The 57,671-nt window shown below is 44.2% G+C and carries 53 protein-coding genes and 20 tRNA genes (1 of these 73 only partly in view); 50 read left to right on the plus strand and 23 right to left on the minus strand.

All coding sequences use genetic code 11. From position 1 onward, the window contains the following. Positions 1-3: 3 nt before the first annotated feature. Genes L1D22_RS01570 through L1D22_RS01580 form a run of 3 tightly spaced genes read right to left on the minus strand, consistent with a single transcriptional unit; the run spans position 4 to position 1,754 of the window. Positions 4-840: a CsgG/HfaB family protein gene (locus tag L1D22_RS01570; protein ID WP_239828486.1), complete on the minus strand. Its 837-nt coding sequence runs from the start codon at positions 838-840 to the stop codon at positions 4-6. Between the two features lie 16 nt (positions 841-856). Continuing rightward, positions 857-1,267 (minus strand): curli assembly protein CsgF, encoded by a 411-nt coding sequence (locus tag L1D22_RS01575; RefSeq protein ID WP_239828487.1) that lies wholly within the window; start codon positions 1,265-1,267, stop codon positions 857-859. Positions 1,268-1,277: 10 nt separating this feature from the next. Next, positions 1,278-1,754 carry a curli production assembly/transport protein CsgE gene (locus tag L1D22_RS01580; protein WP_239828488.1) on the minus strand — a complete coding sequence of 159 codons (477 nt, stop codon included), beginning with the start codon at positions 1,752-1,754 and terminating at the stop codon, positions 1,278-1,280. A 324-nt stretch (positions 1,755-2,078) separates the two neighbouring features. On the opposite strand from L1D22_RS01580, the gene L1D22_RS01585 reads away from it, so the two are divergent. The 3 genes from L1D22_RS01585 (at position 2,079) to L1D22_RS01595 (ending at position 4,803) form a co-directional block, all read left to right on the plus strand. Continuing rightward, on the plus strand, positions 2,079-2,690 hold the full coding sequence (locus tag L1D22_RS01585) for a curlin subunit CsgB (protein WP_239828489.1): 612 nt from the start codon (positions 2,079-2,081) through the stop codon (positions 2,688-2,690). An 85-nt stretch (positions 2,691-2,775) separates the two neighbouring features. Further along, positions 2,776-3,633, plus strand: a complete 858-nt coding sequence (locus tag L1D22_RS01590; RefSeq protein ID WP_239828490.1) for a curlin — start codon at positions 2,776-2,778, stop codon at positions 3,631-3,633. Positions 3,634-4,134: 501 nt separating this feature from the next. After that, positions 4,135-4,803 (plus strand): LuxR C-terminal-related transcriptional regulator, encoded by a 669-nt coding sequence (locus tag L1D22_RS01595; protein WP_239828491.1) that lies wholly within the window; start codon positions 4,135-4,137, stop codon positions 4,801-4,803. 579 nt (positions 4,804-5,382) lie between these two features. Here L1D22_RS01595 and L1D22_RS01600 read toward each other — a convergent pair. Continuing rightward, a tRNA-Pro gene (locus L1D22_RS01600) sits at positions 5,383-5,459 on the minus strand. 255 nt (positions 5,460-5,714) lie between these two features. Here L1D22_RS01600 and L1D22_RS01605 point away from each other — a divergent pair. From L1D22_RS01605 to rluF, 3 genes are all read left to right on the plus strand, one after another. Beyond that, positions 5,715-5,855, plus strand: a complete 141-nt coding sequence (locus tag L1D22_RS01605) for a DUF3149 domain-containing protein (protein WP_004739790.1) — start codon at positions 5,715-5,717, stop codon at positions 5,853-5,855. A 171-nt stretch (positions 5,856-6,026) separates the two neighbouring features. Beyond that, entirely contained in the window at positions 6,027-6,608 is a 582-nt protein-coding gene (gene smrA, locus L1D22_RS01610; protein WP_239828492.1) for a DNA endonuclease SmrA, read from the plus strand. A 192-nt stretch (positions 6,609-6,800) separates the two neighbouring features. Then, positions 6,801-7,934 (plus strand): 23S rRNA pseudouridine(2604) synthase RluF, encoded by a 1,134-nt coding sequence (gene rluF / locus L1D22_RS01615; protein WP_239828493.1) that lies wholly within the window; start codon positions 6,801-6,803, stop codon positions 7,932-7,934. Positions 7,935-8,066: 132 nt separating this feature from the next. On the opposite strand, the gene ybaK is transcribed toward rluF, so the two are convergent. The 8 genes from ybaK to hemA form a co-directional block, all read right to left on the minus strand. Continuing rightward, the gene (gene ybaK, locus L1D22_RS01620; RefSeq protein ID WP_239828494.1) at positions 8,067-8,540 is read right to left on the minus strand and encodes a Cys-tRNA(Pro) deacylase; all 474 of its coding nucleotides are present in this window, start codon (positions 8,538-8,540) and stop codon (positions 8,067-8,069) included. 118 nt (positions 8,541-8,658) lie between these two features. Further along, the gene (gene ushA / locus L1D22_RS01625; RefSeq protein WP_239828495.1) at positions 8,659-10,320 is read right to left on the minus strand and encodes a bifunctional UDP-sugar hydrolase/5'-nucleotidase UshA; all 1,662 of its coding nucleotides are present in this window, start codon (positions 10,318-10,320) and stop codon (positions 8,659-8,661) included. Between the two features lie 477 nt (positions 10,321-10,797). Then, on the minus strand, positions 10,798-11,652 hold the full coding sequence (gene kdsA, locus L1D22_RS01630; protein ID WP_174571129.1) for a 3-deoxy-8-phosphooctulonate synthase: 855 nt from the start codon (positions 11,650-11,652) through the stop codon (positions 10,798-10,800). A 22-nt stretch (positions 11,653-11,674) separates the two neighbouring features. Continuing rightward, positions 11,675-12,484, minus strand: coding sequence for a SirB1 family protein (locus tag L1D22_RS01635; protein ID WP_239828496.1), 810 nt, complete (start codon positions 12,482-12,484; stop codon positions 11,675-11,677). 28 nt (positions 12,485-12,512) lie between these two features. Then, positions 12,513-12,896: a SirB2 family protein gene (locus tag L1D22_RS01640; protein WP_009848726.1), complete on the minus strand. Its 384-nt coding sequence runs from the start codon at positions 12,894-12,896 to the stop codon at positions 12,513-12,515. A 225-nt stretch (positions 12,897-13,121) separates the two neighbouring features. Continuing rightward, on the minus strand, positions 13,122-13,994 hold the full coding sequence (gene prmC / locus L1D22_RS01645) for a peptide chain release factor N(5)-glutamine methyltransferase (RefSeq protein ID WP_239828497.1): 873 nt from the start codon (positions 13,992-13,994) through the stop codon (positions 13,122-13,124). Between the two features lie 4 nt (positions 13,995-13,998). After that, positions 13,999-15,087 (minus strand): peptide chain release factor 1, encoded by a 1,089-nt coding sequence (gene prfA, locus L1D22_RS01650; RefSeq protein WP_017632898.1) that lies wholly within the window; start codon positions 15,085-15,087, stop codon positions 13,999-14,001. A 28-nt stretch (positions 15,088-15,115) separates the two neighbouring features. After that, positions 15,116-16,375, minus strand: a complete 1,260-nt coding sequence (gene hemA, locus L1D22_RS01655) for a glutamyl-tRNA reductase (RefSeq protein ID WP_239828498.1) — start codon at positions 16,373-16,375, stop codon at positions 15,116-15,118. A gap of 160 nt (positions 16,376-16,535) precedes the next feature. On the opposite strand from hemA, the gene lolB reads away from it, so the two are divergent. From lolB to L1D22_RS01780, 25 genes are all read left to right on the plus strand, one after another. After that, positions 16,536-17,183 (plus strand): lipoprotein insertase outer membrane protein LolB, encoded by a 648-nt coding sequence (gene lolB, locus L1D22_RS01660; RefSeq protein ID WP_239828499.1) that lies wholly within the window; start codon positions 16,536-16,538, stop codon positions 17,181-17,183. Beyond that, entirely contained in the window at positions 17,180-18,055 is an 876-nt protein-coding gene (gene ispE, locus L1D22_RS01665) for a 4-(cytidine 5'-diphospho)-2-C-methyl-D-erythritol kinase (RefSeq protein ID WP_239828500.1), read from the plus strand. Before lolB ends, ispE begins: the two co-directional genes overlap by 4 nt. 27 nt (positions 18,056-18,082) lie before the next feature. Continuing rightward, positions 18,083-19,027 (plus strand): ribose-phosphate pyrophosphokinase, encoded by a 945-nt coding sequence (locus L1D22_RS01670; protein ID WP_239828501.1) that lies wholly within the window; start codon positions 18,083-18,085, stop codon positions 19,025-19,027. Between the two features lie 208 nt (positions 19,028-19,235). Continuing rightward, entirely contained in the window at positions 19,236-19,826 is a 591-nt protein-coding gene (gene pth, locus L1D22_RS01675; RefSeq protein WP_004739815.1) for an aminoacyl-tRNA hydrolase, read from the plus strand. Between the two features lie 10 nt (positions 19,827-19,836). Beyond that, entirely contained in the window at positions 19,837-20,928 is a 1,092-nt protein-coding gene (gene ychF, locus L1D22_RS01680) for a redox-regulated ATPase YchF (RefSeq protein ID WP_017632894.1), read from the plus strand. Between the two features lie 280 nt (positions 20,929-21,208). Then, positions 21,209-21,285, plus strand: a tRNA-Met gene (locus L1D22_RS01685). A 65-nt stretch (positions 21,286-21,350) separates the two neighbouring features. Next, positions 21,351-21,435: transfer RNA gene (locus tag L1D22_RS01690), tRNA-Leu, on the plus strand. Between the two features lie 28 nt (positions 21,436-21,463). Beyond that, a tRNA-Gln gene (locus L1D22_RS01695) sits at positions 21,464-21,538 on the plus strand. A gap of 77 nt (positions 21,539-21,615) precedes the next feature. Then, positions 21,616-21,692: transfer RNA gene (locus tag L1D22_RS01700), tRNA-Met, on the plus strand. A gap of 71 nt (positions 21,693-21,763) precedes the next feature. Next, positions 21,764-21,848, plus strand: a tRNA-Leu gene (locus tag L1D22_RS01705). A 42-nt stretch (positions 21,849-21,890) separates the two neighbouring features. Next, positions 21,891-21,965 (plus strand) — tRNA-Gln (locus tag L1D22_RS01710). Between the two features lie 69 nt (positions 21,966-22,034). Beyond that, positions 22,035-22,119, plus strand: a tRNA-Leu gene (locus tag L1D22_RS01715). 51 nt (positions 22,120-22,170) lie between these two features. Then, positions 22,171-22,247: transfer RNA gene (locus tag L1D22_RS01720), tRNA-Met, on the plus strand. Between the two features lie 55 nt (positions 22,248-22,302). After that, positions 22,303-22,387: transfer RNA gene (locus L1D22_RS01725), tRNA-Leu, on the plus strand. Between the two features lie 42 nt (positions 22,388-22,429). Then, positions 22,430-22,504 (plus strand) — tRNA-Gln (locus L1D22_RS01730). 54 nt (positions 22,505-22,558) lie between these two features. Next, positions 22,559-22,643, plus strand: a tRNA-Leu gene (locus tag L1D22_RS01735). Between the two features lie 42 nt (positions 22,644-22,685). Next, positions 22,686-22,760: transfer RNA gene (locus tag L1D22_RS01740), tRNA-Gln, on the plus strand. 69 nt (positions 22,761-22,829) lie between these two features. Next, positions 22,830-22,914 (plus strand) — tRNA-Leu (locus tag L1D22_RS01745). Positions 22,915-22,956: 42 nt separating this feature from the next. Further along, positions 22,957-23,031, plus strand: a tRNA-Gln gene (locus L1D22_RS01750). Positions 23,032-23,112: 81 nt separating this feature from the next. Further along, positions 23,113-23,197, plus strand: a tRNA-Leu gene (locus L1D22_RS01755). A gap of 42 nt (positions 23,198-23,239) precedes the next feature. Next, positions 23,240-23,314 (plus strand) — tRNA-Gln (locus tag L1D22_RS01760). Positions 23,315-23,362: 48 nt separating this feature from the next. Then, positions 23,363-23,447: transfer RNA gene (locus tag L1D22_RS01765), tRNA-Leu, on the plus strand. Positions 23,448-23,489: 42 nt separating this feature from the next. Further along, positions 23,490-23,564: transfer RNA gene (locus tag L1D22_RS01770), tRNA-Gln, on the plus strand. A 69-nt stretch (positions 23,565-23,633) separates the two neighbouring features. After that, positions 23,634-23,718: transfer RNA gene (locus tag L1D22_RS01775), tRNA-Leu, on the plus strand. 157 nt (positions 23,719-23,875) lie between these two features. After that, on the plus strand, positions 23,876-24,922 hold the full coding sequence (locus L1D22_RS01780) for a lactonase family protein (RefSeq protein WP_239828502.1): 1,047 nt from the start codon (positions 23,876-23,878) through the stop codon (positions 24,920-24,922). 68 nt (positions 24,923-24,990) lie between these two features. Here the strand turns inward: L1D22_RS01780 and L1D22_RS01785 are convergent, their stop codons facing one another. After that, entirely contained in the window at positions 24,991-26,166 is a 1,176-nt protein-coding gene (locus L1D22_RS01785; protein ID WP_239828503.1) for a 2-octaprenyl-3-methyl-6-methoxy-1,4-benzoquinol hydroxylase, read from the minus strand. A gap of 307 nt (positions 26,167-26,473) precedes the next feature. On the opposite strand from L1D22_RS01785, the gene miaB reads away from it, so the two are divergent. The 5 genes from miaB (at position 26,474) to lnt (ending at position 32,201) form a co-directional block, all read left to right on the plus strand. Continuing rightward, on the plus strand, positions 26,474-27,898 hold the full coding sequence (gene miaB, locus L1D22_RS01790) for a tRNA (N6-isopentenyl adenosine(37)-C2)-methylthiotransferase MiaB (protein ID WP_239828504.1): 1,425 nt from the start codon (positions 26,474-26,476) through the stop codon (positions 27,896-27,898). Between the two features lie 163 nt (positions 27,899-28,061). Further along, positions 28,062-29,183, plus strand: a complete 1,122-nt coding sequence (locus L1D22_RS01795) for a PhoH family protein (RefSeq protein ID WP_239828505.1) — start codon at positions 28,062-28,064, stop codon at positions 29,181-29,183. Next, a complete protein-coding gene (ybeY, locus tag L1D22_RS01800) occupies positions 29,184-29,645 on the plus strand; it encodes an rRNA maturation RNase YbeY (protein ID WP_017631906.1) in 462 nt (153 codons plus the stop codon). A gap of 118 nt (positions 29,646-29,763) precedes the next feature. After that, the gene (gene corC, locus L1D22_RS01805; RefSeq protein ID WP_239828506.1) at positions 29,764-30,654 is read left to right on the plus strand and encodes a CNNM family magnesium/cobalt transport protein CorC; all 891 of its coding nucleotides are present in this window, start codon (positions 29,764-29,766) and stop codon (positions 30,652-30,654) included. 32 nt (positions 30,655-30,686) lie between these two features. After that, the gene (lnt, locus tag L1D22_RS01810; protein WP_239828507.1) at positions 30,687-32,201 is read left to right on the plus strand and encodes an apolipoprotein N-acyltransferase; all 1,515 of its coding nucleotides are present in this window, start codon (positions 30,687-30,689) and stop codon (positions 32,199-32,201) included. A 110-nt stretch (positions 32,202-32,311) separates the two neighbouring features. Here the strand turns inward: lnt and L1D22_RS01815 are convergent, their stop codons facing one another. Then, positions 32,312-32,782: a zinc ribbon-containing protein gene (locus L1D22_RS01815; RefSeq protein WP_239828508.1), complete on the minus strand. Its 471-nt coding sequence runs from the start codon at positions 32,780-32,782 to the stop codon at positions 32,312-32,314. 263 nt (positions 32,783-33,045) lie between these two features. On the opposite strand from L1D22_RS01815, the gene leuS reads away from it, so the two are divergent. The 12 genes from leuS (at position 33,046) to lipA (ending at position 45,874) form a co-directional block, all read left to right on the plus strand. Continuing rightward, positions 33,046-35,622 (plus strand): leucine--tRNA ligase, encoded by a 2,577-nt coding sequence (gene leuS / locus L1D22_RS01820; RefSeq protein WP_239828509.1) that lies wholly within the window; start codon positions 33,046-33,048, stop codon positions 35,620-35,622. A gap of 231 nt (positions 35,623-35,853) precedes the next feature. Then, complete coding sequence (gene lptE / locus L1D22_RS01825) at positions 35,854-36,507, plus strand: LPS assembly lipoprotein LptE (RefSeq protein ID WP_239828510.1); 654 nt, start codon at positions 35,854-35,856, stop codon at positions 36,505-36,507. 12 nt (positions 36,508-36,519) lie between these two features. Next, complete coding sequence (gene holA, locus L1D22_RS01830; RefSeq protein ID WP_239828511.1) at positions 36,520-37,545, plus strand: DNA polymerase III subunit delta; 1,026 nt, start codon at positions 36,520-36,522, stop codon at positions 37,543-37,545. 66 nt (positions 37,546-37,611) lie between these two features. Further along, positions 37,612-37,929: a ribosome silencing factor gene (gene rsfS / locus L1D22_RS01835; protein WP_004735247.1), complete on the plus strand. Its 318-nt coding sequence runs from the start codon at positions 37,612-37,614 to the stop codon at positions 37,927-37,929. A 3-nt stretch (positions 37,930-37,932) separates the two neighbouring features. Continuing rightward, positions 37,933-38,403 carry a 23S rRNA (pseudouridine(1915)-N(3))-methyltransferase RlmH gene (gene rlmH, locus L1D22_RS01840; protein WP_017068506.1) on the plus strand — a complete coding sequence of 157 codons (471 nt, stop codon included), beginning with the start codon at positions 37,933-37,935 and terminating at the stop codon, positions 38,401-38,403. 6 nt (positions 38,404-38,409) lie between these two features. Next, a complete protein-coding gene (mrdA, locus tag L1D22_RS01845) occupies positions 38,410-40,302 on the plus strand; it encodes a penicillin-binding protein 2 (RefSeq protein WP_239828512.1) in 1,893 nt (630 codons plus the stop codon). Then, positions 40,302-41,423, plus strand: a complete 1,122-nt coding sequence (gene rodA / locus L1D22_RS01850) for a rod shape-determining protein RodA (protein WP_239828513.1) — start codon at positions 40,302-40,304, stop codon at positions 41,421-41,423. The genes mrdA and rodA overlap by 1 nt, the downstream gene beginning before the upstream one ends. 48 nt (positions 41,424-41,471) lie before the next feature. After that, on the plus strand, positions 41,472-42,257 hold the full coding sequence (locus L1D22_RS01855) for a septal ring lytic transglycosylase RlpA family protein (RefSeq protein WP_239828608.1): 786 nt from the start codon (positions 41,472-41,474) through the stop codon (positions 42,255-42,257). A 101-nt stretch (positions 42,258-42,358) separates the two neighbouring features. Continuing rightward, positions 42,359-43,540, plus strand: a complete 1,182-nt coding sequence (locus L1D22_RS01860) for a serine hydrolase (RefSeq protein ID WP_017062336.1) — start codon at positions 42,359-42,361, stop codon at positions 43,538-43,540. A 231-nt stretch (positions 43,541-43,771) separates the two neighbouring features. Continuing rightward, positions 43,772-44,050, plus strand: coding sequence for a DUF493 family protein YbeD (gene ybeD / locus L1D22_RS01865; RefSeq protein ID WP_239828609.1), 279 nt, complete (start codon positions 43,772-43,774; stop codon positions 44,048-44,050). Between the two features lie 194 nt (positions 44,051-44,244). Beyond that, entirely contained in the window at positions 44,245-44,904 is a 660-nt protein-coding gene (gene lipB, locus L1D22_RS01870; RefSeq protein ID WP_239828514.1) for a lipoyl(octanoyl) transferase LipB, read from the plus strand. Positions 44,905-44,908: 4 nt separating this feature from the next. Further along, positions 44,909-45,874, plus strand: a complete 966-nt coding sequence (gene lipA / locus L1D22_RS01875; protein WP_239828515.1) for a lipoyl synthase — start codon at positions 44,909-44,911, stop codon at positions 45,872-45,874. A gap of 162 nt (positions 45,875-46,036) precedes the next feature. On the opposite strand, the gene L1D22_RS01880 is transcribed toward lipA, so the two are convergent. From L1D22_RS01880 to L1D22_RS01890, 3 genes are all read right to left on the minus strand, one after another. Then, positions 46,037-47,398 carry a sodium-dependent transporter gene (locus tag L1D22_RS01880; RefSeq protein ID WP_239828516.1) on the minus strand — a complete coding sequence of 454 codons (1,362 nt, stop codon included), beginning with the start codon at positions 47,396-47,398 and terminating at the stop codon, positions 46,037-46,039. 276 nt (positions 47,399-47,674) lie between these two features. Continuing rightward, positions 47,675-48,451: a YggN family protein gene (locus tag L1D22_RS01885; RefSeq protein WP_239828517.1), complete on the minus strand. Its 777-nt coding sequence runs from the start codon at positions 48,449-48,451 to the stop codon at positions 47,675-47,677. An 87-nt stretch (positions 48,452-48,538) separates the two neighbouring features. Beyond that, a complete protein-coding gene (locus tag L1D22_RS01890; RefSeq protein WP_239828518.1) occupies positions 48,539-49,012 on the minus strand; it encodes a GreA/GreB family elongation factor in 474 nt (157 codons plus the stop codon). A 145-nt stretch (positions 49,013-49,157) separates the two neighbouring features. Here L1D22_RS01890 and L1D22_RS01895 point away from each other — a divergent pair, with 145 nt between their 5' ends. After that, a complete protein-coding gene (locus L1D22_RS01895; protein WP_239828519.1) occupies positions 49,158-51,092 on the plus strand; it encodes a RecQ family ATP-dependent DNA helicase in 1,935 nt (644 codons plus the stop codon). A gap of 64 nt (positions 51,093-51,156) precedes the next feature. On the opposite strand, the gene dinB is transcribed toward L1D22_RS01895, so the two are convergent. Next, entirely contained in the window at positions 51,157-52,233 is a 1,077-nt protein-coding gene (gene dinB, locus L1D22_RS01900) for a DNA polymerase IV (RefSeq protein ID WP_239828520.1), read from the minus strand. A 162-nt stretch (positions 52,234-52,395) separates the two neighbouring features. Between dinB and L1D22_RS01905 the strand changes: the two genes are divergently transcribed. Next, positions 52,396-53,637 carry a diguanylate cyclase gene (locus tag L1D22_RS01905; protein WP_239828521.1) on the plus strand — a complete coding sequence of 414 codons (1,242 nt, stop codon included), beginning with the start codon at positions 52,396-52,398 and terminating at the stop codon, positions 53,635-53,637. Between the two features lie 111 nt (positions 53,638-53,748). Here L1D22_RS01905 and nqrM read toward each other — a convergent pair whose 3' ends face one another. The 5 genes from nqrM to L1D22_RS01930 form a co-directional block, all read right to left on the minus strand. Then, the gene (gene nqrM, locus L1D22_RS01910; RefSeq protein WP_004737624.1) at positions 53,749-54,003 is read right to left on the minus strand and encodes a (Na+)-NQR maturation NqrM; all 255 of its coding nucleotides are present in this window, start codon (positions 54,001-54,003) and stop codon (positions 53,749-53,751) included. Between the two features lie 16 nt (positions 54,004-54,019). After that, entirely contained in the window at positions 54,020-55,024 is a 1,005-nt protein-coding gene (locus L1D22_RS01915; protein WP_239828522.1) for an FAD:protein FMN transferase, read from the minus strand. Positions 55,025-55,198: 174 nt separating this feature from the next. Beyond that, on the minus strand, positions 55,199-56,425 hold the full coding sequence (gene nqrF / locus L1D22_RS01920; RefSeq protein ID WP_239828523.1) for an NADH:ubiquinone reductase (Na(+)-transporting) subunit F: 1,227 nt from the start codon (positions 56,423-56,425) through the stop codon (positions 55,199-55,201). Between the two features lie 29 nt (positions 56,426-56,454). Further along, positions 56,455-57,051: an NADH:ubiquinone reductase (Na(+)-transporting) subunit E gene (nqrE, locus tag L1D22_RS01925; protein ID WP_009848375.1), complete on the minus strand. Its 597-nt coding sequence runs from the start codon at positions 57,049-57,051 to the stop codon at positions 56,455-56,457. A 7-nt stretch (positions 57,052-57,058) separates the two neighbouring features. Continuing rightward, positions 57,059-57,671: the 3' portion of an NADH:ubiquinone reductase (Na(+)-transporting) subunit D gene (locus tag L1D22_RS01930; protein WP_008223083.1), read on the minus strand. The gene runs 20 nt beyond the window's last position; the window shows 613 of its 633 coding nt (coding positions 21-633); the start codon falls outside the window, past its right edge; it ends in the stop codon at positions 57,059-57,061.

Consider the following 57,671-nt stretch of genomic DNA (forward strand, 5'->3'; position numbering starts at 1 on the left):
TGACTAAAGGATGTCTGTACTCGCGTCTGAGTAGCGCGCGATAATTGGGTTACTCAAGGCATTTGGATCGCCTGGAGACCACATTCCACGCTTCATTCCTTGAACAATCAAATGGATAACGGCAGCGTCAATCGCCGACATGACGGCAATATTAACCGGTTCATTCTGGCTATAACCCATCTCAACTTCTAATAGCTCTTTGTAATCAACAAACCTGAATGCTCCAACACCAATTTCATGCGAAGAAATCGTTTTTGTCGTCGTCACGCTTAACAACACTTGCCCAGTTCTTACATCCACCGCTCTCAAGTTAACAGTGACTTGATCGGTCCTATATTGGCCTGAACCACCAATTCCAAGATACTTCGCACCAGCTCCTCCGGTAACAATATTAGAGTCATAAGCAACAATACCGCCTTCAATAACGATATTCGCAGAGCTCAACGATGTTAAGTCGGCTCCGTGATTGTTCACTACCTTATCTTTCTTCTGGGCAGCACGAATGATCTTACGTTCCGTCAATAAGTTTTGCAGGCCTTCACGCTCTAAAGGCACAAACCATTGCGAATCGATCAACGATGTCGTCAATAACGACGTGCCCCCTTGTGGTACAGCGGTTGAAAAATTACTGTTTGGCTGAGGTTTATACTGTCCCGTTTGATCTCTAAAATCGTAAACCGAAACAAGTATCTTCCCTCGAGGCCTTGGTAATGAGATGAGATCAGTATAAGTCGCGCCTCTAGGCATCAGTTTAGGGATCTCAGATGTTTCTGGGATCTGCATAGAATAGCTGCACCCCCCTAACACCAATATCAAGAAGATGGTGAACATCGATTTCATAACACAATCCTTGTGATTAGAGGTCTGGGTTTAGCCCAGCAACGCTGATTTCTGTCGATTCCCCTGTCTTTTTATCGACAATTTGAACCAACAATGTCCCAGAATCGTCCACAATGTTCAGAAAGAAATCGTCGGTCTCAAGTTGCCCAGTATTACCACTCCCCACATCAGCAAGTAGCTGGCTAATCAAACGTGATTCCAAACTTGAAGCCAACCTATCTAGAGCGGACTCTTGCTCACCAAAAATATCCCTTGCACTAGGGTCGTCATAATCGTTAATGGCATTAGCATGATTAAAAAGGTGGGAACTGTTTAGTGCGTTTCCTCCAAAACTAGGATTTATGGGCGTATAAACCAGTTCGCTCGAACAAATCGAAGGCGACACGAACAACACTATAAGTGCCAATTTTTTTAATGATATAGACATCCCTGCCTCCTCAAAATTCATCATGGTCTAGATCGTAGGTATCTTGAAACAGTCGCTCTGCTTGCCATCGGATGATGTAATTTCCAACCACTCCTGTTGCATCGGCAGCGCGTTCTTTTGCTTGTCTACGGCCTGGAGACAACGCCGTACGGAAGATCGGTTTCCTAGAGTGTTGAACCTCTATGATGCTTCCAGATAACGCTGTTGGCCTTTCTTTTACCGTCAAATTTTCCTTAAGGTCGGGATAACTATCATTGAGCGATTGCGAGAAGAAAAAATAGAAATCCTCTCCCAACCGCGTAATGGTTCTGTCCACGATGATTCCATCAACTTCACTAAAATCATTAAATTTTTCCTTAAGACTGTTCGTCGACCCCTCAAGTTTCTTTCCATTTTCTAACGGGGCACCATTTTCAAGACCATGACTTTCATCTCCGGCATGAACAACAAAAGAGAGAAAAGTAATTGTAAGCAGCTTGAGTTTCATATTGGTTCCCATTCGAAGTCCATTTACAAAATGAGGAGGTGATTCTTTGAACAAGATAAAGAGTAGGTGCAATGCACTTTGTCACATATAAACTTTGTAATTAAATTCCAGTCTCAATTCACTAACTAAGGTTAATAAAAATTCAAAAAACTAAGTATTTTTAATATATGCAATTACGTTATTTTTAGATTTTAGTTTATAGCTGTTCGTCATTTGGATACCTAGAATCTCCTCATTACATTGGCTTACACAGCTCTCAGTGCGGGAATTTATGTTTCGGTTCTTGATTGAGGTAAAAACCACAAACACTTTAAGGTAAAGGTAATGATAACTAGGGACGCGTCACTTATCGGCTTAACTTGTTTATATTTATCAATAGGTAGTTTTAATAGTGCTATCGCTTCTGATTTGGAGGGAAGCTTTCTACACAACGTAAACCATGACGTCGTAAACGAGTTTAATGACTTAGATCTTATTTCGTCACGGGATTTGGATAACTACTCAGAAATAGATATATCCGACTCTTCAGGTTCCATTGCGATTATTCAACAAAATAGTCTAGGAGCCAGCGCAAATAATAAAGCCAAGATCAAACAAAACGGAAGCTCTAATTCAGCTTATATAGGACAAATAGGCAAGAATAATACTGCTCTGATTGAGCAGGATGGATCAAACAACAAAGCCGCTATTGGTCAGCTCGGAGCCAATTCCGACGCTCTGATCTCCCAAGATGGAGATAACAACTTGGCGGTGATAGGACAAGCGAATTACTCAGGACAAAACAGCCAATTAAGTATTGCTCAAAAAGGTCATGGCAATACGGCTTATATGGTTGGGTCTGGAGGAGACAATTTAGGAATTTCTCAAAACGGCAATGACTTTGCAGTAATCAACGCGTCTAGCTCAATGAGAATTCACATCAATCAAGCCAATTAGCGCGAAGTATGGAAAGCTTGATTCACCGTTGCTTCTCGATGAAGTAACAACATAGTCGACATGGAAATGTATAAGGATACAACTTATGAAAGTTACACAAATTGGAATTATAGTCGGTGCTATTCTGGGCTTTAATGCAGCATACGCAGATAATTTACCTGCTCCTTTTCCAGCCTCTGAACCTGCGTTGGGGGTAATAGAAGGAACAACCGATCTTGGGATATCATCGACAGTCGCTGGTATTCAACCTTTAGCGATGGATAATACTGCCGTTTGGCAAATGGGCAATGGCGATAATGCCAATGTCACTATTAACCAAAACACGTCTGGTGTTACTGATGGACATGTTGCACTAGTAGACACACATGCTAGCTATAACTCTGACGTTGTGGTTCAACAAGATGGCAATCTCAATGAAGCTCACGTTAAGCTACGCTATGTAAACAACAACGCTTGGGTTGATCAAGATGGTGTGAGTAACCAAGCCCAAATCACAGTTCAACCTTATGGTCGAAGCAATGATTTACGTGTTACACAAGTGGGTAATGAGAACATCTCTGTCGTTAATGCCCTAGGTGGTGCTGACTACAATGAAGCTGATGTGAATGTCTCTGGTAACTCCAATACAACCTATACCGAGTTTAGTAACGCGAGTGTTGACAATAATGATGTAGACATCGATATCAGCGGCGATAATAACTATGTTCAAACGATAGTAAATACCGATGTTGGTGGTGGCGATGATAACTATGTCGATATCGATCTCGTGAACAGTAGCGATAACCGAGTATTCACGTTACAAACAGGCTCTCATTCAGATGCCATTGTTAGCTTAACAAACAGCAATTCAAACCAATTTATGATTGAGCAAACCTCTTATGATACTGCGCTAGTTTCAGGTAATGGCGCAAGTGGTAATGTCGGTATAATTTATCAAAATTAATATGATAAGATGTGCATATATTAAAACGGCGTTGATCGCCGTTTTATTTTTCCCTTTACGTTTAAATGCATCTGAAAAAATTTCAAATTCAGTACAGTGTTTTATTAACAACAAACATAACGTGCTTGTGTTAGATAGCAGTACAGCATCTTCACTCACTCTAAAAACAAGAACACACTCTCAACTCAACCAACATATAAGTGGTGGTAAAACAAAATTTATTCTTAATGCCAAACAATTTCCTCTTACTTTAGAGATTAAACCAGAAAATAAGAGTTGGAAAATATTTCGGGATTGTACGATGAAAGAACTAGAAGTTAATTAATAAAACTAAAGGAAACAGATGCTTCCACTTAATACTGTTATATACCTTCACCTGTACTATTAATTATATTCACCATATTTATAAAATAACTAGCCAACTTATTGGTAGAATAACTATGTGTGCTATAGACTATCAAGTCTGATACAAGGGCAGTGGGTTAATAAAGGAGTGTACACATGGCTAAGTCGAAAGTTCATCAAGCCATTTTAATAGCCGAAAATAATTTACAGTCTACGCTGCTTAAAGAGTCATTAGAGCAAAAGGTGGACCTTAGTATTAGGCTTATATCCCCTGAAAAACTGAGTTTCAACTCATTGCAAGCTGACAATTTGGATATCATTATTATTGACTACCCAATAATGACCAAAGACTTTATCCTTAAATACCAAGAACTTAGAGACGATGTAATATGTGACACCCATGAGGTATTGTTAAACACTCCAAACGACTTCCCACATACTGAGATGCTCAAGTGGCAATATCTCGTTGGTATTTTCTATGTTTCAGACACGCTTGATAAGCTTGTCACTGGCTTCAACTGCATCTTAGAAGACGAAATGTGGATGAGCAGGAAACTCATTTATAAGTACATTCGCTTTTATCGTGAAAGACAATGCGCAAAAACGAGCCCGTACTATTTAAAACTCACTAAACGTGAGCAACAAATCATCAAGCTACTTGGTGAGGGCGCGTCCAACACCCAGATCGCCGACACACTCTACGTCAGTGAGAATACGGTCAAAGCACACCTTCACAATACGTTTAAAAAAATCAAGGTGAAGAACCGCTTACAGGCTCTGATTTGGGTGAAGAACAATGTCGCTACCAGTGAGTTCGTTCAATAAGAGTAGGCTTAGACTCAACAAACGATCGATAGGCGATCGACACAATTACAGAATATAAAAAGCCGTAGCCCCTTCTCTTGCAAAGAGTGCTATAGCTTTCTTTAATGCGGCCGATGAAGAGCTTATTTTTAACATCAGGCGAACCCCATTCTAGTCCGAATCCTATTTACAATAGCTCAAAACGACACAAGCCAACTCATTGAGCAGGCTTTCTAAATGTGGTCGTTGAAGAGCTTATTTCGAACATCAGGCGAACCCCGCTTGGTTTTCAAACTAAATCGAAACCTTCAAATGCAAAAAAATCCGTAACCCCTTCTATTGCAAAGAGTGCTACGGCTTTCTTTAATGCGGCCGGAGAAGAGCTTATTTTTAATATCAGGCGAACCCCATTCTAGTTCAAACCCTGTTTACAATCGCTCAAACGACGAAAGCCTGCTCATTGAGCAGGCTTTCTAAAAGTGGTCGTTGAAGAGCTTATTTCGAACATCAGGCGAACCCCGCTTGGTTTTCAAACTAAATCGAAACCAAAGGTTCAAATGCAAAAAAGCCGTAGCACTTCTGCTACGGCTTTCTTTAATGTGGTCGGTGAAGAGGGATTCGAACCCCCGACCCTCTGGTCCCAAACCAGATGCGCTACCAAGCTGCGCTATTCACCGAGATATCTAACTGGCTCATTGCCTGTCGATGGAGCGTATAATACGGGTTCTGAATTTATCCGCAAGGGCTTTTTCTCATATTTATTGCGATTTTGAATCGTTCGAACAAAAGACATACAACAACGAGCATGATGTGACGAAAAACACACACTTACCAACAAGTATTTAACTTATGAAACAGGATTGATCCAGATCAGTGAATTGATAATGCTTGTTAATACACTAACCCATGTCATATAACTTTGAGGTATACACATGGACTTTTGGCTAGATCTCCTATTTGGTAATGCGGTGGGACTATCTTCAATGATAGTAATCTTCGGGGCTCTGGGTCTCATGATGTTTTATGGAGGCTTCTTCATCTACAAAGTTATGACTGACAAATCTCCTCACTAGAGTCGCTCAGCCTAAATCATTTGCTGTTAAGTATCATTTACTTGATAAGTAAACGTTAAAACGCTTTGCACCGGAGCTGACTTCTCTTGTCTCCTCCGGTTTTTTCATTTTTAAACCCAGCCCCAACTTAGGTATACTTAACCTATCCTTCTCTAACTTGAGATGCACACTATGTCTCATGATGACGATTTAGACCTATTCCAAGAAATGATGGGCGATGTGAAACGTATCGACCACGACACCGCTGAACACCAGAAAGTACACCGTGTAACGGAATCTCACCTAGCAAAGCGTGAAGCGGCAATGTGGCTGTCTGATGACGAGAAAGATTACCTCTCGCTCGATTACTCTCCGATGGTGAAGCCAGATGCTGTTATCGCCTATAAGAAAGATGGCGTTCAGGAAGGCGTATACAAAAAGCTACGTCTAGGTAAGTACCCTATTCAAGCCAAGCTTGATCTGCATAGAAAAACACTCAAAGACGCACGTAATGAAGTGCTTTCATTTTTACGTCAATGTTTAAGGATGGATGTTCGTACCGTCATCATTGTTCATGGCAAAGGTGAACGTTCGAATCCACCAGCAATGATGAAAAGCTATGTCGCCAACTGGTTAACTCAAATTAACGATGTCCAGTGTGTGCATTCGGCTCAACAATTTCATGGTGGAACAGGCGCGGTCTACGTCATGTTGAGAAAGAGCAATGACAAAAAACTCGAAAACAGAGAACGACACCAGAAGCGATCAAGTTAGTACAGGTTGTATTGATAGCCTCGACGATACGCTCATTGCCACGCCAATTCGCTAGACAATAGATATTTAGTGCCGAAGTAGACACTAGGTGCTAAAATTGTCGTCGGTTAACGAATTCAAACGTAAAAGCAACTGCCCTGTAGTTGCTTTTTGTTTATCTAAATTTCCGTTGTGAAACGCTAAGAGAATATCATGTCACAAGAATCCCAAGCTAAACGCCTTAATAAGTACATCAGTGAAACTGGTTTTTGCTCACGCCGCGAAGCCGACAAACTCATTGATGCTGGCCGAGTTACTATCAATGGTAAGATCCCAGAGATGGGTACGAAAGTAATGCCAGGTGATGACGTTGAGATCGACAACAAGCCCGTTCGTTCGAAAGAAAAGCCTATCTACATTGCCCTGAATAAGCCGACCGGTATTACTTGTACCACTGAGCGAGATATTCCTGGCAACATCGTTGACTTTATTGGTCACCACAAGCGTATTTTCCCAATTGGTCGCCTTGATAAACCGTCTGACGGTCTTATCTTCCTGACCAATGATGGCGACATCGTAAACAAGATTCTTCGTGCGGGTAACAACCACGAAAAAGAGTACGTGGTTCGTGTCGACAAGCCGATTACGGGTGAGTTCTTACAGAAAATGGCAGCGGGTGTTCCTATTCTAGATACGGTGACTTTGCCATGTAAAGTAGAGAAAGAGACTAAGTTCTCTTTCCGAATCACACTAACGCAAGGCCTTAACCGCCAAATCCGTCGTATGTGTGAAGCGCTTGGTTATGAAGTTTTCAAACTGCGCCGTGTACGTATTATGAACATCTCTTTAGATGGCATTCCAAATGGCAAATGGCGCTACCTGAGCGATGAAGAAATCACTGAAATCTTAGCGATGTGTGAAGGTTCAGTAAGTACTGAAGATGCGTCAAAGATGAACGCGAAAGGCCAACGTATTCGCAAAGCGACGGACGCTAAACTTTTTGATAGCCGTGAAGAGAATCAAACTTCAACAGCGCGCCGTAACCAAAAAGAGAACCGTACTCGCACCTACCGCGGTAACAATGCCGATGAATTCCGTCATGCGCCTAATTCAAAGCGTGGTCGTAACTCATCGAATAGTGGAAGCGGTGGCAATACTGAGAACTGGAAATCGAACTCTCGTTCAGAGCGTTCTAATTCAGATAGAAACAGTTCGGATCGTAATCGTACAGACCGCAATAACAACGATCGTAGAAGCGGCAAGCCAACAAACCGTAGCCAAGACTCAAACAGACCAAACAAACCGGCACCTAAGCGCGTTGGTGGTACATTAGGTCTTAAGAAGTAATATTTACTCTTTAATACAGAAACGCCCACTAAGTTGTCTTAGTGGGCGTTTTTTGTTGTTGGCTAAGTCAAAACTAGGTACGAAGACGGTATTTTGCTCGGCAGATTAACGGCTTTCATTATCGCCCGCCTGCTACAAACACAAATCAGTAAATTGAGCTCGTGTAAGCATGGCTAAGTCCTTTGGGTCTAGCTCGATTTCCAAGCCCCTTTTTCCTGCGCTCACACATATCGTTTCAAAATCCGTCGCAGTGGAGTGTACAAAAGTAGGCAATGCTTTCTTTTGACCAAGCGGACTGATGCCACCCACCACATAACCCGTGGTTTTCTGTGCAATTTCAGGATTCGCCATCTCTGCTTTTTTACCTTTCGCTGCTTTTGCTGCAAGTTTTAGGTTTAGCTTTTGGTCCACAGGAATAACCGCCACAGCCAAATCTTTAGCCACACCGTTCAAACAGAACAAAAGAGTTTTGAACACACGCTTAGGATCCTGACCAAGCGCTTCAACGGCTTCCAAACCATAGTTCGTATTGTTGGCATCGTGATGATACTGATGAACGCTATGAGCGATTTTCTTTTTCTTGGCGAGATTGATTGCTGGGGTCATAACAAATCCAAACGATAGATAAACAAAAAGCGACGCCGAGGCGTCGCTTTAGTTAAATTTATCATGGTGCTAGAGTCAATCTAATTCAGCACCTAGTGATTAAATTTATTGGGTTCAATTACTTGTAAACCATTTGACCAGACGGTGCGTACTTGTTCACGTCTACTGGGCTGTTTGCTTCTAGGTACTCTTTCAGTACTTCTGCATCAACAAAACCAGTGTTTACGTAACCAGGGTGGTCAGACAGTTTAGGGTAACCGTCACCACCAGCAGCGTTAAAGCTTGGTACTGTGAAGCGGTATGTTTCGTCTAAACGAAGTTGCTTGCCACCGATGAATACATTCGATACTTCACCGTTTGCTACTGTCATTGAGATGCCAGCAAATTGTGCATAAGCACCAGAATCGATTGGTTTGGTCGCAACGACATTTAGGTAATCTAGAACTTCTTTACCCGTCATGTCGGTGTAAGTCAGGATATTTGCAAAAGGTTGAACCTTCAGTACATCTTTGTAAGTTACATCACCGGCTTCAATTGAATCACGTACACCACCCGAGTTCATCACAGCGAAGTCTGCTTTTGCGCGCTCCATGTGAGAAGTCGCAATTAAACGACCTAGGTTAGTCTGTTGGAAACGAACAACGTTACGGTCACCTTCAAGCTTGCCATTAGTTTCAGCAATTTGAACTTCTAGCTGTGCTTGGCCTTGCTCTTGGAAAGGACGTAGGAACTCAAGTAGTTCTGGGTCTTGTGCGATTTCATCTTGAATAAAGACACGCTGTTTCTTACCGTCAATCTTAACTTTTTTCTTAAGGTTAACTGGAATAAGATTGTAGCTCACCATTTCTAGCTCGCCATTGCGGAATTCGTAGTCAGCACGGCCTACGTATTTGCCCCACTCGTGAGCTTGAACGATGTAAGTACCGTTTTGAAGGTCAGGCTTACACTCATCACCCGGTGTGAAGTTTTTCTTCGCAACGTTAGGGCCTTCCATACAAACAGGCTCTTGAGAGTGACCACCAACGATCATGTCTAGGTCACCTTCATCTAGGTAACGAGCTAATGCCACATCACCCGGTGCGTTAACGCCACGCTGACCATTTTCGTAGTGGCCCATGTGAGTCACTGCGAAGATAAGATCTGGTTTTTCTGTTTCTTGAAGTTCGGCGATCAGTTGCTTCGCTTCTTCTTTAGGGTCACGGAAGTCGATACCAGCAATGAACTCAGGGTTACCAATCTTTTGGGTATCTTCAGTTGTTAAACCAATAACCGCAATCTTAATACCTTGCTTTTCGAACATCTCGTAAGCTTGGAACTTGCGCTCACCTGTCGCTTTATCATAGATGTTTGCAGACAGCATTGGGAAGTTAGCCCAATCGATCTGCTTTTGTAGTACGTCTAGTGAGTTATCAAACTCGTGGTTACCCAATGCCATTGCATCGTAACCAATCTTGTTCATACCTTTAAAATCAGGTTCAGCATCCTGAAGATCTGACTCTGGCACACCTGTGTTGATGTCACCACCAGATAGAAGCAACACGCTACCGCCTTCTGCTTCAACTTCTGAACGAAGTTGGTCAACTAGCGTTTTACGCGCAGACATGCCGTATTCGCCGTATTTATTCTGCCAGAAACGACCATGGTTATCGTTTGTGTGAAGAATCGTTAGCTTGTAAGTTTCGTCTTGGTTCCAATCATGAGCTGATTGAGACGCACACCCAGCTAGAGTAGCTAGGATTGCAGCACTTAGTGCTGTCTTTAGAATAAGGCGTTGCTTCATTGTCATACCTTTGAGCTTTTTAGGGGAATCCACTGCTTTTTTATGCCTATTGCGACCCCTTATCTGGAGTTCGAACAATAAGACTTCAACATGACTTATCTTAAATTAACATCCCAGATGTAACACGACGATTTCATATTTATGTCGAATTGGTCACGCATAGTTCCGCTGTCAAGTGTAACAAAATTATGAGATTGCACTCAAACTTCCCCTGCATCACAGGCAATCGTTTACCTATAAAGTGTGATAAACATCAGTAATTTACTGCAAACAGGACAGACCTCACACACTTATACCTGCTTCTTAGATAACTAGGGGCTTTGTTAACAACCCTTTAATCAACTATCGACACATTAGTGTTTCGTGAAAACAAAAACGCCCAACTCAAAAGAGCTAGGCGTTTACATATCAATGGCTGTTAGTAGCGTTCTTAACGACCCAGCATTGATTATGCCGATAATGTGCTACTAGCTAATGCTATTTAATATCGATGTGCTCGAAGCCTTTGATAAGATCATCAAGTGCTTTCATCTGCTTCAAGAACGGCTCTAGTTTATCTAGAGGCAGTGCAGATGGGCCGTCACAACGAGCTTGATCTGGATTAGGGTGAGCTTCGATAAACAGACCCGCAATACCTGTCGCAAGACCCGCTTTCGCAAGTTCAACCGTTTGCTCACGACGACCGCCAGATGCAGCACCTGAAGGGTCGCGCATTTGTAGAGAGTGCGTCACGTCGAAGATGATTGGGCTGCCGTTTGAAGACTTCTTCATAACGCCAAAACCAAGCATATCCACAACAAGGTTGTCGTAACCCATACAAGCGCCACGCTCACATAGGATGATCTTGTCGTTGCCACACTCAGCAAACTTATCAACGATGTTGCCAACTTGATTCGGGCTCATGAACTGAGGCTTCTTCACGTTGATTACAGCGCCAGTCTTCGCCATCGCTTCAACTAGGTCAGTTTGACGAGCTAGGAACGCTGGAAGCTGAATAACATCAACCACATCTGCCACGGGCTGAGCTTGTGCTTCAGTGTGAACATCAGTGATGATCTTCACGCCGAATGTGTCTTTTAGCTCTTGGAAGATTTTAAGACCTTCTTCCATACCTGGACCACGGTACGAGTGAACAGAGCTGCGGTTCGCTTTATCGAAAGACGCCTTAAATACATAAGGGATACCCAGCTTCTCTGTTACTTTCACATAGTGCTCACAGATCTGCATTGCTAGATCGCGAGATTCAAGAACGTTCATGCCTGCAAATAGCGTAAATGGCTTGTCGTTAGCAATTGGCATGTCGCCAATGTGAACTGTTTTCTGTTCCATCATATTCTCTCTAAATAATTATTAATTAGTGAACGACCACGGTCTTTTCGTTCATGACGTTCACTTGAGATTTCAGTAACTCAGATGCAGGGTCATCTGGGCATTGGTCGATAAAATATTGATAATCCGTTGCTGCTACTTGGTGGCAGTCTAGCTGTTGATAGATAAAGCCACGATCGCGGATTTCATACGGGTCATCCGGTACAAACGTTAATGCAAGGTCAGTACATTTCAATGCAAGCGTATAGCGCTCTTCCCTTAGCAGTGCGCTCTTAAGCAATGCTAGCCACTTACCAATAATAGTTGGGTGGTCGGCCACTTCTAAATGCTCCGCTTTAAGCTTAGCTAATGGACCATCATGTCCAATCAGCCATGCACGCAAGGTTTGCTCGCCAACATACTCACCGTTGTAAGGGTTAATATAGACAGCAGCTTGCCCGTACCAGCTCACTTTAAGTAAGAACTGAGTTGGGAAAGAGACACCTTCTACAGGAAAGCCTAGCTTGCGACCTAGAAAAAGAAAGATCGAGCCAAGGCTTACTGGAATACCTTTCTTTCTCTCTAGCACTTTATCAATGAATGCGTTTTCTGAAGAGAAGTACGCCTCTTTATCGCCAGCGAAGCCCCACTCGTAGAAGAATAGTCGAATAAAAGACTCAAACTTCTGCTGTTCGTCGGTTTCATGAACCAAAGCAAACTCAGCTTCTTTAAACAATCTTGCCAGCTCTTGCTCAGCCCAACTGTCTTGAGTTTCTGGGTTAATCGCTTTATTTAAGATCAATGCACCTTCAGCTAATTCTAGCTGGTCAAAGTCTTCATCAAAAAATTCGTACATAGATAGTTAACCGAAAATAAGGAGATAATTAACCGAAAAATGTTGGTGTCTTCGTCATTGCGATTTTGCCAGCCATTGCTAACCAGCCAAGAGCACCGAAGAAAGAGAAAACTCTCAATAGCTTGTTCTTACCTAGCTTAAGCGCAAAGAAGCCCAATGCGATGTAAGCCATAACACAGGTTAGTTTTTCGGTTAACCATGGTGCTGCAGGTGTAAATGGAATAAAGCCAGTGATAAAAATCAAACCAATACCCGATAGCAGTAGCAACGAGTCATTGATATGAGGAAAACGCTGCAAGAAAGGATGCTTAAGCTTCGGAGAGTTAGCCATCATAAGAGCGAAACGAATCGAAAGCAGCAGTGCGCTTATCGCAATCGTTAGTAAGTGAAAATGTTTCAAACCTTCGTACATGGTATTCCTTTATATTTTTATATGTGCTTTCGTTAACACGAGCCACACAATACCCGTTAATGCTCTGTATTTCTGCGTTAATTCTCTGTATTTCTACGTTAATTGCATTATCGAGTGAAATGTATTGTCGAGTTAAAGGTATAAATTCAGCAAGTTCATCATCTATTGCTCACAAGACGATTAACCGCAGCCGATGGACAGTCACTATCTATGAGCAGTCACGACCTATGAACAGTAACGACCCAATGTCACTCGGTCATTACCACCGTAATCTTTCTCTGTGACAACGTCGAGATAACCGAGCGCCTGCATTATCTCACGTACCGCCAAACCTTGGTTGTAGCCATGTTCAAACGCCAACCAGCCTTCATTTTCCAAAAAGCCACGTGCATTTTCAGAGATGTATCGAATGTCAGCCAGTCCTTTCTCTTCAGCAACCAATGCGGTAATTGGCTCAAACCGCACATCCCCTTGAGATAAATGAGGGTCATCTTTCTCAATATAAGGTGGGTTAGAGACGATTAAAGAGAACTTGGTACCGTTGCTATCAGAAGCCAGCTCACTTAAAGGCTCAAACCAACTGCCATGTAAAAACGTAGCGTTGGTGATGTTTAAGCGCTTCGCATTTTCTGCCGCAAGCTCTTGAGCTTCAGGACGCAGATCAATACCCGTCACAGGGCGATTTGGCATTTCAGACGCCAGCGCCAATGCGATCGCACCTGTACCCGTCCCCAAATCTAGAATCGCACCTTGTTTGCCATAGGTTTTATCCAAAGCCACTTCAACCAAACGTTCAGTGTCTGGACGAGGGATTAAAGTAGAACGAGAAACTTTTAACGGCAATGACCAAAACTCACGTTCACCAACAATGTAAGCCACTGGCTCACCGGTTAAACGACGTTTTAGCAGGATATTGAATTCAGATTCTTGTTCTGAGGTGAGGTGCTTCTCAGGCCAAGTAAGTAGGTAAGATCTTGGTTTGTCTAAGGCGTGACATAGCAGTACCGCAGCATCAATCGAGGGCGATGTGTTATCGCCCTCTTGTAGCTGCACGATTGCTGCTTTTAATGCACTTTCAACCGTATAAGCAGACTGCATATCGTTAGTTATTTTCTGCCAATGCTGCAAGTTGGTCAGCTTGGTGTTCTTGTAGAACAGGATCAAGCAGACTTTGCATATCACCTTCTAGAACTTCGTTCAGACGGTAGATAGTTAAGTTAATGCGGTGGTCAGAAACACGGCCTTGAGGGTAGTTGTACGTACGGATACGGTCACTACGGTCACCAGAACCGAGTAGGTTACGACGCGTGTCAGAGATTGCTGCCGCACGGCGCTCTTCTTCCGCTTGAACGATACGAGCCGCAAGAACCGCCATCGCTTTCGCTTTGTTTTTATGCTGAGAACGCTCGTCTTGACACTCTACTACCGTACCTGTTGGTAAGTGAGTAATACGGATTGCTGAATCCGTGGTGTTAACGTGCTGACCACCCGCGCCTGATGCACGGAAGGTATCAATCTTAAGATCGCCTGCTTTGATTTCTGGAAGATCCGCTTCTGGAATCTCAGGCATAACAGCAACAGTACATGCAGATGTGTGAACACGGCCTTGAGACTCTGTTTCAGGCACACGTTGTACACGGTGACCACCTGATTCAAACTTCATTGTGCCGTAAACACTGTCGCCACTGATCTTAGCGATCATCTCTTTGTAACCGCCTTGTTCTGAGTCATTGCTGCTCATTACTTCAACGCGCCAGCCTTTCTTCTCTGCAAACTTAGAGTACATACGGAAAAGGTTACCAGCAAAGATACCTGCTTCATCACCCCCCGCACCTGCACGGATTTCTAGGAAACAGTTACGCTCATCATTTGGATCTTTTGGAATAAGAAGAATCTGTAGCTCATCAGTCAGACGCTCAATCGCTGCTTTTGCGTCTTTGATTTCATCTTGAGCCATTTCACGCATTTCTGCGTCGTCTTCGTTTGCCATCTCTTCAGCAGCTTCTAGATCTTCTTTAGCTTGCTGATATGACTGGAAGCAAGCTGTCACTTCTTCAAGTTGAGAGTACTCTTTTGAAAGTGCACGGAATTTGTCTTGATTCCCGATTACATCTGGATCACCAAGTAGATGTTGAACTTCTTCATAGCGTTCAACAAGTGTTTCAAGCTTTACTAGAATCGAGGCTTTCATAATGTCTTATCTTGTTGGAGGTCTAATATTATTGAGGGTTTTCTAGGCCCAAACTCTGTCTAATGACCATTAATTTTGCAGGTTCTCCTTGCTCAGCTGCACTTTGAAGTGCGCGCGTTGGAGCATGGATCAATTTGTTTGTGAGCTTATTGCTGAGCTCGAGTAAAACTTTTTCAGGGTCACCGCCAGCGGCAAGTGATTGTAAACTTTTACTTAATAATTCTTCGCGGATTTCGTTAGCCGATTTACGGTAATCTCGAATACTGTCTACCGCTTGCAGTGAGCGCATCCAACTCATGAACGCGGCACTTTCTTCACTGACGATCGCTTCAGCTTGAATCGCTTCCACTTTACGTTGCTCTATATTGCCATCAACAATCGACTGCAAATCATCCACTGAATAAAGGTAGGCATCGTTCAGATCGCCAACCTGCGATTCAACATCACGAGGAACGGCAATATCAACCAATAGCATCGGCTGATGCTTTCTTCTTTTGAGCGCACTCTCAACCATACCCTTACCGATAATAGGTAACGGACTTGCGGTTGAGCTGATCACGATGTCCGCTCGGTGCAGATGATCAGGGATCTCATTCAAACTGATCACTTCAGCACCAAACTCTTCTGCTAGCCCTAAAGCACGCTCTCTAGTTCGGTTCGCCACTATCATTTTTGTACAGCCATTCGCCGAAAGGTGCTTAGCCACCAGTTCAATGGTTTCACCCGCACCAACCAGTAACACGGTTGAATCGGCGATGGATTCAAAAATATGCTTGGCTAAGGTACAGGCTGCGTAAGCAACAGAAACCGCGCTTCCGCCGATTTCAGTTTCAGTTCGAACACGCTTCGCAACAGAAAATGATTTCTGGAATAACTTTTCCATTGAAGCATCAACGGATTTGTTCTCTCTCGAGTCCGTATACGCTTGCTTCACCTGACCTAAGATCTGCGGTTCACCCAAGACTAAAGAATCCAAACCACAAGCAACGCGCATTAAGTGTTTTATCGCAGCTTGCTCTTCATGGATATAAAGGCTTGGCTTTAGCTCTTCAGGGCTAACTTGATGGAAAACCGACAACCAATCGATGAGTTTGTTTTTAGCCACGCCTTTAACGTCGCAATACACTTCAGTTCGATTACAGGTAGAAAGTATGACACTTCCATTCACGTGTGCATTTGCGTTAAGTTGCTTGAGTGCCTCAGATAATTTATCTGGACCAAAAGCGACTTTTTCTCGCAATTCAACCGACGCTGTATTGTGATTGATACCTACGGCAAGCAAAGACATGTATCAGAAGTTCTCGATCAGGGAATGGAAACAAGGGGCGAATTTTACTTGATGCATGGCTCTATTTAAAGAGCAAGCGGGATTTGTTTTCCTGAGTTCGTGAATTCAATGCTATAGTTGAAGCGTTTTTTAGATAAATTTGAACAAGTTGTGAGCAAATATGAGCAAACTTCGTAGAATCACGTCTCTTATTTTTATGACCATAATTATGGTGGGTTGCTCGTCTATACCTGAACAACCGACCAGTGTTGAGTGGCAAAGTCACCAAAACCGACTTCTACAGATAGAAAACTACCAAGCCTCGGGCAAGCTCGCCTACATTTCTCCCGAGCAGCGCCAAAGCCTAAACTTCATTTGGAAGCATTCACCAAACCAAAGTCAATTGAGGCTCACGACATTCCTCGGTCAAACCGCATTGAACCTGACTATAGATCCGTCGGGGGCCAAAGTAGTGACCTATGACGACCAAGTATTTACTCACGCAAGTGCCTCTGCATTGGTTGAGCAACTGACAGGTTTGCAGATCCCTATTGATCACCTGCCCCAATGGTTCCTTGGCATTCCAGACCAAGCTGACAGCTACCAATTAAATACATCCAACACGCTTGAGTCTCTAACCAAACAAGTCAGCAGCCAGCTATGGACACTGAACTTCGCTAATTATCGAAATACTGAGATGCCGAGTAAGCAGCTATCAGATGAAGGCAACACGAATGTAGAAAGCATCCCCCTCCCTACTCGATTGTCATTCAAGCAAGACGATAACAAAATCAACATTGTAGTTTCGAAGTGGATACTGAAAAAATGATAACAACGCCAACGCATTGGCCTTCTCCGGCTAAACTGAATCTATTTCTTTACATCACAGGTCGACGTGACAACGGCTATCACGAGCTTCAAACCTTGTTTCAGTTTGTCGATTTTGGCGATGAACTGACGATCACGGCACATAAAGAAACGAACTCAGTTACCATCACACCGGAAATCCCAGGCATTACGACCGAAGACAACCTGATTTGGAAAGCCGCAACCGCCCTTCAACAATATACATCGACTTCTTTCGGTGCCGATATTGAACTAAAGAAAGTACTTCCGATGGGAGGTGGCATTGGTGGAGGCTCTTCAAATGCCGCAACCGTATTGGTCGCACTAAACTATCTATGGCAACTCAACCTGTCTGATGATCAACTCGCAGAGATCGGATTGAAACTTGGCGCTGACGTTCCTGTGTTCGTTCGAGGCCATGCAGCCTTTGCGGAAGGAGTTGGAGAACAGCTTCAGCCAGCTAATCCGGATGAAAAATGGTATCTTGTTGTTAAGCCTCAAGTGAGCATAGCAACTGTAGACATATTCACACATCCAGAATTAACTCGAAATACGCCGAAGCGAGCGCTATCAACGCTTCTAGAGCAAGAATACGTAAACGATTGCGAAAAAATTGTGCGAATGCTGTACCCAGAGGTTGATAAGCAACTTTCATGGCTGCTACAATACGCGCCGTCGAGATTGACTGGCACTGGTTCATGCGTTTTTGCTGAATTTAGCAGCAAAAAAGAAGCCGAATTGGTGTTGGAACAACTGCCTGACACAGTTTCCGCTTTTGTAGCGAAAGGACGAAACATTTCTCCTTTAAAAGAAACTTTTGCTGAATACCACTCAGCCCACCCACAATCTATTTAAAACTGGACGCAACCCGAGGTTTCCACCGTGCCTGATATGAAGCTATTTGCTGGTAACGCAACACCTGAACTAGCCCAACGTATTGCTGATCGTCTATACATCTCTCTTGGCGATGCTACTGTAGACCGTTTTTCTGATGGCGAAGTCGCTGTTCAAATCAATGAAAACGTTCGTGGTAGCGATGTATTCCTGATTCAATCAACTTGTGCACCAACCAATGACAACCTAATGGAATTGGTGGTAATGATTGACGCAATGCGCCGTGCTTCTGCTGGCCGTATTACTGCTGTAATCCCTTACTTCGGTTATGCCCGTCAAGATCGTCGTGTACGTTCTGCTCGTGTGCCAATTACTGCAAAAGTTGTTGCAGATTTCCTTTCTAACGTTGGCGTTGACCGCGTTTTGACTATCGACCTACACGCAGAGCAAATCCAAGGCTTCTTCGATGTACCTGTTGATAACATTTTCGGTACTCCAGTTCTTCTAGAAGACATGGCGAACCGTGGCCTAGATAACCCAGTTGTGGTTTCTCCAGACCTTGGTGGTGTTGTACGTGCTCGTGCTACTGCTAAAGCGCTAGGTGATGTTGACATCGCTATCGTTGATAAGCGTCGTCCACGTGCTAACGTTTCTGAAGTAATGAACCTAATCGGTGATGTTGAAGGCCGTGACTGTGTTATCGTTGATGACATGATCGATACGGGTGGCACACTATGTAAAGCAGCTGAAGCGCTAAAAGAGCGCGGTGCTAAGCGTGTATTCGCTTACGCAACTCACGCTGTTTTCTCTGGTACTGCTGCGAACAACATCAAGAACTCAGTTCTAGACCAAGTTATCGTAACGGATTCTATCTCTCTATCTCCAGAGATGGCTGCGACAGGTAAAGTAACAACACTTAGCCTTTCTCGCATGCTTGCTGAAGCGATTCGTCGTATCAGCAACGAAGAATCAATCTCAGCGATGTTCAACTAATCAAAGTTATTTAGCTTTGTTTTAGAAACACGTTAGAGAAAGACATTAAGCACTTCATTCAATGAAGTGCTTTTTTTATGTCTGAGTGATATCGCACAGCTAATTATCACAATCAGGAATAATCGTGTTGCTATCAGCTAGCTCGCACCTTTTTCATAAACTGTGATATCATACGGCGCTTTTTGAAATCCCAAGAGAGATCCATACCTTGAGCCAACAAATAAAACTTCTCGTTGGACTGGCTAATCCAGGTCCAGAATACGCCAAAACTCGCCACAATGCGGGTGCTTGGGTAGTTGAAGAATTAGCACGTGTACACAACGTGACACTAAAGAACGAACCAAAGTTCTTTGGCCTTACGGGTCGTATCATGGTTCATGGTGAAGATCTTCGATTGCTGATCCCAACAACTTTTATGAACTTATCAGGCAAAGCAGTTGCAGCTCTGGCAAAGTTCTACCAAATTAAACCAGAAGAGATCATGGTTGCTCATGATGAGTTAGACCTTCCTCCTGGTATTGGAAAGTTTAAAAAAGGTGGTGGTCACGGCGGACACAACGGTCTGAAAGACATCATCAGCAAACAGGGTAACAATAAAGAATTCTATCGTCTTAGATTAGGCATTGGCCATCCAGGACACAAAGATAAAGTTGCAGGTTATGTATTAGGCAAAGCTCCACAAAAAGAGCAAGAGTGTATCGAGGCCGTCGTTGACGAATCGGTTCGCAGCCTAGACATCTTATTAAAAGATGGCCTACCAAAAGCACAAAATCGCTTACATACGTTCAAAGCAGAATAAGGTTTATATCATGGGTTTTAAATGTGGCATCGTTGGTCTACCAAACGTTGGTAAGTCAACTCTGTTTAACGCACTGACTAAAGCAGGCATCGAAGCAGCAAACTTTCCATTTTGTACGATCGAACCAAACACAGGTATCGTTCCGGTTCCAGATCTACGCTTAGATGCATTAGCAAAAATTGTTAATCCACAGAAGATCCTTCCAACAACAATGGAATTCGTAGATATCGCAGGCCTAGTGGCTGGCGCATCTAAAGGTGAAGGTCTTGGTAACAAATTCCTAGCTAACATCCGTGAAACTGACGCTATCGGTCACGTTGTACGCTGCTTTGAAAATGAAAACATCGTTCACGTTTCTGGCAAAGTATCTCCAATCGAAGATATCGAAGTGATCAACCTTGAACTTGCACTGGCTGACTTAGACAGCTGTGAGCGTGCAATTCAACGTAACGCTAAGAAAGCAAAAGGCGGCGACAAAGACGCTAAGTTCGAAATCACTGTACTAGAAAAGCTACTACCAGTTCTGACTGAAGGTGGTATGGCGCGTACTGTTGAACTAGGCAAAGAAGAAGCGGCAGCAATCGGCTACCTAAACTTCCTAACGCTGAAACCAACAATGTACATCGCAAACGTTGCTGAAGATGGTTTTGAAAACAACCCTTACCTAGACGCTGTTCGTGAATACGCAGAAAAAGAAAACAACGTTGTTGTTGCTGTTTGTGCGGCTATCGAATCTGAGCTTTCTGAGCTTGATGACGAAGATCGCGAAGAGTTCCTAGCAGACATGGGTATCGAAGAACCAGGCCTTAACCGAGTGATCCGCTCTGGTTACGAACTACTGACTCTTCAAACTTACTTCACAGCTGGCGTTAAAGAAGTTCGCGCATGGACAATTCCTGTAGGTGCAACAGCGCCACAAGCTGCTGGTAAGATCCACACTGACTTCGAAAAAGGCTTCATCCGAGCTGAAGTTGTCGGTTTTGATCACTTCATCGAATTTAACGGTGAGAGCGGTGCAAAAGATGCAGGTAAATGGCGTCTTGAAGGCAAAGAATACATCGTAAAAGATGGCGACGTTGTTCACTTCCGTTTCAACGTATAATTGTTGATTTAACATCAAATAAAAGGCCAGTGAATTCACTGGCCTTTTTGTTTTTACCCTTTCGAAATAGTCCTGCATCAGAAAGTTAACTTCCTATATATATCGCCTTTTTGACCTGTTTTTTGCCGACAAATACGCCTCTTTGCCTAAAAAGAAACCGAACAGATGTTTATTCGCGATTTATTCAAAAAAAAAGTTGACGGGTTTCACTCAACTCCGCATAATGCGCCCCGTTCACAGCGAAGCGGCAACGTTTCAAAATGAACAACAATATGGAAATGGCTACTTAGCTCAGTTGGTTAGAGCACATCACTCATAATGATGGGGTCGCAGGTTCAAATCCCGCAGTAGCCACCATTTCCTAAGCACTCTATTTGATATTAAAGTTTGTCTTTAGTAACAAAGAGTTTTTAGGAAATAACGCGGTCGTGGCGGAATTGGTAGACGCACCAGATTTAGGTTCTGGCGCCGAGAGGTGTGAGAGTTCAAGTCTCTCCGACCGCACCATATTGAGATGTCTTCAAGACATCATTGTTGGGCTATCGCCAAGCGGTAAGGCACCGGCTTTTGATGCCGGCATTCCCTGGTTCGAATCCAGGTAGCCCAGCCACAATTTAAAGTGTAATTATCTTTAAAAAGATAATGGCATTGAAAGCAAGATTATATTATATTGTCTCGCTCTCAGATGGCTACTTAGCTCAGTTGGTTAGAGCACATCACTCATAATGATGGGGTCGCAGGTTCAAATCCCGCAGTAGCCACCATTCTTTCTTCGAGAAAGAAAAGACAACGTTGTATTGAATCACCAATATTCAGTATGACTAAAAGATTTGCTGCGGTCGTGGCGGAATTGGTAGACGCACCAGATTTAGGTTCTGGCGCCGAGAGGTGTGAGAGTTCAAGTCTCTCCGACCGCACCATTATTTAGAATGTGTYTCTTTTAGTAGATGACCATTCATTGTTGGGCTATCGCCAAGCGGTAAGGCACCGGCTTTTGATGCCGGCATTCCCTGGTTCGAATCCAGGTAGCCCAGCCACATACAACGTTACTTAGACAAACCATAAGTCTTCTTAACTATACTCTTCGCTAGAGTAAAAGCTTTGCTGCGGTCGTGGCGGAATTGGTAGACGCACCAGATTTAGGTTCTGGCGCCGAGAGGTGTGAGAGTTCAAGTCTCTCCGACCGCACCATTATTTCTCTTTCATTAGAGAACAAATAGTAAATCTATTAGATTTATTATTGGCTACTTAGCTCAGTTGGTTAGAGCACATCACTCATAATGATGGGGTCGCAGGTTCAAATCCCGCAGTAGCCACCACTTATACAACGTCTTATTGAATCACCAATATTCGATATGACTATAAAGATTTGCTGCGGTCGTGGCGGAATTGGTAGACGCACCAGATTTAGGTTCTGGCGCCGAGAGGTGTGAGAGTTCAAGTCTCTCCGACCGCACCATTATTTAGAATGCGTTTCTTTTAGTAGATGACCATTCATTGTTGGGCTATCGCCAAGCGGTAAGGCACCGGCTTTTGATGCCGGCATTCCCTGGTTCGAATCCAGGTAGCCCAGCCACATACAACGTTACTTAGANATCACCAATATTCAGTATGACTATAAAGATTTGCTGCGGTCGTGGCGGAATTGGTAGACGCACCAGATTTAGGTTCTGGCGCCGAGAGGTGTGAGAGTTCAAGTCTCTCCGACCGCACCATTATTTAGAATGCGTTTCTTTTAGTAGATGACCATTCATTGTTGGGCTATCGCCAAGCGGTAAGGCACCGGCTTTTGATGCCGGCATTCCCTGGTTCGAATCCAGGTAGCCCAGCCACATACAACGTTATTTAGACAAACCATAAGTCTTCTTAACTATACTCTTCGCTAGAGTAAAAGCTTTGCTGCGGTCGTGGCGGAATTGGTAGACGCACCAGATTTAGGTTCTGGCGCCGAGAGGTGTGAGAGTTCAAGTCTCTCCGACCGCACCATTATTTAGAATGTGTTTCTTTTAATAGATGACCATTCATTGTTGGGCTATCGCCAAGCGGTAAGGCACCGGCTTTTGATGCCGGCATTCCCTGGTTCGAATCCAGGTAGCCCAGCCACTATTTATAACTCCTTGCAAAAGCAAAGAGCACAACGTCTTATTGAATCACCAATATTCAGTATGACTATAAAGATTTGCTGCGGTCGTGGCGGAATTGGTAGACGCACCAGATTTAGGTTCTGGCGCCGAGAGGTGTGAGAGTTCAAGTCTCTCCGACCGCACCATTATTTAGAATGCGTTTCTTTTAGTAGATGACCATTCATTGTTGGGCTATCGCCAAGCGGTAAGGCACCGGCTTTTGATGCCGGCATTCCCTGGTTCGAATCCAGGTAGCCCAGCCACATACAACGTTANATCACCAATATTCAGTATGACTATAAAGATTTGCTGCGGTCGTGGCGGAATTGGTAGACGCACCAGATTTAGGTTCTGGCGCCGAGAGGTGTGAGAGTTCAAGTCTCTCCGACCGCACCATTATTTAGAATGCGTTTCTTTTAGTAGATGACCATTCATTGTTGGGCTATCGCCAAGCGGTAAGGCACCGGCTTTTGATGCCGGCATTCCCTGGTTCGAATCCAGGTAGCCCAGCCACATACAACGTTACTTAGACAAACCATAAGTCTTTTTAACTATACTCTTCGCTAGAGTAAAAGCTTTGCTGCGGTCGTGGCGGAATTGGTAGACGCACCAGATTTAGGTTCTGGCGCCGAGAGGTGTGAGAGTTCAAGTCTCTCCGACCGCACCATCATTGAATGAAACCCAGCTTTTTAGCTGGGTTTTGTTTTATCTGGAATATGTAGATCTGCTATCCAGGTCACCAAGTATTTTCTCCTACCTAATCACTTCATGACTTTTTTATAAGACAATGTCGGCTCCATTTTCTAATTGAGTATGACTGCCCTATGAAAACCCTACCTTTAACGATTGGTTGCTACACAGATATTCCCAGTAAAAGCCAAGGCGTGTATCAGACTCAATTAGATTTAGATAACGGAAAGCTATCACCGTTAGAACTCATTGCTGAATGTACCAATCCATCTTTTATCGTAGCGACACAACTCGGGATCTACATGGCTTCTGAAGTTGACCAACCCAAACAGCCACAGTTGGTTCATATAGCTAAAGCTAGCTCAAAGACCGCTAATAACTCAGGGTCTGTCTCTGGTGATCATCCTTGTCATATCACCATTGATCCTAGCCATAAGTTTGCTATTACGTCGCAATACTCATCAGGCACATTCGATATCTTTAGTTTAAGTATCAACGGTAATATCGATAAACGACTCAAAACAATCAAAATGGTCGGTTCTGGTCCAAACAAAGAACGACAAACAGGACCACATGCCCACCAGTGTCTGTTCTTACAAAACTCACCACAATTTGTCACCGTCGATCTTGGCGCCGATAGAATCAACTTTTACTGCTTTGATGAAGAACAGGAAGAGTTTCTAGACGAACCAATGCAATCCATAAAAGCTCCTGCTGGTAATGGACCTCGTCATTTAATCTTCAATAAGGCTGAAGATAAGGCCTATGTGATCTGTGAGCTATCTGAAACGATACTTATGTTGGAAAAGGTTTTAGGTGTATGGAGCATTGTGGAGGAAATAAATGCTCTTCCCAATATGGAGAAAGGCGAAGCAACAGCTGCAATAAAACTATCACCAGATGAACAATTCCTTTATGTGTCTTGTCGACACCAATCAAGGATCAGTAGCTTCAAAATCGAACCGACCACCAAAATGCCTATTTTTATTGATAGCTATATCACTGAAGGTGATTTCCCTCGTGATTTTCATATTACCGACTGCGGGCAATGGCTTATCGCCACAAACCAGCACTCCAATAACATCACGTCATTCAAACGAAATATTGAGGATGGCTCTCTGGTTTATACAGGCTACTCGTTGGAGCTAGATGCGCCTGTTTGTGTGACGCAACAGCGCTAGTAATTATCGGATACAAAAAAGGAGAGCATTTGCTCTCCTTCTCTTTATAAGCAGTCTGAAACGCTCAATTAAAGACCCAAGGCGTATTTCAATACTTGAGCTTTAATCGGGCCTGAATTTTCAGCTAGTTTTAGAGCAGCATTACGCACAAATTTCAGTGGGCCAATGTCATTACTGAAAGTTTTATAGAAGAAATCCATACCACTTTGCATCATCAAGTTATCGCCTCTTCTTATCACCTCATAACGCCTTGCTACAGAATGATTCAGCTCGCCTTTCTCTTTGGTCACATCCAATAGAGCGGCAACATCTTTAAAGCCTAAGTTCACGCCCTGCCCTGCTAATGGGTTGATCGTGTGTGCCGAGTCGCCAACAAGAATGCAGTTGTTCTTAGCGTAAGATTGCGCATGACGTCGAGTGAGAGGGAACGAACCAGAACTGAGGACTTTGATGTCTCCCAGTTCTGTAGGGAAGTTAGCAAGTACTTCATTGCGTAGCTTGTCTGGGCTCATTGCCGAGAGTTGCTTGATACGAGATGGCGAATCATACCAAACTAAGGAACCCTGCCCGACTTCTTTCCCTTCAGAAACGACAGAACACAGAGGAAGAAACGAACGAGGACCACTTGGTAGAAACTGTTGCCAAGTAATGTCTTGCTGAGGGAGTTCAGTTTCCACATTGATAAGCATACAATGTTGGCGGTAATCCCAAGCCGTAATACCAATGCCAGCTTGCTGACGAACAGCTGAATTAGCGCCATCAGCACCAATCACCCATTTAGCCGATAACTCAGCACCAGATTGAAGCTTAACGATATTGTTTTCGCCAAACTCAATAGAATCCAACTTTTCAGGGCACAACAGTTCTAAATTGTCATAATCATCAAACTGGGACCATAAGCCCAATTGAATCAGTCGGTTTTCAACAATGTAGCCCAAACGAGGCAAATCTAGTGACGCAGCATCAAACCGAGTACGACATTCTGGGTGTTCCCACGTCTCTAAACGCTTATAAGAACATACTCGCATCGCTTCTATGTGTTGCCATGCGCCAAGATCTTCAAGCAAATCGACCGATGCTTGAGAAATTGCGGAAACACGAATATCCATCGCTTGCGACTTGTCAAAAGCTTGAGGCGCAAAACCTTCGATCACAGCAACACTCAACCCTTGCTTTGCAAAACCAATCGCTGTTGCTGCACCAACCATGCCGCCGCCGACGACCACAATATCGTAACTGTTCATATTTTGTACTTATCAGTTTGATTCTTTGACTGTTTTTGATTGTACTTTTTCATAACTAACTTGTAACCAAAAACCTTATTTAAAAAAAGGGTTATCCCTTGCTGTGTCTAGCGTTAACGATAATAAAAACCACTACATAAGAGATTTTATCAGACTACTAGTCAGTCGGTTTTGAAACCAGTACAATACGCCGCTTGCTGCTAGAGCCAGTCATAAAATGAATAACTAATTATGACAAATGGTCTTCGCAGATGAATACTGGGCGATTTGCTCCCTTAAATTAAACTAACGATCGAGCGAACAAAAAATGAGTAAGAAACTGCTAATTAAAACTTGGGGCTGTCAGATGAACGAATACGATTCATCAAAAATGGCCGACCTGCTTAACGCTGCTAATGGCTATGAGCTAACTGAAGTACCTGAGGAAGCAGATGTACTACTACTGAATACTTGTTCTATCCGCGAAAAAGCGCAAGAGAAAGTATTCCACCAGCTTGGTCGTTGGAAAACGCTAAAAGATAAGAAAGAAGGCGTGGTGATCGGTGTGGGTGGCTGTGTAGCGACTCAAGAAGGCGATCACATTCGTCAACGTGCACCATACGTAGACGTTATCTTTGGCCCACAAACACTGCACCGTCTTCCTGAGATGATTAAATCTTCTCTATCTAATGACGCGCCAGTGATGGACATCTCTTTCCCTGAGATCGAAAAATTCGATAGCCTGCCTGAACCACGTGCTGAAGGTGCAACGGCGTTCGTTTCTATCATGGAAGGTTGTTCTAAATACTGTACTTACTGCGTTGTGCCTTACACGCGTGGTGAAGAAGTTAGCCGCCCAATGGACGATGTACTGTTCGAAGTGGCTCAACTTGCAGAGCAAGGTGTACGTGAAGTAAACCTACTCGGTCAAAACGTAAACGCATACCGCGGTCCAACACACGAAGGCGATATCTGTTCATTCGCAGACCTGCTTCGTCTTGTGGCTTCTATCGATGGCATCGACCGTATTCGTTTCACAACAAGCCACCCGCTTGAGTTTGGTGATGACATCATCGCAGTTTACGAAGACACTCCAGAGCTAGTGAGCTTCCTTCACTTGCCGGTACAAAGTGGTAGTGACCGTATTCTTACTATGATGAAGCGTCCTCACACAGCGATTGAGTACAAGTCGATTATTCGTAAGCTACGTAAAGCGCGCCCAGACATTCAAATCAGCTCTGACTTTATCGTTGGTTTCCCTGGTGAATCTAACCAAGATTTCCAAGACACGATGAAACTGATCAAAGACGTTGATTTCGATATGAGCTTCAGCTTTATCTTCTCTCCTCGTCCAGGCACACCTGCTGCAGATTACCCATGTGACGTGCCAGAGCAAGAGAAGAAAGATCGTCTATACGAACTACAGCAAACTGTGAACACACAAGCAATGCGCTACTCTCGTCTAATGCTAGGTACAGAACAACGCGTATTGGTTGAAGGTCCATCGAAGAAGAACCTGATGGAACTGCGTGCTCGTACTGAAAACAGCCGCGTAGTGAACTTTGAAGGTTCTGCTGACCTGATCGGCCAGTTCGTAGATGTGAAAATCACAGAAGTATTTGCTAACTCACTCCGTGGTGAAGTAGTTCGTACTGAGAAAGACATGGATCTTCGCAGCGTGATCTCGCCGACTCAAATGATGGCGAACACAAAACGCGAAGACGAGCTAGGTGTAGCGACATTTACGCCATAGGCAATACAACTGTTTGAGCACAAAGCGCAAACACAAAGCTTGAAATTACCTAACTAAGTGACCATCTTAGAAATAGGGATATCACCATCAGAAGCCCGGTCTAAATCGGGCTTTTTGCTCTTTGTTTTATTTAAGAGCGAGTGGCACAAAATGAGAGGCTAATTTGAGCAATAAAATCGTTACCTTAGAGATAAATCTAGAGCCAGCCGACAACAATCGCTTGGCTAGCTTATGCGGACCATTCGACGACAACATCAAGCACCTTGAGCGTCGTCTTGGCGTTGAGATAAATTACCGAAGCAACTTCTTCACCATCGTTGGTAAGCCTCACACAACAGCCGCTGCTTTAGACATCATCAAACACCTCTATGTTGAAACGGCTCCAGTTAAAGGCAACATCATCGATATTGAACCAGAGCAAGTGCACTTAGCGGTCACTGAGTCTGGCATTTTGGAGCAACACGTCGAGTCTGAAATTGATTACGGCAAAGAAGTCACGATCAAGACTAAAAAAGGCGTGATTAAGCCACGTACTCCGAACCAGGCACAGTACCTCATGAACATGGTCACCCATGACATCACTTTTGGTATTGGCCCTGCAGGTACAGGTAAAACATACCTAGCAGTTGCAGCGGCTGTCGATGCACTCGAACGCCAAGAGGTTCGCCGTATTCTACTGACTCGCCCTGCTGTTGAAGCGGGTGAGAAGTTAGGTTTCCTTCCTGGTGATTTAAGCCAGAAAGTCGACCCATATTTACGTCCACTTTACGATGCACTTTTTGAGATGCTCGGTTTTGAGCGTGTTGAAAAGCTGATTGAACGTAACGTGATTGAAGTCGCTCCACTGGCTTACATGCGTGGCCGTACTCTGAATGATGCATTTATCATTCTTGATGAGAGCCAAAACACCACGGTAGAGCAGATGAAAATGTTCTTAACCCGTATTGGTTTTAATTCACGTGCAGTGATCACAGGTGACATTACGCAAATCGATTTACCTCGTGGCGCGAAGTCTGGTCTACGTCATGCAACTGAAGTGTTGAGTGAAGTCGATGACATCAGCTTTAACTTCTTTATGTCTGAGGATGTTGTTCGTCACCCTGTTGTTGCTCGTATCGTTAACGCCTACGAGAAATGGGAAGCAAAAGACCAGAAAGAGCGTAAAGAGTTTGAGAAGCGTAAACGTGAAGAACGCGAAGCCAAACTTCTTGAGGCTCAGCAAACAGTTACGACACAATTAGCAACACAAAATAGTTCTGAGATTACAGAACAAGGTGATAAATAGATGTCCATTGAACTGGACCTGCAAATTGCGGTCGAAAATGAGCAAGGTCTTCCAACCGAGCAAGATATTCAGCTTTGGTTAGACAAGACTATTCCTCAGTTTCAAGAGAACGCCGAGTTGACGGTTCGTATCGTTGATACGGAAGAAAGCCACCAGCTCAATCATGAATACCGTGGTAAAGATAAGCCAACCAACGTGCTGTCTTTCCCATTCGAAGCTCCTCCAGGGATCGAATTAGATCTTCTGGGCGACCTCATTATTTGCCGCCAAGTTGTCGAAAAAGAAGCAGAAGAGCAAAATAAGCCTCTGCTAGCACACTGGGCTCATATGGTTGTACATGGCAGTCTGCATCTGCTAGGTTATGATCATATCGAAGATGATGAAGCTGAAGAGATGGAGTCACTCGAGACAGAAATCATGCAAGCTATGGGGTTTGAAGACCCTTATATTCTAGAAAAGTAAATTGGTTCTAGGTAAGTAGTTTGCAGAGAAACAACGACTCATCGAACCTGTTATTATCAGGAATCTGAGTTGTGATGTGTGCTATCACACTTCTGATAGCGTTATTTTTTGAGAAATCATGAACGAAGGTAACCCCCCCACTTCTGAGGGAAGTAAAAAATCTGAAGGTCCGAGTAGAAAGTCCTTCTTTGAACGCCTAGGCCAACTATTTCAAGGCGAGGTAAAAGACCGCCAAGAGCTCGTAGATGTAATCCGCGACTCAGAAATTAATGACCTAATTGACCACGACACACGCGACATGCTCGAAGGTGTTATGGAAATTTCAGAGATGCGAGTACGCGATATCATGCTGCCTCGCTCTCAAATGGTTACAGTTGAACGCACCGATGATTTAGATACATTGATTGCGCTTATTACTGATGCTCAACACTCTCGCTACCCAGTGATCAGTGAAGATAAAGACCATGTTGAAGGCATTCTATTAGCGAAGGACCTACTTAAGTACTTGGGTTCAGACAGTGCTCCATTTGACATCGAACAAGTGATTCGCCCTGTAGTTGTTGTTCCTGAAAGTAAGCGTGTTGATCGCCTACTCAAGGAATTCCAAGAAGAGCGTTACCACATGTCTATCGTTGTCGATGAGTTTGGCGGTGTCTCTGGCCTAGTAACCATTGAAGATATCCTCGAAGAAATCGTTGGTGAAATTGAAGACGAGTTCGACGATGAAGAAGAGTTAGATATTCGTAAGCTGAGTAAGCATACTTTCTCTGTTAAAGCTTTAACCACTATTGAAGAGTTCAACGACACGTTTAACACTACCTTTAGTGATGATGAAGTAGATACAGTGGGCGGTATGGTGATGACAGCACTCGGTCACCTGCCAGTTCGTGGCGAAATTGTAGAAATCGAAAACTACCATTTCAAAATTACATCTGCAGATAACCGTCGTGTGATTCAGCTACAGGTAACCATTCCTGACGAACAGCCTCTTCCGACTATCGAAGAATAACAACTTCTCTCTAAAGAGATGACAGAAATTAGATGACTAAGACTTTTATTCATCGCCTATTACGGCCGCTTGCGGCCGTTTTTGTTGGCGCTATTACAACCCTTTCATTCGCTCCATACTCAATATGGCCTCTTGCTATTCTCAGCCCAGCTTTGTTGCTGTTATTGATCCACAACCGCTCTCCTAAAAGCGCACTTTGGATTGGTTACGCATGGGGTTTAGGCCAATTCACAACGGGTATCAGCTGGGTATACGTCAGTATTGATGGCTTTGGTGGAATGCCACTGGCAGCCAACTTATTCTTGATGGCACTGCTTGTGGGTTATCTAGCCGTTTACTCAGGGCTTTTTACCTGGAGTTTAAACAAGTTCTTCCCTGCTAATAACCTAAGTCGCTTTTTCCTAGCAGCACCTGCATTGTGGCTCATCAGTGATTGGTTGCGTGGCTGGGTAATGACGGGCTTCCCGTGGTTGTGGCTAGGCTACAGCCAAATTGATTCTCCGCTTGGCTCTTTCGCACCGATTGGTGGTGTAGAGCTAGTGACTCTTGCAATTATCGTCTCAGCTTCTGCGCTCGCTTATACGATCATCAACAAAGCATGGAGTGTCGCTGTCATCCCTGCTGTTGTATTTAGCACCGGTTTTGGTCTTCGCAATATCGACTGGGTGACGCCGAACCCTGACAAAACAACGTCAGTAGTATTGATTCAAGGCAACGTCGACCAAGACAGCAAATGGCTACCTAGCCATCGCTGGCCAACCATGATGAAGTACACCGATTTGAGTAGAGAAAACTGGGACGCCGATATCATCATTTGGCCTGAAGCCGCAATTCCAGCATTCGAAGTTGAGATTCCATCTTTCCTACGTAACTTAGACAGTGCAGCCAAGATGAACAACAGCTCTATCATCACGGGTGTATTGAATCAGTCTGAAGATAAGAAGTACTACAACAGCATTTTATCGCTTGGAGTGAACCCATACGGCGAGTACAGCTATGATCCAAACGAACGCTACCACAAGCATCACCTATTACCATTTGGTGAGTTTGTGCCGTTTGAAGACATCCTACGCCCGTTAGCGCCGTTCTTTAATTTGCCAATGTCATCGTTTAGCCGTGGCGATTACGTTCAACCAAACATCGTTGCTAATGGTCGTCACCTTGCACCAGCGCTTTGCTATGAGATCATATTTAATGATCAAGTTCGACAGAACGTGACGGATGAAACCGACTTTATTCTAACGCTCTCTAACGATGCATGGTTCGGCCGTTCAATTGGCCCGTTGCAACATATGGAAATCGCACAAATGCGTGCTCTAGAGCTTGGTAAGCCGCTTATTCGCTCGACCAACAATGGTGTAACGGCAGTAACGGATCACAAAGGTAATATCATCAAGCAAATCCCGCAATTTGAAACAGCAGTATTAAAAGCTGAGCTTGTTTCAACAGATGGTCAAACCCCTTATCACGTGGTCGGTACTTGGCCGCTGTATATCTGGGCTTTGTTGAGCTTAATGATTGGCTGGCTTGTTAGAAGAAAAGACTAAATTCAACGAAAATTATTTGAGGGTTGACCAATTTCGGTCAACCCTTTTTTATTACTACGATTTTGAACTGGTGACGCTGATTTGAACTAGTGACGCTATCGCTCGATATTTTATGGCTTAAGCGCTTTGCGGCTAAACCCTTTCGAACCACATTTGATACACGGAATGATCGTCGTTGGGTGGTTATATTCGGTTTGATGACCACACTCATCACAGACCAGCGTACCTAACCCAATAACCTCATCAGCTTGATACAAACCCTGATGCTCTAAATCTTGGAACAGCTCAACCCATTCCACCTTAGTGCGATCGGTAATATCCAATAGACCTTGCCAAATAGAGTCAGCAATCATCAAGTAGAACGGGCCGCTTTTACTCTCTTCATAACTTTCAGAGAATTCTTTCAAGTCCGACTTCACATAGGCTGAAATCAGCGATAGTTCATCTTTAGTCATGTCATTGGCTGCTTTCGCAAACTTACTTGACGTTTCAATTTTGTTGTTGAGCTCTTCAGGACTATGCTTCAGCGTTTCGATGACCTCTTCAACCACTTCTTCATAGAGTGCTTTTTTCTTCGGCATAACAACCTCCTTAAGATAACCAACTTTTACGCCTGCAAACGGATGTGTCGCAATGCACTCCCGCTCACAAACAAATGCAATTCATACTCTTAAGTATAGTTGCCCTGCGAAATTCAGTGAAAATTACGGCATCTACTAGGCAGCAACTGCAAGTATGAAGGGTATAACTATTGTTGTACTAGGCTCCTTTAGGTATTCTATGACGATCTGTAAGATTCTGTTCTAACCGAACTCACAAATTCCAAGATAACCGGATACCATCGATGCAAGAACAATATAACCCGCAAGAGATTGAACAAAAGGTTCAACAACACTGGGATGACAGCGAGACTTTCGTTGTAAGTGAAGACCCAAACAAAGAAAAATTCTACTGTCTTTCTATGTTCCCGTACCCAAGTGGCCGACTGCACATGGGTCACGTGCGTAACTACACCATCGGTGATGTGGTATCTCGTTTCCAACGTCTACAAGGCAAAAACGTAATGCAGCCAATCGGTTGGGATGCATTCGGCCTACCTGCAGAAAACGCAGCTGTTAAGAACAACACAGCGCCTGCACCATGGACTTACGAAAACATCGAGTACATGAAAAACCAGCTTAAGCTTTTAGGCTTTGGTTACGACTGGAACCGTGAATTCGCAACGTGTACGCCTGAGTACTACCGTTGGGAGCAAGAGTTCTTCACTAAGCTTTACGAAAAAGGCCTAGTTTACAAGAAGACTTCTTCTGTTAACTGGTGTCCGAACGACCAAACGGTACTTGCAAACGAGCAAGTAGAAGACGGTTGCTGCTGGCGTTGTGACACTCCAGTAGAACAAAAGAAGATTCCACAGTGGTTCATTAAAATCACTGAGTACGCTCAAGAGCTACTAGACGACCTAGACAACCTTGAAGGTTGGCCTGAAATGGTTAAGACCATGCAGCGTAACTGGATCGGTCGCTCTGAAGGTGTTGAGCTATCTTTCGCTGTTAACGGTGAAGAAGCGCCACTAGAAGTGTACACAACTCGTCCTGATACACTAATGGGCGTTTCTTACGTTGGCATCGCTGCAGGTCACCCGCTTGCAGAGAAAGCGTCTCAAAACAACCCTGAGCTTGCAGCATTCGTTGAAGAGTGTCGTAACACTAAAGTTGCTGAAGCAGAACTAGCAACGATGGAAAAGAAAGGCATGGATACTGGCTTAACGGCTATCCACCCTCTTAACGGTCGTGTTGTTCCTGTTTACGTAGCAAACTTCGTTCTTATGGATTACGGCACAGGTGCGGTAATGGCGGTTCCTGCTCACGATCAACGTGACTACGAATTCGCAACTAAGTACGGCATCGATATCATCCCAGTAATCAAACCTGAAGATGGTTCTGAACTAGATGTTTCTGAAGCCGCTTACACAGAGAAAGGCGTACTGTTCGATTCTGGTGAATTCGATGGTCTTGCTTTCCAAGAAGCATTTGATGCAATCGCTGCGAAGCTTGAAGCTGAAGGTAAAGGTAAGAAGACAGTAAACTTCCGTCTACGTGACTGGGGTGTATCTCGTCAGCGTTACTGGGGTGCGCCAATCCCAATGGTAACCACTGAAGATGGTGAAGTTCACCCAGTACCAGCAGACCAGCTGCCAGTTATTCTTCCAGAAGACGTAGTAATGGATGGCGTAACTAGCCCAATCAAGGCTGACAAGTCTTGGGCTGAGACAACATTCAACGGCGAGCCGGCTCTACGTGAGACAGACACGTTCGATACGTTCATGGAATCTTCTTGGTACTACGCTCGTTACTGTTCACCACAAGCTGACGACATCCTAGACCCAGAAAAAGCGAACTACTGGCTACCAGTAGACCAGTACATCGGTGGTATCGAGCACGCTTGTATGCACCTATTGTACTCTCGTTTCTTCCATAAGTTGCTACGTGATGCAGGTTACGTAACGTCTGACGAACCGTTTAAGCAGCTTCTATGTCAAGGTATGGTTCTAGCTGACGCATTCTTCCACACGAATGAAAAAGGCACGAAAGAGTGGATTGCTCCTACTGACGTGACTATCGATCGTGACGGTAAAGGCCGTATCGAAAAAGCTGTCGACAACCAAGGCCGCGAAGTTGAACACTCAGGCATGATCAAGATGTCTAAGTCGAAAAACAACGGTATCGACCCACAAGAGATGGTAGACAAGTACGGTGCTGACACAGTACGTCTATTCATGATGTTTGCATCTCCTGCAGACATGACACTTGAGTGGCAAGAGTCTGGCGTTGAAGGCGCAAACCGCTTCCTTAAGCGTGTTTGGAAGCTGGTTCACGCTCACTCTTCTAAGGGTGTTGCTGAATCTGTTGATGCTTCTGCTCTGTCTGGTGACCAAAAAGCACTGCGTCGTGATATCCACAAGACTATCGCGAAAGTAACGGACGATATCGGCCGTCGCCAAACGTTCAACACAGCGATCGCTGCAATCATGGAACTGATGAACAAGCTAGCGAAAGCACCTCAAGAGTCTGTACAAGATCGTGCAATCCTTGATGAAGCGCTAAAAGCTGTCGTTCGCATGCTTTACCCAATGACTCCTCACATCTCTTACGAAATGTGGATTGCACTGGGTGAATCAAACGTAGATTCAGCAACATGGCCAACTTTCGATGAGAAAGCGCTAATTGAAGACGAGAAGACTATCGTTGTAATGATCAACGGTAAGCTACGTGCGAAACTGACCGTTGCTGCTGATGCAACCGAAGAGCAAGTTCGTGAGCTTGGTCTAAACGATGAGAACGCTAAGAAGTTCCTAGATGGCCTAACGATCCGTAAGGTTATCTTCGTACCTGGTAAGCTTCTAAACATCGTAGCTAATTAATAATAGTTAACTAACATTGGCTAACTAAAGTGCAGACCAAAACTAGCTAACTGGTTTTAGTCTGCATATATAGCTGTTGTAACGAACTTATTTCGTTTTTAGCAGTCTCTAGACAGGGTAATTAAATTGCCCTGTCTACTTATTTAAACGCTTTACTTTCAGTGACTAACCCCACGCCAACAAACTAAAGCCTTTAAATAAGTATTCTACCTTCATGAGAACCATCAAATAATGCGCCTGATTTCACTATCTTCATTGAAAGTTACGATTGTTGTTCTAACCGTTAGCCTATTGAGTGCCTGTGGTTTTCACCTACGTGGTGACTACTCTGTGCCAGAAGAACTTAACAAGATCTCTGTGACCAGTTACGACCAATACAGTACGTTCACGCGTATGATGAAGGGTCAACTGCGCATGAACGATGTAGAAATTGTGCCGCCTGCGGAGAACACTCCTAACCTTCATATCATTAGCGAAAGTGTTGGAGAGCGAACATTGTCTCTTTACCAAAACACTCGCGCTGCTGAGAAAGAGCTTACATTCCGCGCTAGGTACCGTGTAACGATCCCAGAGCTAGGCTCAAAGACATTTTCAACCAACGTAACCCGTAGCTACCTAGACAACCCGTTAACAGCTCTCGCGAAATCGGTTGAGCGCGACATGATCGAAGATGAGATGCGTAAACTAGCGACTAGCCAAATCCTTCGTCAAATGGCTCGTCTTAAAGCGAATATTGCCGCTGACAGCATGGATCTAGAATCACTAGAACACAATCAGGTTAAAGAGCTTGAAAAGCAGTACAACATCAAAAATATTGAAGTTGAAGACGTTGAAGTTGCTCCAAATTCTGAGGAGCAGCCGGAACTCAGCGAACCTGCTCAATAATAGGTTTATTTGATGCGTATTTTTGCTGACCGCTTACCTGAACAACTTGCTAAACAGCTGAGCAACGTTTACCTGATTTTTGGTAACGAACCTCTGCTGTTACAAGAAAGCCGAGAAGCGATCTTGAAAACAGCTAAGCAACAAGGCTTCGAAGAACGTCACCGCTTTGTGATCGAAAACAGTCTCGATTGGAATGAGGTTTACGATTGCACTCAAGCACTCAGCCTATTCTCTAGCCGTCAGGTCATCGAACTTGAGCTTCCGGAGTCGGGTGTCAATGCGGCGATAGCAAAAGAGCTACTCGCGATCTCCGAGCATATCCATAGCGATATCTTATTGATCTTGGTTGGCACTAAGCTAACCAAAGCTCAAGAGAGTGCAAAATGGTTTAAAGCGCTCTCTAATCAAGGACATTGGGTCAGTTGTTTAACTCCAGATGTCAGCCGATTACCTCAATTTGTCCAAGCACGCTGTCGCCAAATCGGTTTATCTCCAGACTCTGAAGCCGTTCAAATGCTGGCGCAATGGCACGAAGGCAACCTTTTTGCATTGACTCAGAGCCTAGAGAAACTGGCGCTGCAATACCCTGATGGAAAGCTCACTTTAGTCCGCTTAGAAGAATCGCTGAGTCGCCACAACCATTTTACTCCGTTCCATTGGAGTGATGCATTACTCGCAGGTAAAGGCAATCGAGCACAGCGGATTCTACGACAGCTAGAAGCGGAAGGCGTTGAACCTGTTATTCTGCTGCGTAGCATACAACGTGAGCTTGCACTGCTATTGCAGATGCAGCAACAAATGAAACAGATGCCGATTGGTCAGGTTTTCGAAAAACACCGCATCTGGCAATCGAAAAAGCCGCTTTATAACGCCGCGCTAACAAGAGTTTCGATTTCTCGATTACACTCTTTGTTCGCGCTGCTCACTCAAGCTGAATTGATGACAAAAACTCAATATGAACAGTCGCCATGGCCACTAATTCATCAGTTAAGCGTAGAGTTTTGTATCCCTTCAGCTTCAATACCATTCCACGCATAAAAGCGTGTTATATTCTAGGGTCAACAAGCCCTAAACAAAGCTAAATTCAGATTAAAGGAACACCCAGTGTTACGTGAAGAACTAAAAGATTTTCTTGCAGACAAAGCCGACGACATGAAAGCAGAATCGATTGTGACTATCGATGTAGAAGGCAAATCAAGTGTGACGGATTACATGATTGTTTGTACTGGTACCTCTAAACGCCATGTTGCTTCTATTGCACAGCATGTTGCTGATGAAGTGCGTAAAGCGGGTATGCAACCTCTAGGTATGGACGGTCAGCAAGAAGGTGAATGGGTTGTTCTAGATATGGGCACAAGCATGCTTCACGTTATGCAAGAAGAGCATCGTGAGCTGTACCAACTAGAAAAACTTTGGGGCTAAGCTTTGAAGATCCAGTTAATCGCAGTTGGCACAAAAATGCCAAAGTGGGTTGAAGAAGGGTTTCAAGAATACAAACGCCGCTTCCCTCACGATATGCCATTAGAGCTCATTGAAATTACTGCAGGAAAGCGCGGTAAAAATGCTGACATTGCACGCATTCTTCAAAAAGAAGGCGAAGCAATGCTGGCTGCAGTTCCAAAAGGCAACCGCATTGTCACGCTCGATATCCCGGGTAGAAAGTGGGATACACCTCAACTTGCTGAGCAGTTAGAAAGTTGGAAGCTGGATGGACGTGACGTATCTATCCTAATTGGCGGGCCTGAAGGATTAGCACCTGCATGTAAAGCGGCTGCAGACCAAAGTTGGTCTCTGTCTGCGCTGACTCTCCCTCACCCATTAGTACGCGTTATCATGGCTGAAAGCTTGTATCGAGCTTGGAGCATCACTGCTAACCACCCTTATCATCGAGAATAAGCGTTAATGTTACGTAAACGTAGCCAAATCCGTGATTACAAAGCAGAAGCACGACTATTTACTAGCCGTGCTTTTGTTGCGTTTGCGGGGATCATAGTCATGATGTCGATGTTGGTTGTTAACCTGTACAACATTCAGGTCAATCAATACCAAGACTATAAAACTCGTTCTAATGACAACCGTATCAAGGTCGTTCCAATCGCCCCTAACCGCGGTTTGATTTACGATCGCAACGGTGTACTTCTTGCCGAAAACCGTCCTGTTTTCAACCTAGAAATCATACCCGAAAGAATCAAAGATATGGATGACACGCTTGCCCGTCTGCAAGCATTAATCGAGATCCCACCAGAACGTATCGAGCGCTTTAATCGTGATCGTCGTAATTCACGACGCTTTAAATCAGTACCGATTCTGAATCAACTCTCTGAAGAACAAGTTGCCGTCTTCTCTGTAAACCAACACAAATTCCCAGGTGTTGAGGTTACTGGAACTTTGAAGCGTTTCTACCCTTACGGTGATGTACTCACTCACGTAATTGGCTACGTATCGCGCATCAATGACCGTGATATGCAGCGCTTAGTACGAGAAGAAAAAGACGCCAATTACCAAGCAACTCGTGATATCGGTAAGTTGGGTATTGAGCGTTATTATGAAGACATGTTGCACGGTACTGCAGGCTATCAAGAAGTCGAAGTAAACAGCCGAGGGCGAGTGATTCGTACTCTCAAATTTGTACCTTCGGTTCCGGGCAAAGATATCGTACTTAACTTAGATATCAAGCTACAGCTATACGTACATAAGTTACTTGATGGCCGCCGTGGTTCAGCTATCGTTCTCGACCCGAAAGACAATGGCGTGTTAGCCATGGTATCGAGCCCAAGCTACGACCCAAACGCATTCGTGCATGGTATCTCGTCTAAAGGCTATAACGCGCTACTTCAAGACAAAAACCGCCCTTTAGTTAACCGTGCAACGCTTGGTATTTATCCACCAGCGTCGACGATCAAGCCATTCATTGCTGTTGCTGCTCTGCAAGAAGGCGTGATTACACCAAACACTACGCGCAATGACCCAGGCTATTGGAAGATACCAAATTCAAAAACGAGACCATTCCGTGACTGGTTACGTTGGGGACACGGTGTCGTGGATATAGAGAAAGCGATTGAAGAGTCGGTGGATACCTTCTTTTACCAAATTGCTTATGATCTCGGCATTGATCGCATATCTAAATGGATGATGATGTTCGGCTTCGGTGATTATACTGGCATCGATATCTACGAAGAAAGCAAAGCCAATATGCCAACTCGTGATTGGAAGATGGCTAGACACCGTGTGCCTTGGTATCAAGGTGACACCATCCCTGTTGGCATTGGCCAAGGCTACTGGACTGCAACACCAATGCAGATTGCGAAAGCAACCTCTGTATTAGTCAATGAAGGTGAAGTGACAGCGCCTCACCTACTTCGTTCAACCATTGATAATGGCCGTCCATTCGATGAACAAATCATGTCAGACATTGAAACTTACCCACCGCTAACTGGGGTTAAGAAGAAGTACTGGGATATCGCTCAGGAAGGTATGAGGCTGGCTAACCACGGTAAGAAAGGTACGGCAAGACGTTCATTCCAAAAGATGTCTTACCAAACCGCTGGTAAATCGGGTACTGCGCAGGTATTCGGCCTTAAAGAAGATGAAGAGTACAACGCGGACGAAATCGCAGAGCACTTGCGTGATCATGCCCTCTTTACTGGCTATGCGCCTTTTGAAGATCCAGAAGCCGTCGTGACCATCGTTCTAGAGAATGCAGGTGGCGGTTCTTCTAACGGCGGCCCAGTAGTAAGAAGGATTTTAGACCATATTATCCTTGCAGAAGATTATCAAAGTGAGCCAATTAAATAATGAAACTTGATCCCTCAACTGGACGAAATAGAGCCTTATTCGAAAGGCTACATATCGATCTGCCATTATTGCTCGGCATTCTGGTTTTAATGGGCTTTGCCTTATTGATCATGTACAGCGCAAGCGGACAAAGCCTTGCGATGATGGATCGCCAAGCGATGCGTATGGCTCTGTCTTTAGGTGTGATGATCTTCCTAGCGCAAATCTCACCGCGTACCTACGAAACCTTAGCTCCGCTGCTGTTTTCTGGCGGTGTTATCTTACTATTAGGCGTATTGTTCTTTGGTGAAGCCTCTAAAGGTGCCCAACGTTGGTTGAACTTCGGCTTTATCCGATTCCAACCCTCAGAGTTATTGAAGCTGGCAGTACCTTTGATGCTGGCACGATTTATCGGTAAGCGCTCACTACCACCAACTTTCCAAACGCTCGCGATCTCGCTAGTGATGGTATTTGTACCGACGATTTTAATCGCGAAGCAACCCGATTTAGGTACTTCTATCCTTATCGCAGCGTCCGGTATCTTCGTAATATTCCTATCGGGTATTAGCTGGAAGATCATCGCCAGTGCTGCGATAGCACTTGGGGCGTTCATACCAATTCTGTGGTTCTTCTTGATGCGTGAATATCAAAAAGTACGTGTAAGAACCCTTTTTGATCCTGAATCAGATCCATTAGGTGCGGGCTACCACATCATTCAGAGTAAGATTGCGATAGGTTCTGGTGGCATATCAGGAAAAGGCTGGCTGCAAGGTACTCAATCTCAACTAGAATTCATCCCAGAGCGTCACACCGACTTCATTTTTGCGGTTATTGCCGAAGAATGGGGCATGATCGGTATTTTGTTCTTGCTTGCTATCTACCTGTTTATTATTGGACGCGGTTTAGTACTGGCTAGCCAAGCTCAAACGGCTTTTGGTCGAATGATGGGCGGCAGTATCGTACTGAGCTTCTTCGTCTATATTTTTGTAAACATTGGCATGGTAAGCGGCATCCTACCGGTTGTAGGTGTCCCTCTTCCTCTGGTCAGTTATGGCGGCACTTCAATGGTTACCCTTATGGCTGGTTTTGGTATTTTAATGTCGATCCACACACACAGAAAAGCATTCTCAAAGGCGACCTAATCGATGTCTATTACAACGTTTTCAAAAAAAACATCCTTGGTTGATGAGCTGCCAATTAAAAAAATCCTCTCTATTGTTGGGCTAGCAATTTTAATCAATGGCTGTTCTTCACAGAAACCAACAGGTCGCTACGATATTGATTCAGATATTGCGCCAGATGCGCCGATCTCGGTAGAGCATTTAGAGGATGCTCATCCTCAATATGAACCCTACAGTTTAGGTGGTAACAATAACTACACACTGCGCGGTGAAGACTACAAAATCGTCAAAGAGACGGAAGGATTTACCGAGAAAGGTAAAGCGTCTTGGTACGGTAAGAAATTTCATGGCCATTTAACCTCAAATGGCGAGATTTACGACATGTATTCGATGTCTGCAGCGCACAAAACATTGCCGATTCCAAGCTATGTAAAAGTGACCAATACCGACAACAACAAAACCACGATTGTTCGCATCAATGACCGCGGCCCATTCCACGAAGGCCGAATCATTGACCTTAGTTATGCGGCCGCTTACAAGCTCGATGTATTAAGAACTGGCACTGCAAATGTTGAGATAGAAGTCATTACTGTAGCTATGCCAACCGACGCTAAGAAAAAGGCCGCTTTGCCGCAATTTATTATTCAAGTTGCCACATCTCCGCATGAGGATAGAACAGAGAAGTTGGCCAAAGATCTAAGCGAAAAGCTAGAAGTAGCAACGTTCTTGCAGCCAAATGATGACAACTACCGTCTGATGCTTGGGCCATTTCATGACTATGCTCTGACTCAAGAGAAATTAGAACAAGTTAAGCTAATGGGTTACCCGTCAGCTTATATAAAAAACACACCCTAACTCGCTAATTAATCTAACAGTTACTTCTGGTAATCAGCGCTCTGGTGTGACAGAGTGATTCTGTTAATATATGAATAGTTCACCAAATAATTGCATTCAAAATGATTAAATCTAATAAACTTGTTAAATCGATTTTTGCTACTTCTGTTGCGCTTTCTGCAACGATAGCTACATCGTCATTCGCCGCTCCAATTGTTGTTCCTGATGCACCTCAAATCGCCGCTAAAGGTTTTGTTCTGATGGATTACCATTCAGGCAAAGTACTAGCAGAGAAAGAGATGAATACTCAACTTTCTCCAGCAAGTTTAACCAAGATGATGACGAGCTACGTGATCGGCCAAGAGCTTGATCGTGGCAACATCAACCTAAACGACGATGTTGTAATCAGTGAAAATGCTTGGGCTAAAAACTTCCCAGATTCATCTAAGATGTTCGTTGAAGTTGGTACTACGGTTAAAGTTGAAGAATTGAACCGCGGGATCATCATTCAATCAGGTAACGATGCATGTGTTGCTATGGCTGAACACATCGCTGGCTCTGAAGATGCATTCGTTGACCTAATGAACGCTTGGGCAAGCTCTATCGGTATGAAAGACACGCACTTTGCTAACGTGCACGGTCTAGACAACCCGAACCTATACTCAACGCCTTACGATATGGCGCTACTTGGTCAGGCGCTAATTCGCGACGTTCCTGATGAATACCGTATCTACTCACAGAAAAAATTCACTTACAACGGCATCACCCAGTACAACCGTAACGGTCTGTTATGGGATAAGAGCATGAACGTTGACGGGATCAAAACTGGCCACACAAGCAACGCAGGTTACAGCCTAGTAAGCTCAGCAACAGAAGGCAAAATGCGCCTAGTCGCTGTTGTAATGGGTACTAAGAATGCGAACGCTCGTAAAACAGAAAGCAAAAAGCTTCTTAGCTACGGTTTCCGTTTCTTCGAAACAGTGGCACCGCACACTGCTGGTGAAACCTTCGTAGAAGAGAAAATCTGGATGGGTAGCAAGGACACAGTTGCGCTAGGCGTCGACGAAGATACTTTCGTGACTCTACCTCGTGGCCAAGCTAAAAACCTAAAAGCAAGCTTTGTACTTGAGAAAGAGCTTGAAGCGCCAATCAGTAAAGGCGATGTGGTTGGTAAACTATTCTACCAAGTTGATGGTGAAGATGTTGCTGAATACCCGCTACTAGCACTTGAAGATGTAGACCAAGGCAGCCTATTTAGCCGCCTGTGGGATTACCTAGTACTGCTGTTCAAAGGCTTATTCTAAGTAGGTAAAAGGTTTTTCTAAACAAAACCTAAGCTTATTGGAAAGCTAACCTAATGAGTAAGTTCATGATTTACTCATTAACGAAACAAAAGCCGCCATGTGCGGCTTTTGTTGATCTTGAGTTCGGTGATATTTACACGTAATATTCCGCCTTATTACTCGTGTCTGTTGACCGAAAACGTTTTTTATCGACATTTCGCCTATTTGCGAGATTCTAGCCTTTTGGAGCTAATCATGAACATCAATTCTGATGCAAAACTAAAAGATCTCTTAGAGTTCCCTTGTTCATTCACTTATAAAGTTATGGGCCACGCGAAGCCAGAACTGACTGAGCTAGTGCTAGAAGTGATTCAGCGTCATGCTCCTGGTGACTACAGCCCAACGCTAAAACCGAGTGCAAAAGGTAACTACCACTCTGTTTCTATCAACATTACAGCGACATCAATTGAGCAAGTAGAAGCGCTATATAAAGAACTGGGCGAGATCGAAATCGTTCGTATGGTTCTGTAACCTTCAATTACACATGAAAACAGCGGCTTATTGCCGCTGTTTTTGTTTAAAGTACAGTATCGACACCAAATTCATTCAACTTAATTTTAAATAAACACAAAGAAAGTTGAAAAACCTTGCAGTCCGTCTGTAGTTAGAATCATGTTTCGCGTTTATAATGCGTTCACTTTATTAATCCTTGAGGGAGTGCCGCTATGCAAAATAAGCTAATCGTAAAAAAATTAGGCCGTCAGGATTATGAGCCTGTATGGAAAGCCATGCATAAGTTCACAGACGAACGCACGGAAGAAGACGTAGACCAAGTTTGGTTGGTTGAACACAACCCTGTCTTCACTCAAGGACAAGCAGGCAAAGCTGAGCATGTTTTAAATGCCGGTGGTATCCCTGTGATACAAAGCGATCGCGGTGGCCAAGTGACTTATCACGGCCCAGGTCAGTTAGTTGCTTACTTTCTGATTAACATCCGCCGCAAGAAATTCGGAGTGCGTGATTTGGTTACTCATATCGAGAACCTCGTAATCAATACTCTGAAAGCTTACAATATAGATTCAGCTGCCCGACCTGACGCTCCAGGTGTTTATGTCGATGGCAAGAAAATCTGTTCACTCGGATTACGTATTCGACGTGGCTGCTCGTTCCACGGGCTAGCACTGAACGTTGATATGGACCTGTCTCCATTCCTACGTATTAACCCATGTGGTTATCAAGGAATGGAAATGGCACAGGTCAGCCAACTTGGCGGACCAAGTGAACTAGAAAACGTTGAGCAACAGTTAATACAAGAGCTCGTAGAGCTACTCGGCTATGACCAAGTAGACATTCAAGCCACCAGTTACATTACAGCAGAAGCATAAAATCATGAGCAAACCAATCCAAATGGAAAAAGGCGTTAAATATCGTGACGCTGACAAAATGGCATTAATTCCCGTAAAGAATATGCCTGCTGAACAGAAAGAAGTGCTACGTAAGCCAGAATGGATGAAGATTAAACTTCCTTCAGACAGCCATCGTATCCAAGAAATCAAATCAGCAATGCGCAAAAACAACCTGCACTCAGTTTGTGAAGAAGCGTCTTGCCCTAACCTAGCCGAGTGTTTCAACCACGGTACGGCAACGTTTATGATTCTTGGCGCTATCTGTACACGTCGCTGCCCGTTCTGTGATGTTGCCCATGGTCGTCCAGTTGCTCCTGAAGCAGAAGAGCCGAAGAAGCTAGCTAAAACAATTAAAGACATGAAACTGAAGTACGTTGTAATCACTTCAGTTGACCGCGATGACTTGCGTGACGGCGGTGCTCAGCACTTTGCTGACTGTAACCGTGAGATTCGCGAGCTAAACCCAAATATTCGTATCGAAACACTGGTTCCAGACTTCCGTGGTCGTATGGACGTTGCGCTTGGCCTAATGAAAGACAACCCGCCAGATGTTTTCAACCACAACCTAGAGACAGCACCACGCCTATACCGTAAAGCGCGACCGGGTGCGAACTACAAATGGTCTCTAGATCTACTGAAGAAGTTCAAAGAACAACACCCAGATATCCCAACAAAGTCAGGCGTGATGATGGGCCTTGGTGAGACGAAAGAAGAGATCGTTCAAGTACTGAAAGATCTTCGCGAACACGGTGTAACTATGCTGACACTAGGTCAATACCTAGCACCAAGCCGTCACCACTTACCAGTAGAGCGCTACGTGCCGCCTTCAGAGTTCGACGAGCTGAAAGAGATTGCTCTTGAACTTGGCTTCACACACGCTGCTTGTGGTCCGTTTGTACGTTCTTCTTACCATGCAGATCTACAAGCTCAAGGTATGGAAATTAAGTAAGCGGTTACTTAACTCTCCTCTATTTTAAAGGCGCATACCCGAGGGGATGCGCCTTTTTAGTATCGACAGACCGTCACGTTACATCACCATAATTCCTATACAACAAAGTCGCTCTAAGAGAGCGGCTTTGTTAAATTAAGACGAGTGAACAATTATGGTCAATTAACCGAATGAAGCCCAGATAACCGTCGCCACTAAGATTGGGCACACGAACTTCACATACATTGGCCACACTTTACCAAACCAACCAAGCTGAAAATCAGGGCAACCTTGCTCAAGCTCTTTCACTTTTGACGCTCGGCTCCATACCCAGCCACCAAATAGGCAGAACATCAATGCAGCAATCGGTTGAAGGTATTGAGTCGCTATCATCGCCACCATGCCAAACATTGCAGCAAAGTTGTAAACAATTACCACACTGAATAGTGCGATAGCACCACCAATCACCCAACTTGTTGGCGTTCTTCTGGTATTGAAACGCTCACTCACTAGTGCTACCGGGCCTTCCAGCATCGAAATTGAAGAAGTAAGGGCAGCAATCGTTAGCAACAAGAAGAAAACAATCGCAAAGATCTGGCCAAGCACACCTAAGCTATCAAACATCAAAGGCAGAACCGTGAACACTAGCGTGTCAGAGCTTAACAACGAGCCATCTTCCGCGTAGATTTGAACGCCTTTTTGCATCGCAACAAACATCGCAGGCATAACCACTAAGCCCGCAATAAAGGCAACAGCAGTATCAACCAAGGTTACGTTCATCGCCATTTTTGGCAGGTTCTCTTTCTTACTTAAGTAAGAGCCATAAACCAACATTGAACAGCCACCAATGGTGAGTGAGAAGAAGCCTTGTCCCATCGCCGCTAGGATCAGCTTTCTATCCCACACTTTCTCAAAGTCCGGAACTAGGTAGTGTTTCAGGCCTTCCATCGCACCAGATTGCGTCATGATGTAAACGAACAATAGGCCGAACAACACAAACAATGCCGGCATTAAACGCGTCGACCACTTCTCGATACCTTGCTTAACACCGCCCTGCACAATCAAAATCGTCAGTACGTAGAACGCAACGGTACCGAAGACATTACGCTCAACGCTGAAGCCTTTAAACCAATCCGCAATCGCCTCTATGCCAATCAGATCTGCAACAGCGCCGATTAGGAAGCAGATCAACCAACCGCCGACAATGCTATAAAACGCTAATACTGCGCTTGGAACACTGAGACCAATCCAACCAACAAATTCACCGACTTTCTTGCCTAGTGGGTTAGCCGTTAGTGAACGCATACTATCGACCGGGTTCGCTTGACCATGACGACCAATCGCCATCTCAACCACCAGCATAGGGAAAGCAACCACGAAGATCATGATTAGGTAAACAAGCAGAAAAGCACCACCGCCATTGCTCGCAACTTGAGTTGGGAAACCCCAAATATTACCCAAGCCAACCGCTGCACCAGCCGCTGCTAAAATAAAACCTAAACGAGAACTAAATAGCTCTCTTGAAGAGGAAGATTGTTGGTCCATATTGCCCGCATAAAAATCAGTGAACTAGTTGAGAAGTACAGTAATCAAAAGCAATGATAGACACAACCAATAAATGAACAATTCTCTAATTTTTACAATCAATACGCTATTTAGAACCACAAAATTAACAACAACCCAGTTCGATAGTTTTCCATCCATATACACCAAAGGATTATCAACAGAATCCAGCCACAAAATTGATACTTATCATTGAGTGAACAATACAAACAAAAAGAGCACCAACCGGTGCTCTTACTATTTATCACTAGACTCGAATTAAATCGTGAATACTTGGTAATCTTTCAGGTTCGGAATGATTTCATGCAGTTCTTGCTCTTGTTCTGCCATCTCATCAAGTGAATCACAGAACTCGGTGCCTTCTTCTTGCATTTGCTGAGCATGTTCTTTCATTCGCTCTTCAACTTTAAGCTTGAGGTCCGCCATGCTGTCAGCCAGTTCAGTCAGGTTTAGCCCTCCCTCTTGCTTCATCTTTTCCGACATCGCATTGAAAGCACTCGAGATAAACTCTTGGTTAAAGATCTCCTTCGCTTTCTCGAAATCTTCAGACCAGCCATTTGCCATCGAATCAAAACTGTCTGCAGGTAGCACTAGCTCACCATCTTTGTAGTAACGCGCCTCAAGTTCAGCAAAATACGTCTTCATTGACTCTTTTACGTTATCAAACGACTCAGGCGAATCTAGGCTAGCGGCAATATCATCAATAACGTCATTGGCTAATGCTAAGCTCTCGTTAGCCATTTGCTTTGCGCGAGGTAAATACTCACTCATGCTGTCACGATACTTATCTATCGCGGCTTGTTGGTCAGCATCGAGCTCGACTTTCTCGCCATGGATATAGAGGTCATTGTTTTCATCGAAGACCGCTGTATCGCCATTCACCTGATGGATTTCGACTTTTTGGTCATCGATTCGTAATTCATTCTTCAAATCAACTCGACACTGCGCTGCAAACGTTGGCAGACTCACAACAGCAATAACCGCTGTTAGTGATGCAATTAATACACTGTTTTTCATAAATACATTGCTTTTCATAACACCCTCTCATCAATCTGACAAATTACTATACCTTGGGTTTATGCTTCTTTGTCAGAGAAACGTTTATATCTATTAGCCCGTTAGTTAGTCGATAGATAGAACTTCGTAGCAAAACTGTTTATCAGCGACCTTAAACTCGATTTCATCGCCAACTTCTTTACCCATTAGAGCCTGACCAAACGGCGCGTTCGCGGTCACGATAGCAACTTCATTATCATTCCACATAACAGAGAGTCCACCAACTCTCGGCCCCATAAAAAAGTGTTTATATTGGTCATGCTCGTCAATCACCACCACATAACTGCTCACCGTAATCTTTTCACTGTCACGCAATACAAGGTTTCGATAGCACTGAATATCATCTTCACACTCTTGCACTCTCACCGCTTGTCCGTGGGCAAGATACGAGGCTTCTAGAGCTAAAGTGTCATACTTGTGTTCTGGCACTGTCTCTTCATCGGTCGCGGCGTCAATGGCACGCTGGGTAGCGGACTGCGCGATACTTAATCGGGTTTCGAGTTGCTCAATGATTATTTGTCGAAGCTCAGACTTATTCATACTATTGGAGTGCTTTTCTATAGGGGCTACAGAATAGAATTAGGTACAATCAGGTGCAAGACATTTGATTCAACGAGCGACGCTATCATGAATAGATGCGCGCTTTAGCATCAATACGACACTTATTAAATCAGGTAGAACATAAATGATTGAGCAGAAGCTAAAACAAGTATTCGGATTCGATTCACTACGAAACGGGCAAAAGCAAGTCATTGATAATGTTCTATCTGGTCATTCGACCGCTGCAATATTCCCAACGGGATCAGGCAAGTCACTTTGCTACCAATTGCCCGCGTTAGAGCTTCCTCATTTAACCTTGGTGATATCACCGCTATTAGCGTTAATGAAAGACCAGCTCAGTTTCTTACACAGTAAAGGCATTAGCGCGGCTGCAATCGAATCAAGCCAAGACAGACAAACCACACAACAGGTGATGCAATCCGTGCGTAACGGTGACACAAAAATCCTAATGATCTCGGTTGAGCGCCTGAAGAACGAACGCTTTCGTCAGTTTATCTCCCAAGTGCCTATCTCGTTACTTGTGGTCGATGAGGCGCACTGTATCTCGGAGTGGGGTCACAACTTCAGACCAGACTACCTAAAACTTCCTCAATACCAAAAACAACTGAATATTCCTCAAGTGCTACTGCTCACAGCAACCGCGACGACCTCTGTTATCCAAGATATGAAGTCTAAGTTTGATATCGATGAGGAGCGTGTAGTGGTTACTGGCTTCTATCGTCAAAACCTAGACCTTTCAATTCAACCTTGCGAACAAGCCAGCAAACTAGAAACCTTGTGCAATGTCGTCAACCGAGCTTCTCTCGCTCCGACTATTGTGTATGTCACGCTTCAACAAACAGCAGAGATGGTCGCTCAGCAACTTCGTAATGCTGGCGTAAATGCCGTGGCTTATCATGCCGGCCTTAAGCCAGAAAACAGAGACGCCATCCAACATCAATTCATGAGTGATGACGTCAACTGTATCGTGGCAACCATTGCATTTGGTATGGGTGTCGACAAGTCAAATATTCGCCGAGTGATTCACTTTGACTTACCAAAATCGATAGAGAACTACTCCCAAGAGATAGGAAGAGCTGGCCGTGATGGACAAGCTTCTGAGTGTATTTTGCTCGCGAACAAACACGGCTTGAGCACACTAGAGAACTTTGTATTTGGCGATACGCCAGACAACATATCAATCCAGGCAGTATTAAAAGAAATCTACGAAAACCAAAACATTAATGCTTCAGGTTCAAGTCAATGGGAGATCATGCTTAATCAGCTATCGCGTGAATCCAACATTCGTCAGCTGCCGCTTAAAACACTGCTGGTTTACCTCGAAATTGAAGGAGTAATTGAGCCGAAGTACAGCTACTTCGCCGATTACAAATTTAAGTTCATTCGCCCTAAGCAGCAGATCTGCGAGCAGTTCCAAGGCGAACGTCTTAACTTTGTTGAAGCGATTTTTCAATGCTCACCGCAAGCGAGAGTCTGGTGCCAAGTCGACTTCGAGGCGCTTTGGACTCATTTCCAAGCGGATCGCCAACGTGTGATTGCGGCAATTGATTACTTTAATGAACAGGGTTGGATTGAACTAGAAAGCAAACAGATCACGGATGTCTACGCGATTCACAATACCTCTGAAGATATGATGCAGTTATCTGAGCGATTAACTGAGTTGTTTAAGGCAAAAGAGAACAGTGAAATCAATCGTCTTAATCAGATGCTGAGCTTCTTTGAAGCGGACACCTGTCTAAGCTCGCGCCTTGCAAGTTACTTTGCCGATGATAAAGCGCCAACCAAGTGTGGTCACTGCTCTGTATGTCGCGGTCAAGTAGCAACCTTACCAACCGTTGATGTTGAGCCTGTTGATGATGAAACGGTAATGACATGGATTCATGAGTTCATTTCAGCGAGCCAACAGTTGATTACCGACGAAGCGATTACTCGTTTTCTCTGTGGGATCGCCACCCCACTTTCAACCAAGCTTAAAGCCAGCAAAATGGTCGGCTACGGAAAGTTAGAGCAACAACCATTCAGTGATACCTTAGCGCGAGTAAAGCAACTTCCTAGGTAACTCTTACCTATAAAAAACCGACTAGGCTTTGAGGCTTAGTCGGTATTCATCTAACTCATTATCTTTAAAAGAAGCTCAGCTGACGCATCTGCTCTTTGGGTTGTAGCATCACACTTAGGCCTAGTAAGCGTATCTCTCGTCCTTGTTGCCTTTTCAGTATTTCACTCAACAGCTCTTTGAAATGTTCGCGATCGAGTGAAGCATGTATGTGTTCGATAGTGGTTTGCTGAAAGTCGGCGAACTTGAGTTTGATTCCCTGCTTGATGATCGCTTTACTTGGGCTAGCCTTTTCTAAGCGAGTTTCGAGTTCAGGAAACAGCTTATCTTCTATCACCTGCCAACATTCAGCGTAAGTCGATATGTTTTGAGTAAAGGTTCGCTCTACGCCTACCGACTTTCTTTCACGTTCTATGATAACTTCTCGGTCATCAATGCCGTGGCTGCGCTTCCACAGTGACGCACCTTGGCGGCCAAATTTAAGCAGTAGGTCGCGATAGTCAGACTGCTTAATGTCCTTACAAGTAAAGAAGCCCGCTTGATGCAGCTTTTCCAGGCTCACCTTGCCGACACCGGGGATTTTTTCGAGTGGTAGTTCGTCGATCACCGCTTGGACGTTTTGGGGAGGGATAACAAATTGCCCATTGGGTTTATTCATATCCGATGCGACTTTCGCCAAGAACTTGATCGGAGCAATGCCTGCGGAAGCCGTCAGATTGAGTTCGTTCCAGATATCACGACGGATCGACTCTGCAATGAGTGTCGCCGAACCATGACACTGTTTTGAATCGGTCACATCTAGAAACGCTTCATCCAAAGAAAGCGGCTCAATCACTGAGGTATATCGAAAAAAGATTTCGCGGATCTTCTTCGATATCTCGACATAGACTGACATTCTTCCCGGCACGACCAGCAAATTAGGGCAAAGCTGCAGCGCTTTACCAGTAGGCATAGCAGAACGAACACCAAACTTACGCGCTTCGTAGTTACACGTGCTCAGCACACCGCGTTGTTTTTCATGCCCACCCACGGCAAGCGGTCGATTTCGGTAAGATGGGTTGTCTCGCATTTCTACAGCTGCGTAAAAACAATCCATATCAACATGGATTATTTTTCTGACTCTCTCTTGGTCCGCACTACACATTTAGAAATAACTCAACCTTACAACTGTATCTATGAACAGTATAATCAATTATTCTCAGATTTAAAATGATCTGGAGTCCAGCCCAACAGGTTTCACTTCATTCGCCGCCCACTATTCTGATAGTATTGTTAGGAGTATTGAGTCTATAAGTAGGGATCGCTTTTGAGTGAAAAAATACTAGTGGTAGAGGATAGTCGCGCATTCAGAAACTATCTTTACCAGCAATTTAAGAACGATGGCTATCAAGTTTCGCTGGCGGAATCTGTAGAACAAGCCAAAGCGATCTTAGAGAAAGAAACGGATTTCTTATGTGCAGTCCTCGACTATTGTCTACCTGACGGCCAAGACGGCGAGATCATTGACCTGGTACTTGGTTACCAGCAAAAGATCATCGTGCTAACCGGCATGTTCAACAACACACTTCGAGAGCAAGTTCTTGCCAAAGGTGTGCTTGATTACATCCTCAAAGACAGCATGTCATCAGTCAGCTACTTGCTTCCTCTGGTTAATCGAATCTCCAATAATCGCCACCATAAAGCGCTGGTCGTTGATGATTCTGCTGTGGTTCGCCGATATGTCGTTCAGCTCCTCGAACATCAATATATTCAAACCGTTCAAGCCGAAGACGGTGAGCAAGCACTCACGCTTCTTCAGAACGATCCTGATATCACTTTTGTTGTGACCGACCATGATATGCCGAATAAAGATGGCATTTCGATGACCCGCGACATTAGAGTCAATCACGACCGTAATCAACTCGCAATTCTTGGGCTCTCTGGTAGTGATGATCGCACCATGACGGCACGCTTCCTCAAAGCCGGAGCCAACGACTTCCTATATAAACCTTTCAACCAAGAAGAGTTTTTCTGCCGCATCCACCAATTATTGGATATGAAGGAAGCCACCAATGAACTGTTTCGTCATGCCAATGAGGATGCCCTTACCGGATTATGGAACCGTCGTTACCTGTTCAATCAAACATGTAAAGTTTGTGAGCAGCGCAGTATTGCTATGATGGATATCGACTTCTTCAAGAAAGTGAACGACACCTACGGTCACGATGGTGGTGATGCAGTACTGGTGGAAGTCGGCAAGATAATCAAAGATTACTTTAAAGATGATGTTGCGGTTCGTTTCGGTGGTGAAGAGTTTTGCATTCAATCATGTGGTCCATTTGAACAGTTTGTGGAAGCGTTGGAATCCATGAGAGACGCAATTGAAAGTCACCAAGTGGAGCATGATTCACAAATCATTGAAGTGACCATGAGCATTGGGGTAACCGATCAAGTGGGCTCTTTAGATGAACAGATTAAAGCCGCCGACGAACTGCTTTATACCGCTAAAGAACAAGGTCGAAACCAGCTAGTGTGCGCTCGCAATAATCTTCAGTTAGTTAACGAGTAGCTGAACCTTTCTAAGCATGAATCCAATTTGCTAAAAACAAAAAAGCCCAAGGCACATACCTTGGGCTTCTGTTCTTGGAAGGCTTAATTCGCTCCCAATCAATATCGCTGATTAAGCAATACGATCTTTATTCCAAGCAGCTTCTTTTTGCTGACGCTCGGCCAGTTTCTCTTCGCGGTAAGCTTCACGAGCTTCACGCTTTTTACGCGCATCACAAGGTTCTGGGCAGTTACATACTTTATCAATACCAACTGCACCTAAGCCGCCACAGCTACCTTTAACTACTTTCTTTTGAATGATGTAACCAATAGACATTGCTGTAATCACAGCTAGAAAAACACCAAATGTAATCAGAAATGTATTCATAATTATCTCGCTTACCTTATTTACCTAAGTATGGCTTAAATGCTTCAGAAGCAACTTCTTTAAAGCCATCTGCTGTTTTTACCACCATGAACACAGGGATGTTATGTTGGTTTGCGACTTCCATTCCTTTCTCTTCACCTAAGACCATAAGGCCTGTAGATAAGCCGTCTGCAGTCATTGAAGACGGGTTTAAAACAGTCACAGAAACCACTTTATGGTGAAGAGGCTTTCCTGTTTCAGGGTTGATGATGTGTGAGTAACGAACACCATCACGTTCAAAATAGTTACGGTAATCACCAGAGGTTGCGATAGCCATATCACCCGGCTCGATGATCTCTTGGATATTACGCTCGTCGACGCTTGGTTTCTCAATCGCGATACGCCAGCCCACGTTCTCACGGTTTAAACCTTTCAGACGAATTTCGCCACCGACTTCAACCATGTAGTTGTGAATACCAATAGAATCAAGGTAGTCAGCGACGACGTCAACGCCCCAACCTTTTGCAATCGTGGATAGATCGACATACAGGTTAGGTAGGTCTTTTTTCAACATGTTGCCTTCAACGCTAAGGTGATGGATACCAATCTTAGCCTTGCGAGCCGCCAGCTCTTCATCTGATGGCACAATTTCAGGACGGGCTTCAGGACCAAAGCCCCATAAATTAACTAATGGACCAACCGTTACATCCAGTGCTCCTTCAGTAAGACCGTTCAAACGAATCGCTTCTTTCACAACCGTCGCTGTTTGCTCAGATACTTCGAACGCATCTGCACCTTTATGCTGGTTGAAACGGCTTAATTCGGAATCTTCACGGTAAGTCGACATCTGGTCGTTTACTTCTTCAAGCAGGCGATCGATCTCTGTATGAACTTCATTAGACTCAGGAAATTCATCACCATTGATGTATTTAATATTGTAACTCGTGCCCATCGTTGGGCCACTCAAATGCACTTGCTCTCTTGACTGCTCACAGCCCGCAAGAAAAATCAAAGAAGTTAATGCAACAAGCCAAATTCTCACTTGCTTACTCCTGTCTAATGTTGAGGATTTATATAAGGAAAAATAAGAGTAAAAAATAGGTATTTTGAATGCCTTACTCTTTCTTATATAAGCCAGTATGTTGTCAAAAGCTGTCTTAGAAAAACAAATGGCTGACTCGTAGGAGTCAGCCATAATATCAATCACTTAAGTGGATTAACCACCGAAGTCATCTAGTAGGATGTTTTCATCTTCTACACCAAGATCTTTCAGCATGCCGATAACAGCAGCGTTCATCATCGGTGGACCACACATGTAGTACTCACAATCTTCAGGAGCTTCGTGATCCTTCAGGTAGTTTTCGTACAGTACGTTGTGGATGAAACCAGTATAACCGTCCCAGTTGTCCTCTGGTTGAGGATCAGACAGTGCACAATGCCACACGAAGTTTTCGTTTGCAGCCGCTAGGCCATCGAAATCTTCAATGTAGAACATCTCACGCTTAGAACGTGCGCCATACCAGTAAGACATCTTACGAGTAGACTTAAGACGCTTAAGTTGGTCGAAGATATGAGAACGCATAGGCGCCATACCTGCACCACCACCGATGAATACCATTTCATTGTCTGTGTCTTTAGCAAAGAACTCACCAAATGGACCAGAAATAGTACACTTGTCACCAGGCTTAAGAGACCAGATGTATGAAGACATCACACCTGGAGCTACGTCTGGGTTGTTTGGCGGCGGAGTCGCGATACGAACGTTCAACTTAATGATGCCTTTCTCTTCTGGGTATGAAGCCATTGAGTAAGCACGGATTGAATGTTCTTTAACGATAGACTCGTAACGGAATAGATTGAACTTATCCCAGTCACCACGGTATTCCTCAGGAATATCGTAATCTGCGTATTTCACGTGATGTGGTTCAGCTTCAATCTGAATGTAACCACCCGCGCGGAACGGAACTTCTTCACCTTCAGGGATTGCTAGTGCAAGTTCTTTAATGAAAGTAGCTTCGTTGTTATTCGAGATAACAGTACATTCCCACTTTTTAACACCAAAGATATCCTCGTCTAGTTCAATCTCCATGTCAGTTTTCATAGCAACTTGACATGCAAGACGTTCACCTTCACGAGCTTCGCCTTTTGTGATGTGATCAAGTTCAGTTGGTAGGATGTCGCCACCACCAGACTTAACTTTTACACGACACTGACCACAAGAGCCACCGCCACCACAAGCAGAAGATACGAAGATACCAGCGCCAGCTAGGGCACCAAGTAGCTTGCTACCAGGTTGAGTAACGATCGCCTTTTCAGGGTCGCCATTTACTGAAATAGTGATGTCACCTGATGGTACTAACTTAGACTTAGCGAAAAGAATCACTAGTACTAGAGCCAGTACAATAATGGTAAACATCGCTACGCCAAGAATAATACTAAACATTTGTTATTCCTTATTACTGGGTGCTTACCCTACAGTTGAACACCAGAGAAAGACATAAAGCCTAACGCCATCAGACCAACAGTAATGAACGTGATACCAAGGCCACGTAGACCTGGAGGTACGTCAGAGTACTTCATCTTCTCACGGATACCCGCAAGAGCAACGATAGCTAACATCCAACCCACACCAGAACCGAAGCCGTAAACAACAGATTCAGCAAAGTTGTAGTCACGAGTTACCATGAAAGATACACCACCAAAGATTGCACAGTTAACTGTGATCAGAGGAAGGAAGATACCTAGTGCGTTGTACAAAGGTGGGAAGAAACGGTCTAGGACCATCTCTAGGATTTGTACAAGTGCCGCGATAACACCGATGAATGCGATGAAGTTAAGGAAACTTAAATCGACACCTTCAACAAGCGCGTTTTCTTTTAGGATGTGTGTGTAAACAAGGTTGTTTACAGGAACAGCGATTGTAAGTACTACAACTACCGCAACACCAAGACCAAAAGAAGTTTTAACTTTCTTAGATACCGCTAGGAATGTACACATACCTAGGAAGAAAGAAAGCGCCATGTTTTCGATAAAAATCGATTTAACTAGCAGACTAATATAATGTTCCATGACTACCTTACCCCTTCGCTTCTACTTGTTCTGGTTTGAACACACGAATTGCCCAAATCAAGAAACCAATTAGGAAGAATGCAGAAGGTGCTAGAAGCATCAAGCCGTTTGGCTGATACCAACCACCGTTGCTCACTAGAGGTAGTACTTCCATACCAAATAGTTTGCCAGAGCCTAGAAGCTCACGGAAGAAACCAACAGTGATAAGAACGAAACCGTAACCAAGACCGTTACCAAGACCATCGATTAGAGATGGAATTGGCGCAGACTTCATTGCGAATGCTTCAGCACGACCCATTACAATACAGTTAGTAATGATTAGGCCTACGAATACAGATAGCTGCTTAGAGATATCGTATAGGTATGCTTTTAGCACTTGGTCTACCACGATTACTAGCGATGCGATAATTGCCATCTGAACGATGATACGCACACTGTTAGGAATGTGGTTACGGATCAAAGAAACGAAGAAGTTAGACAGAGCAGTAACGAACATTACCGCGATAGTCATAACAAATGCTGTTTCTAGCTTAGTGGTTACCGCAAGAGCAGAACACACACCAAGAACCTGTAGCGCGATTGGGTTGTTGTCCAACACCGGCGCTAAGATGCTCTTTTTA

The organism is Vibrio sp. Isolate34 (genome assembly GCF_022397915.1).
Lineage (GTDB): Bacteria > Pseudomonadota > Gammaproteobacteria > Enterobacterales > Vibrionaceae > Vibrio.

Excerpts from the sequence above, each read along its gene's own strand:
- L1D22_RS01570 (WP_239828486.1), bottom strand. The coding sequence starts at position 840 with ATGAAATCGATGTTCACCATCTTCTTGATATTGGTGTTAGGGGGGTGC.
- L1D22_RS01575 (WP_239828487.1), bottom strand. The coding sequence starts at position 1,267 with ATGTCTATATCATTAAAAAAATTGGCACTTATAGTGTTGTTCGTGTCG.
- L1D22_RS01580 (WP_239828488.1), bottom strand. The coding sequence starts at position 1,754 with ATGAAACTCAAGCTGCTTACAATTACTTTTCTCTCTTTTGTTGTTCAT.
- L1D22_RS01585 (WP_239828489.1), top strand. The coding sequence starts at position 2,079 with ATGATAACTAGGGACGCGTCACTTATCGGCTTAACTTGTTTATATTTA.
- L1D22_RS01590 (WP_239828490.1), top strand. The coding sequence starts at position 2,776 with ATGAAAGTTACACAAATTGGAATTATAGTCGGTGCTATTCTGGGCTTT.
- L1D22_RS01595 (WP_239828491.1), top strand. The coding sequence starts at position 4,135 with ATGGCTAAGTCGAAAGTTCATCAAGCCATTTTAATAGCCGAAAATAAT.
- L1D22_RS01605 (WP_004739790.1), top strand. The coding sequence starts at position 5,715 with ATGGACTTTTGGCTAGATCTCCTATTTGGTAATGCGGTGGGACTATCT.
- smrA (WP_239828492.1), top strand. The coding sequence starts at position 6,027 with ATGTCTCATGATGACGATTTAGACCTATTCCAAGAAATGATGGGCGAT.
- rluF (WP_239828493.1), top strand. The coding sequence starts at position 6,801 with ATGTCACAAGAATCCCAAGCTAAACGCCTTAATAAGTACATCAGTGAA.
- ybaK (WP_239828494.1), bottom strand. The coding sequence starts at position 8,540 with ATGACCCCAGCAATCAATCTCGCCAAGAAAAAGAAAATCGCTCATAGC.
- ushA (WP_239828495.1), bottom strand. The coding sequence starts at position 10,320 with ATGAAGCAACGCCTTATTCTAAAGACAGCACTAAGTGCTGCAATCCTA.
- kdsA (WP_174571129.1), bottom strand. The coding sequence starts at position 11,652 with ATGATGGAACAGAAAACAGTTCACATTGGCGACATGCCAATTGCTAAC.
- L1D22_RS01635 (WP_239828496.1), bottom strand. The coding sequence starts at position 12,484 with ATGTACGAATTTTTTGATGAAGACTTTGACCAGCTAGAATTAGCTGAA.
- L1D22_RS01640 (WP_009848726.1), bottom strand. The coding sequence starts at position 12,896 with ATGTACGAAGGTTTGAAACATTTTCACTTACTAACGATTGCGATAAGC.
- prmC (WP_239828497.1), bottom strand. The coding sequence starts at position 13,994 with ATGCAGTCTGCTTATACGGTTGAAAGTGCATTAAAAGCAGCAATCGTG.
- prfA (WP_017632898.1), bottom strand. The coding sequence starts at position 15,087 with ATGAAAGCCTCGATTCTAGTAAAGCTTGAAACACTTGTTGAACGCTAT.
- hemA (WP_239828498.1), bottom strand. The coding sequence starts at position 16,375 with ATGTCTTTGCTTGCCGTAGGTATCAATCACAATACAGCGTCGGTTGAA.
- lolB (WP_239828499.1), top strand. The coding sequence starts at position 16,536 with ATGAGCAAACTTCGTAGAATCACGTCTCTTATTTTTATGACCATAATT.
- ispE (WP_239828500.1), top strand. The coding sequence starts at position 17,180 with ATGATAACAACGCCAACGCATTGGCCTTCTCCGGCTAAACTGAATCTA.
- ychF (WP_017632894.1), top strand. The coding sequence starts at position 19,837 with ATGGGTTTTAAATGTGGCATCGTTGGTCTACCAAACGTTGGTAAGTCA.
- L1D22_RS01780 (WP_239828502.1), top strand. The coding sequence starts at position 23,876 with ATGAAAACCCTACCTTTAACGATTGGTTGCTACACAGATATTCCCAGT.
- L1D22_RS01785 (WP_239828503.1), bottom strand. The coding sequence starts at position 26,166 with ATGAACAGTTACGATATTGTGGTCGTCGGCGGCGGCATGGTTGGTGCA.
- miaB (WP_239828504.1), top strand. The coding sequence starts at position 26,474 with ATGAGTAAGAAACTGCTAATTAAAACTTGGGGCTGTCAGATGAACGAA.
- ybeY (WP_017631906.1), top strand. The coding sequence starts at position 29,184 with ATGTCCATTGAACTGGACCTGCAAATTGCGGTCGAAAATGAGCAAGGT.
- corC (WP_239828506.1), top strand. The coding sequence starts at position 29,764 with ATGAACGAAGGTAACCCCCCCACTTCTGAGGGAAGTAAAAAATCTGAA.
- lnt (WP_239828507.1), top strand. The coding sequence starts at position 30,687 with ATGACTAAGACTTTTATTCATCGCCTATTACGGCCGCTTGCGGCCGTT.
- L1D22_RS01815 (WP_239828508.1), bottom strand. The coding sequence starts at position 32,782 with ATGCCGAAGAAAAAAGCACTCTATGAAGAAGTGGTTGAAGAGGTCATC.
- leuS (WP_239828509.1), top strand. The coding sequence starts at position 33,046 with ATGCAAGAACAATATAACCCGCAAGAGATTGAACAAAAGGTTCAACAA.
- lptE (WP_239828510.1), top strand. The coding sequence starts at position 35,854 with ATGCGCCTGATTTCACTATCTTCATTGAAAGTTACGATTGTTGTTCTA.
- holA (WP_239828511.1), top strand. The coding sequence starts at position 36,520 with ATGCGTATTTTTGCTGACCGCTTACCTGAACAACTTGCTAAACAGCTG.
- mrdA (WP_239828512.1), top strand. The coding sequence starts at position 38,410 with ATGTTACGTAAACGTAGCCAAATCCGTGATTACAAAGCAGAAGCACGA.
- rodA (WP_239828513.1), top strand. The coding sequence starts at position 40,302 with ATGAAACTTGATCCCTCAACTGGACGAAATAGAGCCTTATTCGAAAGG.
- L1D22_RS01860 (WP_017062336.1), top strand. The coding sequence starts at position 42,359 with ATGATTAAATCTAATAAACTTGTTAAATCGATTTTTGCTACTTCTGTT.
- lipB (WP_239828514.1), top strand. The coding sequence starts at position 44,245 with ATGCAAAATAAGCTAATCGTAAAAAAATTAGGCCGTCAGGATTATGAG.
- lipA (WP_239828515.1), top strand. The coding sequence starts at position 44,909 with ATGAGCAAACCAATCCAAATGGAAAAAGGCGTTAAATATCGTGACGCT.
- L1D22_RS01880 (WP_239828516.1), bottom strand. The coding sequence starts at position 47,398 with ATGGACCAACAATCTTCCTCTTCAAGAGAGCTATTTAGTTCTCGTTTA.
- L1D22_RS01885 (WP_239828517.1), bottom strand. The coding sequence starts at position 48,451 with ATGAAAAGCAATGTATTTATGAAAAACAGTGTATTAATTGCATCACTA.
- L1D22_RS01890 (WP_239828518.1), bottom strand. The coding sequence starts at position 49,012 with ATGAATAAGTCTGAGCTTCGACAAATAATCATTGAGCAACTCGAAACC.
- L1D22_RS01895 (WP_239828519.1), top strand. The coding sequence starts at position 49,158 with ATGATTGAGCAGAAGCTAAAACAAGTATTCGGATTCGATTCACTACGA.
- dinB (WP_239828520.1), bottom strand. The coding sequence starts at position 52,233 with ATGTGTAGTGCGGACCAAGAGAGAGTCAGAAAAATAATCCATGTTGAT.
- nqrM (WP_004737624.1), bottom strand. The coding sequence starts at position 54,003 with ATGAATACATTTCTGATTACATTTGGTGTTTTTCTAGCTGTGATTACA.
- nqrF (WP_239828523.1), bottom strand. The coding sequence starts at position 56,425 with ATGTTTAGTATTATTCTTGGCGTAGCGATGTTTACCATTATTGTACTG.
- nqrE (WP_009848375.1), bottom strand. The coding sequence starts at position 57,051 with ATGGAACATTATATTAGTCTGCTAGTTAAATCGATTTTTATCGAAAAC.